This is a genomic window from Nocardioides sp., assembly GCF_014360585.1.
Taxonomy (GTDB): Bacteria; Actinomycetota; Actinomycetes; order Propionibacteriales; family Nocardioidaceae; genus Nocardioides.
The window spans coordinates 1-55510 of record NZ_JACIXG010000030.1 but is presented as its reverse complement, the minus strand read 5'-3'; the positions used below and the strand labels follow the sequence as shown (position 1 = coordinate 55510).

Here is a 55510-nt window from a genome sequence, read left to right as displayed (position 1 = left end):
CCGGTGGTCGAGCCTGTCGAGACCACGACCTCACCGGTGGTCGAGCTTGTCGAGACCACTGCCCACAGGGGAGGTCTCCCCCGCAGTCAAGCTGTCGAGACCACTGGCCAACGCAGAGAGGTCTCGACAAGCTCGACCTCCGCCGCCCCCGATAGTCGTGTCCGTCGAGACCCCCCCGGTGGTCGAGCCTGTCAAGACCACCACCCCACCGGTGGTCGAGCCTGTCGAGACCACTGCCCACAGGGGAGGTCTCCCCCGCAGTCAAGCTGTCGAGACCACTGGCCAACGCAGAGAGGTCTCGACAAGCTCGACCTCCGGACGGACGGAGACTCCGAAAACTGTCGGTGGTCCCGCCCAAGATGAGGGCATGGCTTTCACATACATGCTTCTCTGCGCAGACCGAACCCTCTACGTCGGCAGCACGACCGACCTCGAGCGCCGAATGACCGAGCATCGCGTCGGACTCGGGCCGGAGTACACCCGTCATCGACTTCCCGTGCAGCTGGTCTGGTACGAGCAGTACGACAACGTCGCCCATGCGTTCACACGGGAGAAACAGATCCAGAACTGGAGCCGCGCCAAACGCATCGCACTCATCGAAGGACGCCTAGGTGATCTACCGCGACTCGCGAACACGTCGGCGACGCCGCACGACTGACGGTCCCCCGCTGGCAGAGGTCTCGACAAGCTCGACCTCCGGTGGTCGAGCCTGTCGAGACCACCACCCCACCCGGTGGTCGAGCCTGTCGAGACCACCACCCCACCCGGTGGTCGAGCCTGTCGAGACCACCACGGGACGCCCACCGGTCTCCGTTGACCGGACGTCCCGGGGGGGGGCGGAAGCGTCAGCGACGTCCCCTGCGGCAGAGGTCTCGACGAGCTCGACCTCCGGCGGCGTTTCACGTGAAACACAGACCGCCAGAACGGCCGACGAGAGGCGGCGACCCAACGGATCCGCAGAACGTGGCCGGAAGGCGCCACCGGGGTGCGCGGTGCGCTAAAGTCCGCGGGCAGCCTTGCGAATCTGATGCAACCGCGCGCGCTGCTCGAACGTCTTAGTCGTAGAAGTCGCAATCGATGCGACCCCAGCGGCCCGCGCGACCGGGCCACCAATCATGACCCACGGAGCTGATGTGAACGTCCGTAGAACCCCGGTGGCGATCTTCCTCACCGCCATCCTCGCCTTGGGATTCTCCCTCGGCTCGATCGCTGCCACGAGCAGCGCACAGGCAACCGCGCCGACGACCTCGCTCGGGCAGCTCGGACTGCAGACGGCATACAAGGTTCTCTACCAGCAGGGCTCCACCGGTCTCGGGGTGCGCAAGATCCAGGCTCGCCTCAAGGAGAAGGGCATCTACACCGGCCGGGTCACCGGCACCTACGGAACGAAGACCACCGGCGCCGTCAAGACCTTCCAGCGCAACCAGCGCCTGGCCATCACCGGCAAGGTCAACCAGCGCACGCTCGACCGTCTCCGCTCGAAGACGAGCACGCCGACCGACGCGACGCTGTACAACCTCGACCGCCGCTGCCTCACCGGCCGCGTCCTCTGCATCGACAAGACCGACCGTCGGATGCGCTACGTACGCGGCGGCAAGATCCTCAAGGCGATGGACGCTCGCTTCGGCTGCAAGGCCAACCCGAGCCGGATGGGCGCCTTCAAGGTCTTCAAGAAGAGCCGCAACCACGTCTCCTCGATCTACCACACGCCAATGCCGTACGCGATGTTCTACTCCGGCGGCCAGGCCGTGCACTACTCGTCGGACTTCGCCGCCCGCGGCTACAACGGTTGCTCCCACGGCTGCGTGAACGTCCGCAAGAAGGCGGCCATCGCGTGGGTCTTCGACCAGATCCGTATCGGTGACCGGGTCGTCGTCTACCGCTCCTGACCAACCCCGGTGGTCGAGCTTGTCGAGACCACCGTACGACCGCGAGGTCGTGGTGTCGACAAGCTCGACCACCATCCCGTTCCACGTGAAACACAAAGAGATCGCCCCTCGTGCCACACGGCACGAGGGGCGATCTCTTTGTCAGCGTCAGTCAGGCAGGACGACCACGTAGCGCCGCGGCTCGACACCGGACGACTCAGAGGTGAGGCCGGCGGCGGCGACGGCGTCGTGCACGACCTTCCGTTCGAAGGGCGACATCGGCTTCAGCGAGACCGGGGCACCGGACTCCTGGACCTTCGCCACGGTCTCCTCGGCGAGCGCCATCAGCGTCGAGCGACGGTCGGCGCGGTAGCCACCGACGTCGAGCATCAGGCGGGACCGCTCGCCGGTCTCACGGTAGACCGCGAGCCGGGTCAGCTCCTGAAGTGCGTCCAGGACCTCCCCGTGACGACCGACCAACTGCTGCAGGTCTCCCCCGACGATCGAGACGGCGGCACGGTCGCCCTCGACGTCCATGTCGAGGTCACCATCGAGGTCGGCGATGTCGAGGAGCTCCTCGAGGTAGTCCGCCGCGATGTCACCTTCCTGCTCGAGCTGCTTGAGGCGCGTCTCTTCGCTGACCGCCTCCACAGTCTCGACCTCGGTCTCGCTCACATCCTGAGTCGTCACTTGGTTCCCCCGTCCTTCTGGGTCGTGGAGCGACCGGCGGTCGTGCCGGCCTTCTTCCGCTGGCTCCTGGTCTGGTTCTTGGGCTGGTTGCGCTGCACCGGACGCTTCTCGGTGACCGTCTCCTCGGCTTCGACGATGTCGATCTCCGCGTCGGTCATGCCCTTCTTCTTACGCTTGGCCCGGTCGCGCTCCTGCTTGGCGTCGAAGGCCGGCGTCCCCGGTGCGGGGTTGTTGCGGATCACGTAGAACTGCTGACCCATCGTCCACAGGTTGGAGGAGGTCCAGTAGAGGATCGTTCCGACCGGGAAGGCGATACCACCGACGGCGAACACGACAGGCAGCACGTACAGCAGCAGCTTCTGCTGCTGCGCGTACTGTCCGGTCATCGCGTCGGCAGGCATGTTCTTCGACATCAGCTGGCGCTGGGTGAGGAAGGTCGTGGCGATCATCGCCAGGACCAGGAACCCGGTGAGGAAGTACGTGCTGATGTGGTCGGCCGTCGTGAACTGGTCCGAGAGCAACGAGCCGAGCCAGGTCGAGCTGGCGAACTCGTGGGCGTCGGCGTCGCTCAGGAAGCCCTTGCCGTCACCGTTCGAGGCGTGCTCCAGCATGCGGAACAGCACGAAGAAGATCGGCATCTGCAGCAGCAGCGGCAGGCAGGACGCGAACGGGTTGGTGCCCGAGTCCTTGTAGAGCTTCATGGTCTCGGCGGCGAGCTTCTCGCGGTCATGACCGTACTTCTTCTGCAGCTCCTTCACCCGCGGCTGCAGCAGCTGCATGTTCCGGCTGGACTTGATCTGCTTCACGAACAGCGGGATCAGCAGGGCGCGGATGGTCACGGTCAGACCGACGATGGCCAGCGCCCACTGCCAGCCTTCGGACGGAATGACGTACGAGAACGCCTTCTGCCACACGAGCAGGATGCCCGAGATGGCGTAATACAGCGGTGTTGCGATCCATCCGAACAGATCGCCTATGGCTCCCACGGATCAGGCTCCTCGTTGTCGGGAGTCCGCACTTACACGGACAAGGTCTTCAGGGTCTCTTGGATTCTTCGGGGGTGGCACAGGATCGAAGCCCCGAGTCTTGGCCCAGGGGACGCAACGGCACAGACGGCGCACCGTCAGCCAGCTCCCGCGCCAGGGGCCGTGCGTCTTGACGGCCTCGAGCCCGTACGCCGAGCACGACGGGTAGTAGCGGCACACATCGCCGTACAGCGGACTGATGAGCGTCCGCCACACATGGAGCAGTCCGACCAGGACGTACGTCAGCAGGCGGTCGAGCTTGTCGAGACCACCCCGCACGAGGCTCATGACAGCACCCGCGCGAGACAACGCTTCAGATCGGTGCCGAGGTCGTCGTACGAAGCGCCAGCTGCAGGGGGAAGCGCACGGACCACAAGCACAGCAGAGCCCGGGAGTCCGCTCAGGGACTCCCGGGCCTGATGACGCAGTCTGCGTTTCACGCGATTCCGGACAACGGCCGGACCGACGGCCTTGCTCACCACGAAGCCCACCTGCGGCTCGCGCTCCCGATCGGCAGCGATGCCAGTGTCGGGGACGAGCAGGTGGACCACCAGGCTCTTCGAGCCCGCGCGCTTGCCTCGTCGTACCGCTTCTTTGAAGCCCGACGAATCGACCAGTCGGTGGCGACGTGGCAGCACGCGCGTAGTGGCTGAGGCCGGGGCCTCAGACGGTCAGGCTCTTGCGACCCTTGCCGCGGCGCGCAGCGAGGATCGCGCGGCCGGCACGGGTGCGCATGCGCAGGCGGAAACCGTGCGTCTTGTGACGGCGGCGGTTGTTCGGCTGGTAAGTACGCTTGCTCACGGGTGCTTCCTTAGTTGGTGTGGTGTGGTGGCCGGTCGCTCGTCCGGCACGATTGGGGTCGCCCTCGGTGGATCCAGGCGGGCCGATTCAACAAGCACCGCCCGTCCGCGCCCCGATGAGGCGTGGACATGCGGCACCCGTAGACCAGGTGACCTAGCAACGGTACGTGGACGGCGAAACCACGGTCAAACCCGCGCCCTATCACACCCCTGTGATTCACCCTCCACCTGTGGAGGACGGCTTGCCCGTCATGGCCGCCAGCCGGTAGTTTCGTCCTCTACCGAGGTTTCCCTGCACAGCGCCAGGAGCTTCGGCCGCATTCGGGGGGATGCCATGCTGGGATCTTATTTTCCCACCTGACCTGCCGATACGGTCGGATTCTCGCGGACGGCAACGTGTCTCGGTTGGTCTCCGATGCCTACATTCGGAGATGCTCCACAGCTTGTGGAAAAGTCTGTGGAGGATGTAGACCAGACCGCTGGATCAATCCAGGCTGCATCAGTACCAAGACCACCACCCGAGCCATCAGGGAAGGCAGGAACCTGTGGAGCACTCCGGCCTCGCGCCAGAACCACAGCCAGATCTCCAGTCCGCATGGACGCGGGTGGTCGCCGAGCTTCCGCCGAACCAGCGCGCCTGGCTCCGAGACAGCGAACCACTCACTCTGCACGGGTCGACCGCGATCGTCGAGGTCCCCAACGACTTCACCCGCAACCAGATCGAGGGCCGCCTGCGTGGCTCCCTGGAGAAGTCGCTGGGCGAGATCTTCCATCGCGAGATCCGCATCGCGGTCACCGTGAACCCCGACCTCGACGTCACGCCCGATCCCGACACCCAGGCGATCATGATCTCCGAGCGGGAGATCGCCGCGGCAGACGCTGCCGCCGCCGCTGCCCTTCAGCAACAGACGGCCTTCCCGGGCCAGTCGGCGTACCCCAGCCAGTCGGCCTTCCCACATCAGTCGGTCTACCCGCCCAACTCTCCGGGTCTCATCCCCGGCCCACCCCCGTCGCCCGGGCCACGCGAGGAGCCGGAGGCGCCCGCGGCGTACTCAGGCCCGCAGGCCCCCATCGCGCCGCCGCCCACTCAGCAGCCGGCCCGCCCTGCGGGGAACGACGACGTACGCCCCGGCTATGGCGACATGTCGACAAATCCCCCGCCTCCTCCTGCGGCCCCTGTCGAGGAGCCGGTCCCACCGCGGCCGCTCGTCCCTGGTCCGCCGACCCGGCCGAGCGAGCCCAACCACAACGTCCTCGAGACCCGGCTGAACCCGAAGTACACCTTCGAGACATTCGTCATCGGGTCCTCCAACCGGTTCCCGCACGCGGCCGCGGTCGCGGTCAGCGAAGCGCCGGGCAAGGCCTACAACCCGCTGCTCGTCTACGGGGAGTCAGGTCTCGGCAAGACCCACCTGCTGCATGCGATCGGCCACTACGTCCGGAGCCTCTACTCCGGGGCGAAGGTGCGCTACGTCAGCTCGGAGGAGTTCACCAACGAGTTCATCAACGCGATCCGCGACGACCGGCAGGACCGGTTCAAGCGGCGCTACCGCGATGTGGACGTCCTGCTGATCGACGACATCCAGTTCTTGGAGGGGAAGACCCAGACGCAGGAGGAGTTCTTCCACACCTTCAACACGCTCCACAACGCCAACAAGCAGATCGTGCTGACCTCCGACCGGCCGCCCAAGCGGCTCGAGGCGCTGGAGGACCGGCTGCGCAACCGGTTCGAGTGGGGTCTGATCACCGACGTCCAGCCGCCCGACATCGAGACCCGCATCGCGATCCTTCGCAAGAAGGCGGCGATGGAGCGGCTCACCGCGCCGCCGGACGTCCTCGAGTTCATCGCGAGCAAGATCCAGACCAACATTCGCGAGCTCGAGGGTGCGCTGATCCGGGTGACCGCGTTCGCCAACCTCAACCGGCAGGACGTCGATCTGACGCTGGCTGAGATCGTGCTCAAGGATCTCATCCCCGACGGTGGCGAGCCGGAGATCACCGCCGGCCTGATCATCGCCCAGACCGCGGCCTACTTCGGGCTGTCGATCGACGAGCTCACCGGGCCGTCGCGCGGGCGTCACCTCGTCATGGCCCGCCAGATCGCCATGTATCTGTGCCGTGAGCTCACCGAGGACTCCCTGCCCAAGATCGGCAAGCACTTCGGCGGCCGCGACCACACGACGGTGATGTACGCGGAGCGGAAGATCAACCAGCTCCTCGCCGAGCGCCGCGCCGTCTTCAACCAGGTCTCCGAGCTCACCAACCGCGTCAAGATGCAGGCGCGCCAGGCCTAGACCTGACGTACGCAGGCCGCGACCACCACCGGTGGTCGAGCTTGTCGAGACCACCCGACCGTGACTCACGGGGTGGTCTCGACAGGCTCGACCACCGGTTTCTCACGTGGTCTCAAAGGGGCTCGACCCCGGTTTCTCACGTGGTCTCAACGGGCTCGACCCCGGCTTCTCACGTGCTCCGCAGCTCCTCGACAGGCTCGAACCACAGGCGCTTCGCGGCGTCTCCAGAGGCTCGTCCACAGGTGCCTCGTCCGCGTTTTGGGATTTCCAAAACCCACTGGCCGAGATTTCCTGAGGTTCTCCCAAGGTTGTCCACAGCCCACAGGTTGGGCGAAACCTGTGGAGAACCGGCCGTTCAAATGGGATGGAAAAGGGGATGGCCTGTGCACAAAACACTCAGAAGTGCCGACAACTCTCCACAGCCCACAGTGACGTGCGTCATTTCAGCAGGGCGTCCACACCCCCTGTGGAATCATATTTGCGGCCGCCACCTGCGAAGACGTCCTTCATCCACATTTCCCACAGATGCTCTTACGACGTACGAAACTATTTAATCCACGGATCCTCGGTGAAATTCCTCGAGCGCCCTTCCCTGGGGACAACCCGCTCAGCGATCCGGAGTCCACAGGCACGCCTGTGCAGAGCCGAGACGGCTGAGCGCTTACCGGTTGTCGGCGGTCCGTGGCAGGATGCGTACTCCAGGTCATGTCAACGCGGGGGCGTTCCGGAACCGGTGGCGTCTTCCCCCAAGGTTCAAGCACAACCGGGACCGCATGTCCTCAACAGCCCCGATGTCGAGTTAGAAGAAGGACAGGTCATCGTGAAGTTCCGCGTCGACCGCGACGTGTTCGCGGATGCTGTCGCCTGGGCTGCCCGCAGCCTTCCGGTCCGCCCCAGCACCCCGGTGCTCTCCGGCCTCCTGATCGAGGCGGGTCACGAGGGCCTGATGCTCTCGACCTTCGACTACGAGACCTCAGCGCGAGCGACGCTCTCGGCCGAGGTCGCCGACGAGGGCAAGGCACTGGTGTCGGGCAAGTTGCTCGCCGACATCTGCCGCAGCCTCCCGGCCAAGCCGGTCGAGATGGTCACCGACGGATCCCGCGTCTCGCTCACCTGCGGGAGCGCGCGGTTCAGCCTGCAGACGATGCCGGTCGAGGACTACCCGACCCTGCCGGAGATGCCGACCGCTGCCGGCACGGTGAAGTCGGAGCTGTTCGCCCACGCCGTCGCCCAGGCCGTGACCGCCGCCGGCCGCGACGACATGCTCCCGGTCCTGACCGGCGTGCGACTCGAGATCGAGGGCTCCACGATCTCGCTGCTCGCCACCGACCGCTTCCGGCTCTCCCACCGTGAGCTCGAGTGGAACCCGGCGACCCCCGACGAGAGCATGGCCGCGCTGGTGCCGGCCAAGGTCCTCGGTGACACCGCCAAGTCGCTGACCAGCGGCAGCGAGGTCACCCTCGCGCTGTCCACCACCGGCACCGGCGAGGGCATCATCGGCTTCGAGGGCGCGGCCGCGGGTGGCGTACGACGCACCACGACGCGCCTGCTCGACGGCGAGTTCCCGAAGGTGCGCAGCCTGTTCCCGGCCGAGCACCTCACCACCGCGCTCGTCGACAAGGCCTCCTTGATCGAGTCGGTCAAGCGCGTCGCGCTGGTCGCCGAGCGCAACACCGCGGTCCAGATGGTCTTCGAGGACGGCGTCCTCACCCTCGACGCGGGTTCCGGCGACGAGGCCCAGGCGTCCGAGTCCATCGAGGCGACCATGGAGGGTGAGGGGCTGACCACCGGGTTCAACCCACAGTTCCTCCTCGACGGGCTGCAGGCCATCGACCAGCAGGTCGTCGAGCTCGCCTTCACGCAGGCTCCGAAGCCGGTGGTGATCAGCGGCAAGCCGGCCGAGGGCGGCGAGGAGCCGGGGTTCCGCTACCTGCTGATGCCGCGGCGCCTGCTCTCCTGACCGTCTCTCGCTCACACCTCGCTCGTAGGGTGGTCTCGACAAGCTCGACCACCGGATCTGAGCTCGACCACCGAATCTGAAGGAAATCTCGTATGCACATCGGACTCGTCGGCCTCGGCAAGATGGGTGGCAACATGCGCACCCGGCTGCGGGAGGCTGGCCACACCGTCGTCGGATACGACCGCAACCCGGACCTCGCCGACGTGGCGAGTCTGGCGGAGATGGTCGAGGCGCTGCCCAGCCCCAAGGTGGTCTGGGTGATGGTGCCTGCAGGCGAGCCGACCCGCTCCACGATCGCCGAGCTCAAGGAGCTCCTCGGTGAGGGCGACCTGGTCGTCGACGGCGGCAACTCGAAGTACACCGACGACGCCAAGAACGCCGAGAGCCTCGCTGAGCAGGGCATCGGTTTCGTCGACTGCGGAGTCTCCGGAGGTGTCTGGGGTCTTCAGAACGGCTACGCCCTGATGTACGGCGGCTCCGACGAGAACGCCGCCAAGGTGATGCCCGCCTTCGAGGCGCTCAAGCCGTCCGGCACCGAGGACGGTCTGGTCCACTGCGGCTCGACCCCCGGCGCCGGCCACTTCTCCAAGATGGTCCACAACGGCATCGAGTACGCGATGATGCAGGCCTACGCCGAGGGCTGGGAGCTTCTCGACAAGGTCGACATCGTCGACAACGTCCCGGAGATCTTCGCGTCGTGGCGGACCGGGACGGTCGTACGTTCCTGGCTTCTCGATCTTCTCGTCGAGCAGCTGCGCGCCGACGAGCACCTCGACAAGATCAGGGGTTACGCCGAAGACTCGGGCGAGGGCCGGTGGACCGTCGAGGCCGCGATCGAGAACGCCGTCCCGATGCCCGCGATCTCGGCCTCGCTCTTCGCGCGGTTCGTCTCGCGGCAGAAGGACGACCACGCCATGAAGGCGGTCGCCGCGATGCGTAACGGGTTCGGTGGGCACGCGGTGATCTCGGAGTCCGAGGCCTGAGTCCTCGGTTGTGAGGGTGGTCTCGACAAGCTCGACCACCGGCTCGACCACCTAGATGGGGTCTACTACTCCGGCGAGGGTGAGGATCAGGCGCGCGGCACCGTAGGTGAGGAAGAGCGCGAAGGTCCCGAGCACGATCGGTTTGCGGACGAGATTGTCCAGGTCAGCGGGGCGTTTCCCGGCAGACCGGGCGCGCACGGAGGTGACGACCAAGGCGATGACCGCCAGGATGAGGACCGGGCCGAACCAGTTGCTGGCCAGCGCCAGGCCGATGTCGCCGTGCATCAGGTAGACCCACGACCGGGTGAGGCCACAGCCCGGGCAGGGCAGGCCGGTGAGCGCACGGAACGGGCAGAGCACCGGGCCGTCCTCGATGCCGCCGGCGGGCAGGAGCGTCGCGATCACGACTCCGCCGACGCCGATGGCGGCGGTGATCTCCGTGGAGCTCACCGCCGCAACGCGCTGACGCAGGTCAGGCGAGGGGTTTGCCGTCGACATCCGGGAACTTTCTCACGATGATCAGGATGATGTCGATGACCGCCCAGATCCCGAAGCCACCACAGGTGACCAGCTTGAGGATGCCGAGCCCGATCTGCCCGACGTAGAACCGGTCGATTCCGAACCCACCCAGGAAGATCGAGAGCAGCAGCGCGACGAGCCACTCCCGGCTCGAGAAGACACCCGGCACCTGTTTCACGGGAAACCACTGCTGGTCGGTGCCGAGGCTGGCCGGGGTGTCGGACTTGATCTGGCCCGCGGCCGCCATGTGGGCGAGTTGCTCGACCGGGTACGGCCCGTGGACCTGGCCCATCACCGACAGATAGAAAGGCCCTGCCGGTGCGCCGTAGGCGGGTTGCCCTGGAGGTGGGCCGTAAGGGTTGGGAGACTGGGTCATGCAGGCACCTTAACGAGAGAGGAAATCCGATGTACGTCTCACACCTCTCTCTCCACGACTTCCGCTCCTATCAGAGCGTCGAGGTCCCGCTCGAGGCAGGTGTGACGGCCTTCGTCGGGCGAAACGGCCAGGGCAAGACGAATCTGGTCGAGGCCATCGACTATCTCTCCCGGCTGCAGTCCCACCGGGTCGCCACCGATGCGCCCCTGGTCCGGGCCGGTGCCGACCAAGCCGTCGTGCGCGCCGCGGTGGTGCGTGACGGTCGCACCGCGACGCTCGAGGTCGAGATCAACGCGGGCCGTGCCAACAAGGTCCGGATCAACAGAAGCCCGCTCCCCCGCACCCGTGACCTGGTCGGGCTGGTCCGCACCGTCGTCTTCTCCCCCGAGGACCTGACCCTCGTCAAGGGGGACCCCTCCGACCGGCGACGCTTCCTCGACGACCTGATGATCCTGCGCTCCCCCCGCCTGGCCGGGGTGCGCAGCGACTACGACCGCGTCCTCAAGCAACGAAACTCGCTCCTCAAGACCGCCGGCCTCGCACGCGGTTCCGCGCGAGAGGGTGCGCTGGCCACCTTGGCCGTCTGGGACGAACACCTGGCCAGCATCGGCGCCGAGATCCTCGCTCAGCGACTCTCCCTCGTCGAGGCGTTGAGACCGTACGTCGGCAAGGCCTACGAGACGGTCGCCCGTGGCGCAAGCCGGGACGATGCCGAGATCACCTACAAGTCGGTGGTCGAGGTGGTCGAGCCTGTCGAGACCACCACCCCGAGCGTGGAGTCCCTTCGCGAGCTGATCCTGTCTGAGCTGGCGAGACGCCAGAAGGACGAGCTCGACCGTGGCATCAGCCTGGTCGGCCCCCACCGCGACGATCTGCTGCTGCACCTAGGACACGGCGCCGGCGCCGAGCCACTCCCGGTCAAGGGCTATGCCAGTCACGGCGAGTCCTGGTCCTTCGCGCTGGCGCTCCGGCTGGCTGCGTACGACCTGCTGCGGGCCGATGGCGACGACCCGATCCTGATCCTCGACGACGTCTTCGCGGAGCTCGACAGCCAAAGGCGTGTCCAGCTGGCCGAGCTGGTGGCCGATGCCGAGCAGGTCCTCGTCACCGCCGCGGTCCCCGAGGACGTACCCGCCGCGCTCGCCGGGGCTCGCTACCACGTCACGGCCGGCGAGGTGACCCGCGATGAGTGACGAGCCAGTGGACGAGCCGGTGGTCGAGCTTGTCGAGACCACGCCAGAGGAAGAGGAACAGCCCGAGAAGCGCGCCGACGGCCTAGACCTCGCCCGCTCGCTGACCCGGGCCACAGCCAAGATGCCCGCCCCGAAGGCAGGGATGCGGAAGAAGCGGCGTACGCGGCTGGACAACGCCACCCGACGCGGCACGGTCTCCGGCGCCCGCCCCGACGACCGCGACCCCCAGCTCATCGACTCGGTGGTCAGCCGGATGGTCAACGACCACGGCTGGGACACCTCGCTGCGGGTGCACGGCGTGATGGCCCGTTGGTCGGACATCGTCGGCGAGGAGATCGCCGACCACACCACCCCTGAGTCGTACGCCGACGGCAAGCTGTCCGTGCGCACCGACTCGACCGCGTGGGCCACCCAGCTCAAGCTGCTCGCGCCGACCCTGGTGAAGCGGCTCAACGAGGAGCTTGGCCACGGCACGGTCCTCCTCATCGAGGTGCTCGGTCCTCATCTGCCCTCGTGGAAGAAGGGGCCCCGCGGTCTACGCGACGGTCGGGGGCCGCGCGACACCTACGGCTGAGGCCGAAGCTCGGCCACTCGTGAACAGGTGTTCGAGACTCGGCGCGTGAGCCCCGATCTGCCGCTCTAGGCGCCCTGAGGACGTATAGGGACTCACCGAGCCCCCTGCTGAGGGCGCAGAGACGCCGTCAGGAGACGCACAGACGCTCATTTCGATCACAGTTCCCCCTCAGGATGGGCTGCCTGCGTGGAATCCGGGGTTCTACGGGGTATTATGAGGATTGGGTCGACCGTCCTAGGTGCCACTACCCGGCGCAGGTCGGCCCGCTGTATGCCCGACCGACACCACGTCCGATTCCGGACCGAAATGACAGGTGGATCGCACCGGTGACCGCTGCCGACCAGACGAATCCCATGCCGGACGACAAGACCGTAGACGGATTCGCATACGACGCGTCTGCCATCCAGGTTCTCGAAGGGCTCGAAGCGGTCCGCAAACGACCGGGTATGTACATCGGCTCGACCGGGGCCCGCGGACTGCACCACCTGATCTGGGAGATCGTGGACAACGCGGTCGACGAGGCCCTCGCCGGCTACTGCGACACCATCAAGGTGACGCTGCGCGAGGACGGCTGGGTGAGCGTCTCCGACAACGGCCGAGGCATCCCGACCGACACCGCGTCCGGCCAGGACATCCCCGCCGCGACCCTGGCGCTGACCGTGCTGCACGCCGGTGGCAAGTTCGGCGGAGGCGGCTACAAGGTCTCCGGTGGTCTGCACGGCGTGGGCTCCTCCGTGGTGAACGCGCTCTCGACCAGTCTCCACATGGAGATCAAGAACCGGGGCCGGCTGTGGGAGCAGCAGTTCACCAGCGGCGTACCCGACTACGACCTTCGTGAGGTGCGCGAGCTCGAAGAGGGCGAGCGCACCGGCACGACGATCTCGTGGAACGCCTCGAGCGACATCTTCGAGTCGACCGAGTACAACCTCGAGACGATCTCCAGCCACTTCCGCGAGACCGCGTTCCTGAACAAGGGGCTGCGGATCGAGCTGCGCGACGAGCGGCCGCAGGCGTCCGCGATCGCCGAGGCGGTCGAGGACGGCACCGTCGAGCAGGACACCGACGGCGCCGACGAGCTGCACAGCTCCGGCAACGGCGAGCGGGTCCTGGAGCAGTCCTTCTACTACGAGCGCGGTCTCGCCGACTACGTCGACCACCTGAACAAGCGCAAGACGCCGGTTTCGAGCATCATCGCCTTCGAGACCGAGACCGACGACAAGGCGCCCAACCCGATGAGCGTCGAGATCGCGATGCAGTGGCAGGCGTCCTCGTACAACGAGTCGGTCCACACCTTCGCCAACACGGTCAACACCCCCGGCGGCGGCACCCACGAAGAGGGCTTCCGTGCCGCGCTCACCACCCTGATCAACCGCTGGGGCGAGGAGTGGGGCCTGATCAAGAAGAAGGAGGACCGGCTCACCGGTGACGACATCCGTGAGGGTCTCACCGCGATCATCTCGGTGAAGATCAGCGAGCCGCAGTTCGAGGGCCAGACCAAGGACAAGCTCGGCAACACCGAGGTCAAGGGCTTCGTGCAGGGCGCGGTCAACGACCGCCTCGGCGCCTGGCTGGAGGAGAACCCGGCCGAGGGCAAGGAGATCATCCGCAAGTCGATGGCTGCCGCCTCGGCCCGGATCGCCGCCCGCAAGGCCCGCGACCTCGCCCGTAACCGCAAGGGCATCGGCGGCGGTGGCGGTCTGCCCGGCAAGCTCGCCGACTGCCAGTCGACCAACCCTGAAGAGTGCGAGATCTTCGTCGTCGAGGGTGACTCCGCGGGCGGCTCGGCCAAGTCCGGCCGGGACCCGCGCATCCAGGCGATCCTCCCGATCCGAGGCAAGATCCTCAACGTCGAGAAGGCGCGGATCGACAAGGTGCTCGCCAACCAGGAGGTCCAGTCGATCATCTCGGCGCTGGGCACCGGCGTCCACGACGACTTCGACATCAACCGGCTGCGCTACCACAAGATCGTGATGATGGCCGACGCCGACGTCGACGGTCACCACATCAACACCCTGCTGCTGACGCTGCTGTTCCGGTTCATGAAGCCGCTGATCGAGCAGGGCTACGTCTACCTCGCCCAGCCGCCGCTCTACCGGCTGCGCTGGAACAAGCCGGCCGAGCACGAGTTCGTCTACTCCGACTCCGAGCGCGACGCGCTCATGCGCGACGGTCTCGAGCAGGGCAAGAAGCTGCCCAAGGAGAACGCGGTCCAGCGCTACAAGGGTCTGGGCGAGATGAACGCCGACGAGCTGTGGGAGACCACGATGGACCCGTCGCAGCGACTGCTGCTCCAGGTCACCCTCGAGGACGCCGCTCACGCCGACGAGATCTTCTCCATCCTCATGGGTGAGGACGTCGCCGAGCGACGCTCCTTCATCCAGCGCAACGCCAAGGACGTCCGATTCCTCGATATCTGAGTCTCGCCGAGGCCCTAGATACCGATAGACGCATGCAGAAAGTGAAATCGTGACCGACACTCCTCCGGAAGGCCCCGGGCAGACCGCTGCCGGCGGCCGGATCGAGACCATCGAGCTGCAGTCCTCGATGCAGGCCAGCTACATCGACTACGCCATGGCCGTCATCGTCGGCCGGGCGCTGCCTGACGTACGCGACGGCCTGAAGCCCGTCCACCGCCGGGTGCTCTATGCGATGTACGACGGGGGCTACCGCCCCGACCGCGGGTTCTCCAAGTGCGCCCGTGTCGTCGGTGAGGTGATGGGTAACTACCACCCCCACGGCGACTCGGCGATCTACGACACCCTGGTCCGGCTCGCGCAGCCGTGGGTGCTGCGCAACCCGCTGATCCACGGCCAGGGCAACTTCGGCTCGCCCGGCAACGACCCTGCCGCGGCCATGCGTTACACCGAGTGCCGGATGGCGCCGCTGGCGCTGGAGATGGTCCGCGACATCACCGAGGACACCGTCGACTTCGGTCCCAACTATGACGGCCGCTCCCAGGAGCCGGCCATCCTGCCGGCGCGGTTCCCCAACCTGCTGGTCAACGGCTCGGCCGGCATCGCAGTCGGCATGGCGACCAACATCCCGCCGCACAACCTGCGTGAGGTCGCCTCCGGTGCCAAGTGGGCGCTCGAGCACCCCGACGCCACTCGTGAGGAGCTCCTGGACGCGCTTCTCGAGCGGATCAAGGGCCCCGACTTCCCCAACGGCGCGCTGATCGTCGGCAACGAGGGCATCCAGCAGGCCTACCGCACCGGTCGTGGCTCGATCACCCAGCGTGCGGTGATCGAGGTCGACGAGGACAAGTCGGGTCGTACGAACCTGATCGTCACCGAGCTCCCCTACATGGTGAACCCGGACAACCTCGCCCAGAAGATCGCCGACCTGGCCGACACCGGCAGGGTGCAGGGCATCGCGGACGTCAAGGACAACACCTCCTCCCGCACCGGGCAGCAGCTCGTCGTCGTGCTCAAGCGCGATGCGGTCGCCCGCGTCGTACTCAACAACCTGCTCAAGCACACCGAGCTGCAGACCAACTTCTCCGCCAACATGCTGGCGCTGGTCGACGGGGTGCCGCGCACCCTGACCCTCGACCAGTTCATCTCCCACTGGGTCGAGCACCAGATCGACGTCATCCGGAGGCGTACGGCATTCCGGCTGCGCAAGGCGGAGGAAGACGCCCACATCTGGCGCGGTCTGGTCAAGGCGCTCGACCAGCTCGACGCGGTCATCGCGCTGATCCGTTCCTCCCCCGAGGTCGACGACGCCCGCCAGGGCCTGATCCGGCTGCTCGAGATCGACGAGATCCAGGCCAACGCGATCCTCGACATGCAGCTGCGTCGTCTCGCGGCGCTGGAGCGGCAGAAGATCGTCGACCGTCTCGCCGACCTCGAGGTCATCATCGCCGACCTCGAGGACATCCTCGCCAACGTCGCCCGCCAGCGCCGGATCGTCGGAGAGGAGCTCGAGGAGATCGTCGCGAAGTACGGCGACGACCGCCGCACGCAGATCATCGCGGCCGACGGCGACCTCTCCATGGAGGACCTCATCCCCGACGAGGAACTGGTCGTCTCGATCACTCGCGGTGGCTACGCCAAGCGCACCCTCGCGGGTGAGTACCGCACTCAGAAGCGCGGCGGGAAGGGTGTACGCGGTGCCACCCTGCGCGGCGACGACGTGGTCGAGCACTTCATCGCGACCACCAACCACCATTGGCTGCTCTTCTTCACCACCGCCGGCCGGGTCTACCGGATCAAGGCCTACAACCTGCCCGAGGCGGCGCGTGACGCCAAGGGTGGTCACGTCGCCGGGCTGCTCTCGTTCCAGCCGGACGAGTCGATCGCTCAGGTGCTCGCGATCCGCGACTACGACCAGGCGCCTTACCTCGTGCTGGCGACCCGGTCCGGTCTGATCAAGAAGACCCGCCTCGCGGACTACAACTCGCCTCGTCAGGCGGGCGTCATCGCGATCAACTTCCGCGAGGACGACGACGAGCTGATCGGCGCCGAGCTGGTCAACTCCGAGGACGACATCCTGCTGGTCTCCCGCAAGGGTCAGGCGATCCGCTTCCGCGCCGACGACGGTCAGCTGCGCCCGATGGGTCGAGCGACGTCGGGTGTCACCGGCATGAAGTTCCGTGAGGGCGACTCGCTGCTGTCGATGTCGGTCATCCGGGCCGAGCACGTCGCCGCCGAGATCGCGGCCGGGCTCTCCGAGGCCAACGAGGACACCGCCGACGTCGCCGCTCCCGTCTCGGGCGCCGAGTCGCCGGACGAGGTCAAGGAGCAGTTCGTCTTCACCATGACCGACGGCGGTTTCGCCAAGCGTACGAAGATCTCCGACTACCGGCTGCAGTCCCGCGGCGGTCTGGGCATCAAGACGATGGCCCTGGCCAACGCCGACCGCGGCGGCCTGGTCGGTGCGTTCATCGTGGTCGACGGCGACGAGATCCTCTCGATCACCGCGACCGGTCAGGTCGTACGCAGCCCGATCAACGCCGACTTCCGGGCCACCGGTCGCTCCACCCAGGGCGTCAAGTTCGTCTCGCCCAAGAAGAGCGACTCGGTCGCTGTCGTGGCCCGTTCCATCGAGGCCCGTGAGGTCGATGATGAAGCTGTCGCCGGGACAGAGGTTGCAGATGATGTCACAATCGGTGAAGACGGCGAGCACGGAGCGTCGTCCGAGTCGACCACGGAAGATGAATCCTGATGACGGACCGCACCGCCGACGACACGACCGGGGGAGTCGCGATGACCGAGCGGAACGAGACCGCACAGCCGGTGACCCAGCGCCTCACGGGCACGGTCGCCAACGCGGCCAGTGAGTTCAAGCGCACGACCTCTGCAGCCGCCTCCGCGGTGGCCTCGACCGCCCGCACCTCCGGCCCTGCCGGCGCGGAGCGGGCCGCGGCCGGCGGGCCGGGGCGCCGGGCCCGGCTGAGCCTGAGCAGGATCGACCCGTGGTCGGTCATGAAGATGGCCTTCCTGCTCTCGATCGCGCTCAGCGTCGTGGTGATCGTCGCCGTCTTCGTCATCTGGTCGGTGCTCGGTGCCGCCGGTGTGTGGGACGCGATCAACCAAGCGGTCAAGGACGTCGTCGGTGACTCCAGCGCCGGCTGGAACGTGCAGGACTACCTCGGCCTCTCCCGCATCATGGGCTTCACCATGGTCGTCTCGGTGGTCAACATCGTCCTGATGACGGCGGTAGCCACTCTGTCCGCGTTCCTCTACAACATGGCCGCCGCGCTCCTGGGCGGCGTCGAGGTCGAGCTCACGGAGAACTGAACCCGACGAGAGTCTGCAACCTGGGGAGGGTTGTCCGAGCGTGGTTCGGATAACCCTCCCCAGGTTCATACGTTTAGTTGGCAGGTCTCCCCGCAGCGCCGCACCTTTCCGTTCCAGCCGTTCCTGGCGAGGACCCGTCCTACGCGGGCTGCGGTCTGGCATGGGGTGTCGAACACCTGGTGAAACCGCAGTCTCGCGGTAACTGCTCCCAGCTCCGCCAGGTCGTCCAACGAACGGTCCGCATCTCGGGCCTGATCGCGCCAGGAGTCGTGGCCGAGCGCGCCATCGAGTTCGACCACCAATGCGTACCCTTCGTACTCGACGTCGCGGAACTGGTTGCCGGATGCGCCGAGCCGCGGCGACTGGCGCCGTCCCGCCGGCAGGCCGTGAGCCCGCTCGACCTTCGTGAGGTAGCCGTGCTCGAGCACCGAGTGCGTGCCGGTGGCGAGGTCATCCACCAACCGTTGGATGAGCTTGCGGCGGCGTAAGGAGTGCGCGCGGTTCAGGGCCTTCTGGAGTGTGGCCGCAGTGACGAAGGACCGGCTCGCCACCTCAGCGACCCGTGCGATCGCCTCGATCTCGGACCTGGCCTCGTGTGCCATGGCCAGTGCGTTGTCCTCGACCTTGAGACGCGGCGGCGTGCCTCCGTAGGCCTTTCGTTCGAGGTCGCGCATCCGGTGTACGACGATGCCGGGCTGGGGTAGCACCTTGCGCGAATGATCGATGGCGACATGGATGGGTCGACCGTCGTCGCGCCCGCGTGGAGCTTCGAGGCTGTCGCGGCACAGCAGGGCCGGAGCGGCGTAGAGCACCGCTGCCCATGCCCGTTGCTCCCAGGTGAGTGGCCCGGTGTGGTCGACATAGACGCGCGGGTGCACTCGGCGCAGCTCGTTGCGGCGTACGGCTCTCTCGATGTCGATCCTCCTGAGGCCGCCTGCAGTGAGCTGCGCATAGGTCGCGACCCCGTCCTGCATCCGCCGTTGAGCATCGAGCATCCGCGCCGCGTCCTCACGCGCGAAGATCGCCTGAAGGTCCCCCGAGTCGGACATGCCGCAAACTCTAACCCTGGGGAGGTCTGTCCGAACCGGGTTCGGACAGACCTCCCCAAGGTCGACGGCGGCCCATCGTTTTGGTTCCCTGGGCAGCGGCCGGGTAATGTTCCTCTCGCCTGCTGGTAGGGGCTTCCACCCTCCAGTTGGCGCCTGCGCTTATAGCTCAGACGGTTAGAGCACCACACTGATAATGTGGGGGTCGGAGGTTCAAGTCCTCCTAAGCGCACAGCACTCGCCCTGAACTCCGGTTCGGGGCGTTTCTGCTTTTCGGGCCTGGTGCTCCGCCTCCCTCCATCGTCGCTGCTGGCGTCCAGAGCGGCTCCAGACCTTGCGTTGGCGGCTCCGAGGCCCCGACCTCCCGGCGACCGGGCTCTACGCGCACCCCCCCGTCCCGCCGGCACCGGACCACAACGAGAAGAGCGCCTCAGCCCATAGACCAAGACGCTCTCAACACACCGGCGCAGCTGCTACTCGTCGCGACTCCGCTTCATCCGCCTAAGGGCACGCCGCACCGACCACGACTCCCGCTGCAGCAGCCGATTCTCCGCCCGACGGGACTGGAGCTTCTCCCAGGCGGCCAACAAGAGAACCGCACCGAGGAGCCAGGTACCGAAGGAATACACCACACCCAGATGTCCGGCCGGTCGCGGGCCTCTCAATTTTCTCGAACATGCGTTCGATACGATGAGGTGTGTCGGCCAACCCTCCCAAGAACGACGCCTGGCCGGAGCCCAGGCACTGGCTGCACGTATGGGTGCATCGCCAACGTCGGAACCATCCGCCACCCATGCCCGGCCTCGTGCTCAAGTGGGAGCTGCACAAGGGCAGGTGGCGCGCGTGGGTGATCTGGGTCGACACCACGTACGCCGCTCCGGAGATCCGGCACGCTTGGCTCCCCCTCAACGAGATCCGGCCGGCGAAGAGCAACATCAACGTGTGGAACGACCGGCGGCGATGACGACAGGCAACGACCCGGGCGACGGCTTAGATCTGGCCGGATGCGTCGTGGTCGTGGGTCGGGACGACCCGCATCAGGTGACGGGCCAGGTGCAGGCGGTGCAGGGTGGCGAAGGCGGCGTCTCGGTCCTCGTCCACGAGGTCGCCAGGGAAGGCCGGCTTCTGTCTGATCAGGTCGACCTGGTCGTAGTGCCAGGCGGCGTCGCCGGCGATGAGGACCCAACCCGAGGGCGTGCGGGCGAGGACACCGATGCTGCCCGGCGTATGGCCGGCGAGCTCGACGAGCAGGACGGAGCTGTCGCCGAACAGATCGTGGGAGGCGGTGAAGGTCGCGACGGGCGGACCATCGAGGTCGTACGTCTCCACCGCCCGGCCGTCGGTCAGGGCCGGGCGCACTCCCCCGACGGGAGGCCGTCCGGGGCCGAGGATCCAGTCGCGCTCGATGGTGCGCAGGTGCACCGGCAGGCCGGGCAGATCCAGGAGGCCGCAGACGTGGTCCCAGTGTGCGTGGGTGGGAAGGGCGAAGTCTGGCTGGATCTGTGCCGATCGGAGCGAGTCCACGGTGGGAACGGTGTCCGCCGGAGGTGCCACGAGCCGACGAAGCAGGCTCGGGAGCTCGGTCAGGGCCCGGCCGGGTGCGTCGCGGCAGTAGGAAGGGTCGACGACGAACGTCGCCTCGGGGTGGATGACGATGAAGCAGGTCATCGCGTTTCGTACGCGCCGGAGCAGGCCCGCCCCTTCGATGAGGCCGCCGGCCGGGAGGCTGCGCGGCACCTGAGGCATCGTGCGTACCGTCACCGTGCGGTCGCCCCGGGGTAGGCCGGCGTCGGTGATCGAGGCGAGAAGGCGTTCGTCCGGCCGCCGTGGACGCAGCAGGCCGCGCGCGAATCCGCCCACGGCACCGATCAGCTCTCGGGATGTCGGCGTGGCCGGAGATGCAGTGGGATCGCTCGTCACACCAGGAACGTACCGATCATCGGGCGGTACGCCATCCGCCCACGGTAGGAGTCGCATGCGAACATCACGGACATGACGAAGATCGACCTTCCGTTCGACCTCGACTCCGTCCCAGGCCGTACGCGCCGATGGGTCCGGGGCGGGATGAAGCGCACCGACAGGTGGGTGGAGCGGCTGGGCGGCCGCGTCGGCCCGCTCATCCCCAAGACGCTGGCCACCGGTGGCGTCGGCGACTGGACCCCGCAGGGGCTCGGCCATGACCCGGAGACCGACCTGCTGGCCCAGAGCTACTACTCCCACGACCACGGGTCGGCGCTGGTGCTGGTCGACCTGAAGAGCGGCCAGACCGCCGCCGAGGTGCTGCTGATGGGGTACGACGGCAAGGCCGGCCCCGGGCACGCCGGCGGTGTCGCGATCGACGGTGACGACGTGTGGGTCTCCAAGGGCACCGGCGGCGCCGGTCGGCTCTACCGCTACTCGCTCTCCGCGATCCGCGGATCGGCGAAGGGCGCCGAGGTGGAGCCGATCGAGCTGCCGGCGAAGGTGGCGGCCGGCTCCTACTGCCGGGTCCGCGAAGACCGTCTCTATGTCGGAGGCTTCGGCAAGCAGACGCTCTTCGCCTACGCCCGGGCCGAGAACGGCGAGTGGGACTTCTCCGAGCCGGTGCTCTCGACGACCACCCCGCCGCAGGTCCAGGGCGTCGTCGTACGCAGCGACGAGTACGTCTTCTCCTCCTCGTTCGGCCGTCACCGGCCGAGCACGATCTTCATCTGCGAGCGGAACCCGGATGGCACGGTCGGCGCGGTGCAGCGCACGTACAAGTTCCCCAACATGGCCGAGGCGATCGTCGAGGTCTCCGGCGAGCTCATCACGACCTACGAGTCCGGCGCCTCTCCCTACAGCCGGGCGGCGGCGTACGGGTTCGGGATCTTCATCGGACGAATGTGGGCGAGCACCCACATGACCTGCACGCCCATCGCCTCCCTCGGCCTGGCGCCCGACTCCAACGGCGGGTGATTTCGTACGCCTCATGGCTGGCCGGTACGCTTTCCTGGTCTAACGGGCAGCGATGCTCACCACGACTCGCAGGAGAAGACATGAAGAAGATCGTCCTCGTACTGCTGGCCGCGGCTGGCATCGTTCTCGCCAAGAAGAAGCTCGACCAGTCGAACATCGATAAGAGTCACTGGGCCGACGCGACCGACAAGGTGAGGTGACCGACGGACACCCGTCCGGGGCGTTGGCGCAATTGGTAGCGCACCTGCTTTGCAAGCAGGGGGTTAGGGGTTCGAGTCCCCTACGCTCCACCAGAGTTCGAGAGTGCTGAGTGAGTATTAACCTCAGCAGGCGAACGAAATTCGTTCGCCCTCCGGACGCGGTTGCTCAGGCCGGGATCAGGGCGGCGTACTTCGGGCGCAGCTCGTCGGTCCGGTCCTTGACCCGCTGGACGAGGAGGGCTGACGTCTCCTCGGATGGAGCCGTCGGGCCGTCGTCGAGGAGGTCGGCGAGCTCGTCCAGGCAGACATGCCAGCCGACCGCGGTGTCGGTGTTGTGGATGGGGCCGCCGAGCCAGGTGGTGAAAGTGAGGCGGGTGCCGTCCGCCATGGGCTCGAGCTCGAAGCGGAGCAGGTCGGTCAGGTCGGCGCGGCCGTCCATCCCCCAGGTGAACTCGAAGGCCCGGGGCGGGTCCCACACCCGCAGCTCGCCCTCCGAGACATAGCTGCCGGGGTCGACGCCCATCTCCTCGATCGCCTCGGCGGTGCTCGCCAGCTCCAGGCCCTCGGGCCAGAACGGCAGACTCAGCCGCGCTCCGGCAGCGCGCTCACCGACGATGTCGGTCGGGAACCAGTGCCGCAGTCCGTCAGACTCGGTCAGGGCCCGCCACACCTTCTCCGGGGAGTGGCGAAGCAGTCGTACGTAGCGAAGCCCGATCCGCTCCCCGTCGCGGAGCACGTCGCCCAGGGGGCCGGTGGTCGTCTCGGTCATCTCTCAGTCCTCCTCGTGGTCGGGGTCGTCGAGCTGGTCCAGGTGGCGCTCGAGCGCATCCAGGCGGTCGGCCCACCTGCGTCGGTAAGGTGCCAGCCACTCCTCCAGCTCGCGGAGCCGCTCGGCGCGCAGCCGGTAGTGGCGGCGCGGGCCGTCGATGCGTACGTGCACGAGATCCGCCTCGCCTAGTGTCCGCAGGTGCTTGGACACGTTCGGCTGGGCGAGCCCGAGGGTCTCGACGAGCTCACCCACCGCCATCTCGCGCTGACAGAGCAGGTCGAGGATCTGCCGACGGGTCGGGTCGGCGATCGCGTTGAAGATGTCTCGGGTGGGCACCTCTAAAACATGCCTCACTTGGCATATGCCTGTCAAGGCATGTCCGTTTTCGTCGTTCCCAGCCGTGCTTGGCGCCCCTTGATCGGGTGCTGAAACCCGCGCTCTGCGGGCAATTTGCCGGTAACCGGCAAACGGCAATGTAGATACATTCCCTAAACAGGTTCAGGCTGTTTGCGCAAGGGGCCTAATACCTATCGTCTCGATATTTGGACCTATCACTCGTTTGAATTCCGTACGGCGGAACAAAGTGGTCCTGAAAGCAACCGAAGTCCTTTGGCGGGCGCCAGAAAACGCTCTGACGAAACCCTCCACCGCAAAGTCCGAAAGGTCAATGTCGTGGGCGCAAAGTCCGTAGTCACCCGGGTCGAGATGACCCCCGTAGAGTCCCAGGCCGCAGCGAAGCTGTCGGAGTCCTTGCTCGACCGGTTCGAGAACCCGGTCGCTTCGGAGTTCCTCGAGACCGCGCCGTTCCTCGGCGGCGAGCTTCCCGACAGTGTCGCCCAGGCGATCCGCGCATTCCGCTACGGCGACGCGACCGATGCTCTGGTGATCAGCGGTCTCCCGGTGACCGCCGGCCCGACCCCGCCGCACTGGAACCACCCCGAGGCACAAGCGCCGCACATGGCCGACTTCTGGCTCGCGCTGATCATGGCTCAGCTCGGCGACGCTGTCTCCTGGTCCTCGCTGCAGGGTGGCCAGCTGGTCAACAACATCCTGCCGATCCAGAAGCAGGAGAGCCTGCAGACCGGCCACAGCAGCGATGTGGTGCTCGACCTTCACATCGAGGACGCGTTCAGCAGCCTTCGGTGCGACCACCTCGGCCTGATCTCGCTCCGCAACGAGGACATGGTCCCGACCACTGCGGTCGGCATCAGCTCGATCGACGTGACCGGCCCTGAGTACGCTCCGCTGTTCGAGCCGCGCTACCTGATCCGTCCCGACGACGAGCACCTGCGCAACCTCCGCGAGGCCGGCGTCAGCGCGGGTGAGCTGCTCGCCGCCCCGACCGCGGTTCTCTCCGGCTCCCCGCAGGCGCCCGACGTCCGGCTCGACCCGCCCTACATGTCGGCCCTGCCGGGCGATGTCGAGGCTGACCGGGCGCTCCAGCTGCTCATCATGGAGCTCTCCGCGAACGTCGAGGACGTCGCGCTGGCTCCGGGCGAGATCCTCATCGTCGACAACCACCGTGCGTTGCACGGCCGCAAACCGTTCACGGCTCGCTACGACGGCACCGACCGTTGGCTGCGCCGCCTCACGACCGTCAAGGACCTGCGCCGCAGCCGGGTCGCTCGGTCGGAGGCCTCGTCGAGGATCATCGATCCGGTGCTCGAGCCTCTCCCTGAATCCCTTGAGCTCACAGGCGCTGGTCGCTGACGCTCGGGACAAGGAGGCCGCAGGCATTCTGCCTGCGGCCTCCATCTATTTCGTGACGCCTCGGACGACGCGGCTGACGCCTCGGACGACGCGGCTGACGCCTCGGCGGATGTGGACACCCATCCGGCTGGCGGATGTGCCGTCGCGCGTGACGGGGATCGGGAATACTCGCTGAGGTGAACGTGAGGCGATGGGGCATCTCCGTGCTGGCCGCTGGCTTGGCATTGGCGCTGGTCGGCTGCGGCGAGGAGGACGAGCCGAAGAGGCCGAAAGCAGCCCCCGCGGAAGCCGACTACCCCGTGTACGCCGCGACGATGGACCCCGTCGAGGCCGCCATGACGCTCGTGCCGGACGGCGCGAAGACGCTGGCGGTGACCGACTACGACGAGGTGAAGTCGCTCTTCGGGCTCGACGCCGTCACCAGCAGGTCGAGTCCCGCGGATCAGAACGAGCTGTGGAGGCGGGCCGACAAAGAGGCCGCGCAGGTCAGCGGCGGTCTGCTGCGCGAGGTCGACCAGCGCCTGCGTGACAAGTTCAAGTGGGGCGCGGCCGACGTGACCTGGGAGGCGAGGTTCGCCGGCGGCGGCAAGGAGGGCTTCGTCATCAAGGTCGCCGACCGAGTGAAGCCCGGACCGGCGATCAAGGCCGGTGTCGGTCCCTTGAAGGGTGCCGAGTTCGACCCGAAGACCCACCTGATCACCAAGAACACCGTGACACCGGATGCTGAGAACTGGGCCGCCCAGGAGGCGATGGTCGCCGTCGCCGGAGGGCCGGCCACTTCGACGTACGTCGTCAAGGGCTGCGCCGAGGGCGGGCCGAAGGAGAAGACCCGGCTCGCGCCGGTCGAGGCCTACTCGGTCGAGTTCGGCGGCGGAATCGCCACCCTGCGCCTCGGCGAGGACCGTGACGACCTGTTCGTCCGGCTCGAGCTCGGCGACCAGGCCGCTGCGTACAAGAAGGTCTTCACCAACGGCGTCGCCGACCCGTCGACGGGGCGGATCGGGTTCCGCGTGACGAACCCGGTGACGGCCGCCACCCTGGTCACCAGCAAGCCCGTCCCATTCGCGGTCTGCGACTGAGGGCGGGCCCGTCAATCCGGAAGCGCCGGTTGAGGCCGGATTGAGGGGCCCGCCCTAGGCCCCCGTACTCTGGGAGCTGCTATGGCCGCCCAGACCAGTCCCCCGCGCAGCGCCTATCCACTTGGGATCTTCTCCCCCAGGCTTTGGGGTGCACACGCGCTGGTGGTGATCTTCGTGACCGGCGCCGTGCTGCTCGGGGTGTGGCAGTACGAGTCCAGCCAGCAGGACAAGCAGGACCAGGTCGCGGAGCTGGTGCATGCGAAGCCGAAGGTGTTCGGCGACGTGATCGGGCCCAACGACGCCTTCCCGTGGGAGCAGATCGGCCGCCCGGTGACCGTCTCCGGGATCTGGATGCCCGAGGAGACCATCTTCATCGACGGGATGGAGCGGGGCTCTCAGGTGGGCTTCTGGGCCGTCACGCCGGTACTGGTCGAAAACACCGAGTCGGCCGTCTACGTCGTGCGCGGCTGGACGCCGGAGGTCGGGTCCGCACCGCCCGCGCCACGCGGACACGTCACCGTCACGGGCTGGCTGCAGCCCAGCGACTGGACCGACGTCGCCGACGACCGCAAGTCCGACAACGTCTTCCCGCAGCTCGACATCTCCGACCTGATCTCGCGCACCAGCTACGACCTCTACAGCGCCTACGTGGTGCGCTCGCCGGTCGAGGACAACTGGCCCGCCAGCTCGATGCCCGTCAACGAGGGCGCCACGGACGTCGCCGATGTGCCGGCGCCGCAACTGCCCGAGCCGGACGCGACCACCGGGCTGCGCAACCTCCTCTACGCGATCGAGTGGTGGCTGTTCGGAGTCTTCGCGATCTACGTGTGGTGGCGCTATATGCGTGACACCCTGCGTCCCCGTCCCGAGAACGACAACGACACGACAACGACAACGACGACGACAACGACGAGGAAGCGATGCCGACCCCTGAGAAAGCGGCTCAGGAAAGCCACGTACCCTCCAAGGCGTGAGTCTTTCCGGCAATCTGACCGCCTATCGGATCATGGCCACCATCGTGGGTGTGCTGCTCGTCGTGCTGTGCCTCATCGGCCTGCCGCTCCACTACGGGTACTGGGTCAGCGACGCAGCCTGGCTGGCCAAGGGCAGCGGCGCCGGCTGGCAGCTGGGCGCTGACATCTCGGAGTATCTGGGTGTCGCTCACGGCTGGCTCTACATGATCTTCCTGCTGACCGCTTTTCTGCTGTCACGCAAGGCAGCCTGGCCGATGCCTTTCACCATCGTCACGGCTGTGTGCGGAACCATCCCGTTGCTCAGCTTCTGGGCCGAGCACCGCGCCACCAAGATGACGCGGGTCGCGATCGAGACCTCAGCCGCCTGATCTCGACCGTCCATGTGGGAGGATCGGGGCGTTATATCCCGTACCAATCCCAATGTCGGAAGGGCAGGTCATGGCTGACCAGAAGGCCATCCTCCACACCAACCACGGTGACATCACGATCACCTTGTTCCCCAACCACGCTCCGGAGACGGTCGCCAACTTCGTCGGCCTCGCCACGGGGACCAAGGAGTACAAGGACGACGCCGACCGCTCTGGCGTCCCCTACTACGACGGTCTCGGCTTCCACCGTGTCATCCCCGGGTTCATGATCCAGGGCGGTTGCCCTCTCGGCACCGGTACGGGCGGTCCGGGCTACACCTTCAAGGACGAGCCGCACCCCGAGCTCACCTTCGACAAGCCCTACCTGCTCGCGATGGCCAACGCCGGCCCCGGCACCAACGGCTCGCAGTTCTTCATCACCACCGGCCAGGCGCCGTGGCTGAACTTCAAGCACACCATCTTCGGTGAGGTCGCCGACGAGGCGTCGAAGAAGGCCGTCGACTCGATCTCCGGCACCAAGACCGGCGCGATGGACCGCCCGGTCGAGCCCGTCGTCATCGAGACCGTCGAGATCGTCTAGCTTGTCCGACTCGACCCCGGTCGGGGTGCCGGCCTGCTACCGCCACCCCGACCGTGAGACGCATATCCGCTGTCAGCGCTGTAGCCGGTCCATCTGCCCTGACTGCATGACGCCCGCCTCGGTGGGCTTCCATTGCCCCGAGTGTGTGCGTGAAGGCCAGAAGTCCGTACGCCAGCCCAAGCGCTTCACCGGCGCGCGGGTCGGGTTCCGGGCGCTCCCGGTGACCTTCTCGCTCCTGGGTGTCAACGTCCTGGTGTGGCTGAGCATCATGCTCACCGGTCGTTCCGCTTCGAGGATCGCCGACTTCCTCGCGATCCGGCTGCAGGGTTACTGCCTCACGCCGGAAGGCGGGTTCGCGGTGCCCCGCGAGCTCTGCCGGTCGAGCGGCTACCAATGGATGCCAGGAGTCGATGACGGCGCGGTCTGGCAGCTGATGACCTCGATGTTCACGCACGTCTCGCTGATCCACCTGGCCGTGAACATGTTCTCTCTCTACCTGCTCGGCTCGTTCCTCGAGCCGATCGTGGGCCGGCTGCGATTCCTGGTCTTCTACGTGATCTCCGGCCTGGCGGGCTCTGCCCTGATCGTGTGGGCATCGGCACCGGCCGGGTCGACCGTCGGCGCCTCGGGCGCGATCTTCGGTCTGCTGGGTGTCCTCGTGGTGCTCTTCGTCCGGGCCGGGCAGTCGCTCGCCCCGCTGCTGCCGATCCTCCTGATCAACGCAGGCATCACCTTCTTCGGCAACGGCATCTCGTGGCAGGGGCACCTCGGTGGCTTCATCGGCGGTCTCGTCGTCGCGGGCATCTTCACCTCGCTCCGCGCCGACCGGAAGGCGCCGTTGCAATGGGCTGCCCTGGCCGGCTTCACGTTGGTGTTGCTTGCCCTGGTCGGCGTACGGATGGTGTCGTTCTGACGCCTTGAGGGCGGGTGTTTTAGCAGCGTTTTCACGGCGTGGACAAATCCACAGCTGTGGAGGAGCCTGTGGAGAACTACACCGGTGTAACGCAAAGCGGCGCAACCCAAAGGATTGCGCCGCTTTCGTGGTCTACGGGGAGGGTCACTCCCACTTCGTGGCGAAGGTGAAACCCACCGCCATGAAGCCGATGCCGACCAGAAGGTTCTTCTGAGCCAGGTCGTTGAAGACCGGGATCTTGTCCAGGTGGTCGTTGGCGAAGACGTAGAAGACGCAGATCCAGATCAAGCCGATCAGGAAGCACCCGAGCATGCCGACCACGACGCCGCGGCCACGGCCGAGCGGAGTCTTCGGGTGGGCGGCGACGGCCAGGCCCGTGAAGAGGAAGAGGAAGCCGATCAGGTAGTTCCACCCCTCGAGCTTCTGCACCGGCTTCGGCCCGGTGAAGTCGCCGCCGATCTCGTTGGGGCGGACCCCGACGTAGTAGTAGGCGATCCAGCCGATGCCGAGGGCGATCAGCAACAGGGCGACCCCGAAGCGGGGAGTGAAGATCGGATCCTTGGGCAGGTCGAGATCACTCTTCTTCGAGAGCTTGAGCTTGGCCACGGGTGATGCTCCTCAGACAAAATGTGATTGCTGCGCATACCCTAGTGCTCGTGAGCTCCGGAACCCAGGCTAACCCCACCCGAAAGCGAAAGCGGTGGTCCCGCGCGACTTCGTGGCGGGTCGGCACGCCCGTCGTGGTGCTGCTCTGTGGCGGCCTGCTGGCGGTGAGCTTCGTCAACGCGGACGGCACCGATCTGCGTCCTGGCCGCTACGACGACCTGGCCACGCTCGTCGATGGCGAGCGAAGCCGCTACAACCGCCTCGAGGCCCAGCTGACCGACCTGCAGGGCGAGGTGGACCAGCTCACCAGCGGCGTCAGCGACAAGGACGTGAAGAAGCTCCAGAACCAGTCGGCGAAGCTCGCCGATCCGGCCGGCACCTCCGACCACAGCGGTGCCGGCATGCAGATCGTGCTGGGCGACGCGCCCTCGGAGGTCCAGGAGAGCTACACCGGCGACGACCCCAACTCCCTTGTCGTGCACCAGCAGGACATCCAGGCCGTCGTCAACGCGCTGTGGGCCGGCGGCGCCGAGGCGGTCACCATCGCCGGCAAGCGGATCATCACGACCACCGGCATCAAGTGCTCCGGCAGCACGGTGCAGCTCGACGGCGTCCCCTACCCCCAGCCGTACGTCATCGAGGCGGTCGGCGACCCCGACCAACTGCAGGCCGCGATCGACCGCGACGACCACGTGCAGAACTACCGTGCCGACGCCCGCGACCCCGGCGTTCAGATCGGCTGGTTCCTCAAGCCGCTGACCTACCTCACCGCGCCTGCCTACGACGGCCTGCTCGACGTGAAGTACGCAAAACCCCTGCCTCAGCAGAACTGAGACAGGGGCTCGGCGAGCTTCGAGCTACGGCGCCGCCGGGGTGCTCGGCGGCAGGGCCGGGTCACAGGTCGGCGGGTCGCCGGGCTCGGCGGTCTGGGTGGCCGACGCCGAGGGGTTGGCCGGGTCTGTCCCAGGCATGAGCGTCTGACAGCTCGGCAGGGCCTCTTCCTTCGTCGAGACGAAGATGATCACCTCGCTGTTCTGCTTGAGCGGGGTGCCCTTGCCGGGCGACTGCTCGACGACGGTGTCCTTGGGCTTGTCGGTGTTCGGCTCGTCCTTCTCCACGGGCGTGAAGCCTGCGCTGCGGAGGATCTCCTTCGCCTCCTCGGCCGTCTTCCCGACGACGTTGGGGACTTTGTTCGGTCCCTTGGAGACGGTGAGGGTGACCACGGTGGACTTTCCGGTGGTAACGCTCTCGCCGTCGACCGGGTCGGTCTTGATCACCGTGCCCTTGTCCTGGTCGGAGTCGGTCGTCTCGACCTTCACCGTGAAGTTGTAGGGGTCGTTCTCGAGCAGCTGTTTAGCGGTCTTCTGCGGCGACCCGACCACGTTGGGCATCTGCCGGTTGGGTGGTCCGGTGGAGACGGTGATCGTGACGGTCTTGCCCTCCTCCAACTCCTCGCCGGAATCGGGCGACTGGGAGATCACCACACCCACCGCCACGGTGTCGCTGGTCTCCTGCGCGACCTCGCCCTTGAGCTTGACCGCGCTGAGCTCTGCGAGGGCCTTCTCCTCGGTCAGGCCGGCGACGTTGGGTACGGGGGTGGTCGGTGGCTTCAACGCTTCAGGCAAGAAGTAGGCGCCCACCGCGATCAGGCCGACGATCACCAGCCCGAGCAGGATGAGCACCCACGGGCGGGGGCCGTCGGACCGGTCGTCCTGGGGCGGGTAGTAGCCGTTGGTGTCCCCGCCGTAGGGGTCGCCCGCAGCCGCCCGGTTCTGGGCGACCTGGGTCTGGTCGAAGCTGGGCGGCACTGTCGCCTGGACCGGACGCCCGGCGAGGTAGCGCTCGATGTCGGTGCGCATCGCCTGCGCGGACTGGTAGCGATCCTCGACCCGCTTGGCCAGCGACTTCATCACGATCGCGTCGAGCTCACGGGGCAGCGACGGGTCGTGGGCCGAGGGAGGCTGGGCCTGCTCGCGCACGTGCTGGTAGGCCACCGAGACCGGCGAGTCGCCGACGAACGGCGGTCGCCCGGTAAGCAGCTCGTAGAGGAGACAGCCGGCCGAGTAGACGTCCGAGCGGGCGTCGACCTGCTCGCCGCGGGCCTGCTCGGGGCTGAGGTACTGGGCGGTGCCTACGACGGCCGCGGTCTGGGTCATGGTCGACTGGGCGTCGTTGAGCGCCCGGGCGATGCCGAAGTCCATCACCTTGACGTCGCCGGCCGGCGTCAGCATGACGTTGCCCGGCTTGATGTCGCGGTGGATGATCCCGTTGCGGTGGCTGTAGTCGAGCGCATTGAGCACGTCGGAGCTGATCTCCAGCGCTCGCTCGGGCAGGATCTTGCGACCCTCACGGAGTACGTCGCGCAGCGTGCGGCCGGCGACGTACTCCATCACGATGTAGGGCTGGGCGACCCCGTCGACCGCCTTCTCCTCGCCGGTGTCGTAGACCGACACGATCGAGGGGTGGTTGAGCTTGGCCGAGGACTGCGCCTCACGGTGGAAGCGGGCCTGGAAGGTCGGATCGCTGGCAAGGTCCATCCGGAGCCGCTTGATCGCGACCACGCGGCCGAGCCGGTGGTCGGTGCCCTTGCGGACCTCCGCCATCCCACCTCGGCCGAGCAGCTCGCCGACCTCGTAGCGGCCCGCGAGGAGAGGCCCCTCAGCCATTGCCGCCCCCGTTGCCGTTGCCGTTACCGCCACCGTCGGTGTTCTCGCCGCCAGGAAGCTCTGGGAAGCCCCAGTCGTCGGTCGGGTCTGATTCGGGCGGCTCCTCCTCGTCGCTCTCCTCCTCGTCAGGCTCGTCCTGGCTGGGAGGAGGGGGCTCGACCTCAGGACGCTCGCCGTAGTAGCGGATGGTGACCCTGTCGCCCTCGGAGAGGTTGCGGGTCGGGTCGAGGCTGGAGACCGTGTCAGGCTCGTTGCTGCCGTCGTTGTCCTGGACGGTCGGATCGACCTTGAGGCCCATGTCTTGGAGCTCACGGCGCACGTCGTCCACGTTGCGGCCGATGTAGTCGTCCTCGTCGATCTCGACGGGCTTCGGCTCCTCCTCGGGCTCCTCCGACGGGGTCGGTTTGGCAGTGACCGACAGGGTGGCGGACGCGTCGCTCGCCGACGACGTGTCCGGGCTGCCCGCGAGGGTGGAGGCGATCCAGATGATCGCGATGATCACAGCGACCAGCATCACGATCACGACGATGTTGAACGGCTTCTTGTACCAGGGCCTCTGGTCTTCTTCGTCGTCGTAACGGTCGTAGGGGTCCTGATAGCGGGGCGGGGGACCGTCGGGACCGCCCGGGCCGCCCTGCATGCCGACGTAGTTCTGAGTGGGCGAGGGGACCGGGTCCATGACCGACGTCGCGGTCGCGTCACCGGGCGCGGCGGCTACGACGGTGGTGGCATCGGCGTCCGGGTCGGCGGCGGCACCTTGGCCGACCATCGCGGTGGTGAACGCCGCGGCGTCGGCGTAGCGGAGAGAAGGGTCCTTCTGCAGGCTTCGCATCACGATCGCGGCCAGCTCGGCGGGCACGTGGTCGGGCAGCGGGGGGACCGGGTCGTGCAGATGGGCGATCGCGGTCGCGACCGGGGTCTCCTTCTGGAACGGCCGGTAGCCGGCGAGGCACTCGAAGGCGACCACGCCGAGGGAGTAGACGTCGGAGGCAGGGGTGGCCTTCTCGCCACGGGCCTGCTCGGGGCTGAGGTATTGCGGGGTGCCCATCACCTGGCCGGTGCCGGTGATCCCGGTCGACGCCTGGGCGCGGGCGATGCCGAAGTCGGTGACCTTCACCTTCCGCTCCGGGGTGACCAGCAGGTTGGCGGGCTTCACGTCGCGGTGCACGATGCCGGCCCGGTGCGCTGCGGCCAGTGCGTCGCCAGCCTGACCGAGCAGGTCGCGGACGACCTCCGGGGCCAGGGGCCGACCGTCACGGAGCAGCTCGGAGAGCGGCTTGTGGTCGACCAGCTCCATCACCAGGAACGGCCGCATCAAGCCGGACGCGGTCGGCATCTCACCGACGTCGTAGACGGCCACCACGTTGGGGTGGTGGAGCGCGGCGGCGTGCTTCGCCTCGGACTCGAAGCGGGAGCGGCCGATCGGGTCCTCGGCGTGCTCGGGCTTGAGGAGCTTGATCGCGACCTCGCGGTTGAGGGTCGTGTCGGTCGCCCGCCACACCTCGCCCATCCCGCCGGTGCCGATGAGCTCGTGGAATACGTAACGACTCATGAGATCGCTGCCTCCATCATGGCCTTCGCGATTGGTCCGCCCAGTCGACCGCCAGCGATCTCGCTGCGTTCGGTGCCGCTCTTCTGGACCATCACGGCGACCGCGATGGACGGGTTCTCCGCCGGGGCGAACGAGGTGAACCAGGCGTACGGAGGTCGGTCCGGGGTGGTCTGCGCGGTGCCGGTCTTGCCGGCGACGCTCACGCCGTCGATCGCGGCCGCCGTGGCGGTGCCGTTCTCGACGGTGCTGACCATCATGTCGGTCAGGATCTCGGCGGTGTCCTGCGAGACCGCGGGCTGGTTGTCGATCGCCGTCGGGTTGCCCTGGTCGATGACGTCGAGCGAGGAGGAGGTGACCCGGTCGACGAGGTAGGGCTTCATGACCTCGCCGCCGTTGGCGATGCCTGCCGAGACCATCGCCATCTGGAGCGGGGTCGCGATCACGTCCTGCTGGCCGATGGCGGCACGGGCCTGCTTGGCCTTGTCGCCGCCGTTGCCGGGGTACTTGCTGGCGGCCAGCGGGCCGAGGTCGTCGAGGTAGTCCTGGCCGAAGCCGAACCCCTCGGCCTGCTCCTGCATCTGCTCGTCGGTGAGCTCCATACCGAGCTGACCGAAGGCGGTGTTGCACGAGACCTCGAGCGCACGGGTCAGGGTGATCTGCTCGCCGCCGCAGCTCGTGCCGTTGAGGTTGGGCAGGTTGACGTCCGTGCCGGGGAGGTCGAGGGAGGCGCCGCCGTAGACCTTGCTGTCGCCGTCCAAGCCGAGGTTCTCGATCGCTGCGGCGGCGGTGACCAGCTTGAACGTCGAGCCCGGCGGCAGCGCGGTCTGGATCGAGCGGTTGAGCAGCGGCTCGTCGTCGTCCTTCGAGAGCTGGTTGTACGACTTCTGCGCGGCGCTGATGTCGTTGTTCGCCAGCCGGTCCGGGTTGTAGGTCGGCGTGTTGGCCATGGCCAGGATCTGGCCGGTCTTCGGATCGATCGCCACCGCGGCCGCCTGGACGTCTTCGCCGAGCGCGGTCAGACCCTCGTACGCAGCGTCCTGGACCTTCGGGTCGATGGTGAGCTCGACGTTGCCGCCGGCAGGCTCCGAGTTGGTGACCAGGTCGACGAGTCGGTTGGTGAAGAGCTTGTTGTCCTTGCCCGACAGCACCGAGTCCTGGGAACGCTCGATCCCGGTCTGGCCGTAGGAGTAGGACATGAAACCCGTGATCGGAGCGTACTTCTTGCCGCCGGGGTAGCTGCGCTGCCACTCGAACTTGCCGTCGCTCGGCACGCTGGTGGCGACCGCCTTCTTGCCGACCAGGATGTCGCCGCGCTGCTGCGAGTAGGCCTCCTCGGTGACCCGTCGGTTGTCGCCGCGCTCGTTGTACCAGCTGGCCTTGAAGAACTGGACGTACGTCACGTTCAGCATCAGCGCCACGAACAGGATCAGGCAGCCGACACTCAGCGTGCGGATAGGGCGGTTCATCTGTTCAACGCCCCTTTGTCGAGCTTGACGATCTGGGTCTCCTCAGCGGCGAGGTCTTCATCGGACGGTGCCGTCGGCAGGGGACGGCGGGACTGGTCCGAGACGCGCAACAGCAGGGCCACGATCACCCAGTTGGCGACCAGCGAAGACCCACCATACGAGAGGAACGGTGTGGTTAGACCAGTCAGCGGGATCAGCCCGGTCACGCCACCGACGACCACAAAGGTCTGCAGGGCGATCGAGCTGGCCAGACCGACGGAGAGCAGCTTGCCGAAGTCGTCGCGGGCCACGATCGCGGTGCGCAGGCCACGTTCGACGATCAGGCCGTAGCACAGCAGCAGCGCGAGGATCGCGGTCAGACCGAGCTCCTCACCGATCGCCGGGATGATGAAGTCGGAGTTGGCGTAGGGGATCCGCCAGGGCTCGCCGGAGCCGAAGCCGCGGCCGATCATGCCGCCCCAGGCCATGCCGAACAGCCCTTCGACCAGCTGCCCCGACGAGGTCACGCCATCATCGCCCACGGGGTAGTACTTGAACGGGTCCAGCCAGGTGAACACCCGGACGCGTACGTGGCTGAACAGGGTCAGAGCAGCGAAGACACCACCTGCGAAGAGCAGGCCGCCGACGACGATCCAGCCCTTGCGCTCGGTCGCGACGTACAGCGTCACCACGAAGAGGCCGTAGAACAGCAGGCTGGAGCCGAGGTCGCGCTGCAGCACCAGGATCGCGAGGCTGATCGCCCACATCATCAGCAGCGGGCCGAGGTCACGGCCGCGGGGCAGGTCGATGCCGGCGAACCGGCGGCCGGCGAGCGCGAGAGCGTCGCGATGGACCGCCAGATAACCGGCGAAACAGATCACCAGCAGCACCTTGGCGACCTCGCCGGGCTGGAAGCTGACCGGTCCGAGGTTGATCCAGATCCGCGCGCCGTTGATCGTCTTGCCGATGAACGGGAGCATCGGCAGGATCAGCATGACCACCGCGCCGAGGCCGGCGGTGTAGGTGAACCGCTGCAGCATCCGGTGATCGGGGACAAGGAAGAGCGTGATCAGGAACAGCACCACGCCCAACGTCATCCAGATCAGCTGCTGGCGGGCGAAGGCATCGGTCTCGCTCGCCCCCGCGGCCAGGTCCAGCCGGTGGATGACGGCCAGACCGACCCCGTTGAGCATCGCCACCAGCGGGAGCAGCACAGGATCGGCGTAAGGAGCCATCAGACGTACGCCGACGTGAGCCGCCACCAGGAGCACGACCAGCCAAGTGCCATAGCCGACGATGTCGACCGGGATCTTCCCCTCCACACCGAGGCCGACCGCGGTGTAGGCGCCGATCCCGACCGCGACGGCCAGGATCATCAGGACCAGCTCGGCTCCCCGGCGCGACCGGTGGACAAAGATGGGCATCGAGCTCGCCGGAGTGAAACCGCTCATGCCGCCACCTCCGCCCTTCGCGCGGTGACTCCCTCGCTCGGCGCGAGCGGACGAGCAAGCTCGCCGCTCGACCTAGCTCCGGTCGTTGCCGTGGCGCAGGCGCAAGAGTACGGACGTGGCGGCCTGAGTCCTGTTGTCGCTCGCTGTCGCTCGCTCATGACCCACTGCCCGAGTCGACGGCACTCTGGTCGGCCAGCGACTGCACCTTCTCCTGCGCGCCGGCCAGGTCCTTGCTGTGGATGCCGTCCTCGAGCTGGTTCTGGTAGGTCTCGGCCAGGTCGGCGACCTCGAGGTCGGAGGTCTGGTAGGGCTCGGAGAGATCGAAGCCGATCATCGTGGTGGGTACGCCGCGGAAGATCGTGACGTTGCCCTCCTGCTCGCCGATGTACCACTGGTTCTGCGACCAGACGAACCCGGTCGCGACCGCGATCCAGACGACACCGAGAAACGTCATCAGCCCGAAGGTCCAGCGCAGCTTCGTGTGCTTGCTCGGCGGCTGGAGGGCGTAGCGCATCTCCTCCGGGTCGGCGGCGATCGCTCCGTCGGGGATCTCCTCGTCGATCGGGTCCAGCTCGCCGGTGTCGCCCATCCGGTGACCGCGGAACAGGGCGGTCATCTGGCCGGTCTTGGTGGTCTTCCGCTTGAGCTCGGCCGCCGCACCCACCATCTGGGCCTCGAGGCCCGCAGACGGCATGGTGTCGCTGGGCACCACATCGGCGACCACGCAGGTCACGTTGTCGGTGCTGCCGGAGTCGAGAGAGACCCGGACCAGCTCGACCGCTGCGAACTCGGGCGTGCCGGTGGCCAGGATGTCGGCGATCCGCGGGTCGTCGACGTAGCCGCAGACGCCGTCGCTGCAGAACATCAGCCGGTCCCCGGCGACGAGGTCGACGATGAACAGGTCGGGCTCGAGCTCCCGGGTCCCGTCGAGGGCCTTGAGGATCAGGTTGCGGTGAGGGTGGGTCTTGGCCTCGTCCTCGGTGATCCGCCCCTCGTCGAGAAGCGTCTGCACGAAGGTGTGGTCGTGGGTGACCTGGTGGATCGCACCATTGCGGAGGAGATAGGCACGGCTGTCGCCCACGTGGCCGACGGTCAGCTTGGCGCCGTCGAAGAATCCGACGGTCGAGGTCGTGCTCGTGCCGTTGAGCGTCGGGTCGTGGTCGACCAGGTGGCCGATCTCGTCGTGGGCCATGTGCAGCGCGTGGGAGACCAGACCGATCAGATCGTCATCGACCAGCCCGAGGGCCGGCTCCTCGTCGAGCTTGCGCAGCTGCTGGACGGCGGTGCTGGAGGCGATGTCACCGCGGGCAGCGCCGCCGACACCGTCGCAGACGGTCAACAGCCAGGGGCCGGCGTACCCGCTGTCCTGGTTGTCCTTGCGCACCCGCCCGACGTCGGAGACCGCCGCGAACTCGAGGCGGAAGGGTCGGCCGTCGGCGGGCCTGGGGCTGGGTGCGGGGTCAGAGGTTGGATCGGTCGCAGCGGTCACTTGCGCAACTCCAGGATTGTCTTACCGATGCGCACCTGGGTCCCGAGAGAGATGGCTGTCGGCTGATTGATCCGGACGGACCCGATGTAGGTGCCGTTGGTCGATCCGAGATCCTCCACGAACCACTGGTCGCCGGAGACGGCGATCCGCGCGTGGCGGGTGGAGGCGTAGTCGTCGTCGAGGATGATCGCGGCATCGCTGCCGCGGCCGATGACGATGGGGGCCTGCGAGAGCGGCACGGTCACACCGGCGTTGGAGCCGGTGGTGACGGCGACATGCGTGGGTACGCCGCGCCTCGGTGCCCTCGCCGCAGGGGCCTTGCCGCGAGCCGGCGGCGCCGCGGGCTGGCCGGCGGAGGCGTTGGTGACCCGCGCGCCGAACATGTCGGAGCGGATCACCGACAGCGCGGCCAGCACGAAGATCCACAGGATCGCCAGATAGGCGACCCGGATGAGAAAAAGGGTGAGCTCGCTCAACTGCGCTCCTCAACGATGTGCGCGGTGATGACGGTGGTGCCGATGCGCACCTGAGAGTCGTCGTCCAAGGTGGCACTCGCCATCTTCTGCCCGTTGACCAGCATGCCGTTGGTCGAGCCGAGGTCATAGACCTCGACACGTACGCGGTCGCCGGCCTGGTTCGAGCGGAACTCGATGTGGCGGCGGCTGATGCCCGGGTCGTTGATGCGCAGATCGGCGTCGGTGCCTCGGCCCACGACGAGGTTGCCGTGCAGCGGGTGCCGGGTGCCGTTGATCTCCAGGTAGGCCTGCGCACGGCTGACCTGGGTGTCGCTCATGTCGGCGCCGGAGACGGCGGCCTGGGCGCGGCTGCGCACCCGGAACCGGCCGATGGTCAGGTCCTTCGCCTCGCCGAACTCGATGCTCACTCGGCCGGGGAAGACGAACCCCTGTGCCTCGGCGTGGTCCATCAGCTGGCGCTTCAGCTCTTCTTTGAGGTGGGGCCCGTAGGACTCCAGCTTGCCCAGGTCGCTGGTGGACAGCTCCACGAAGAAGTCGTTGGGGACCAGGCGACGCTGGCGGCTGAGCACCTGGGCGTTGTTGTCGATCTCGCGCTGGAGCGCGGCGACGATCTCCACCGACTTCACCTCGGACCGGAACGCCTTGGCGAAAGCACCCGAGATGAACTGCTCCAGCTTCTGCTCGAACTTCTGCAGGCCGCTCACGTCGATGCTCTCCTCTCAGGTGCCGGTTGGGCCGGTCGGGTCGGGTGGTCAGTCGCGTACGGGCATAGTGGTGCCCCCGGATTCGGCCCGATCGTATCGGTGCACCCTAGGGGATCTGCCACTTCCCGCATTCTGCGCGGTTTCGATCCTCCCACGATCCGGTGACCGCCAGCGTCAAGGCGGGCGGGGTGCCGTCGTTTTGGGGCGGCGGCCGCGCGTGGGCTAACGTTTCCTCTGCTGCAACGCGCGAGTGGCGGAATAGGCAGACGCGCACGGTTCAGGTCCGTGTGTCCGAAAGGACGTGGGGGTTCAACTCCCCCCTCGCGCACGTTGTGACTGGCCCCGGGTCTTCGGATCCGGGGTTTCGTCCTTTTCTGCGGGGTCCCACGTCCACCCGTCGCCGGCCACGAGCCTGTGCAGGCTGGTGCGTCGACGTGTCGCGTGTGCGATGGCCATCTCCCGTTCTCGGGCGTCGGCGAGCGGGATGCCATGCTCCTCGAGCCCGCGGGTCGACGGCGGCGGAGGCGCGGGTTGCTCCGGTAGCCAAGCCACCTCGCCTGCTGCGTCGAGATACTGGTCCATGGCGTAGGTCAGAGCCTTGACGGACGCGGGGTCCGGACGGGCTGAGGGGGCTGTCAGTTCGCCGGCGAGGAGAAGCGCGTCACTCAGGCTGGCCAAGGCCAGTGGCGCCGACAGCGCCGGCTTGGTGGCGTGAAAGTAGTGCAGCACCGGATAGGCGAGGTGTTGACCGGCGCCGGTCGCCACAATCGGGGTCAGGGCGATGAGCTGCTGTTCGAACATCGGGCTGTAACCAGATCCGGCCCATCCCCTGGTCACCATGTCTTCGGCGGACAGGCCCAAGCCTCGGACGTGGATGGCCAGTGCTCGGCGGGCGACCACGGCGGAGAGCACCGAGACCAGGTAGGTGATGGCCAGGGTCACCAGGAAGAGGCCGGTGAAGCTGGCGACGGCGGAGAGGACCCGCCAACCGGTCGAGTCCGCGACGAAGTCGCCGGTCCCGAGCGTGATCACTGTCATCCCGCTGAAGTAGCCCGCGTCCCAGAACCCCGCTGGCCGCCCGGTGGTCGACTGCTCGACGGTGTCGGCCCCCAGAAAGATCAGCCACCAACCGCCCCACAGCCCGGCCACCCAGATCAGGACGGTGGTGAGGAGCAGCACGGCGCCGGCGGGCGAGAGGAGTGCGCGCCGGCGACCCTGTCCGGCGATCCGTAGCAGCACTCTCCACATTGTCGGCAGCACGTGGCTCGTCAGCGGTCCGGCAGCCGTAGACACCGTCAGGGTCGTCATGGCGGCATCGAGGAACACCGTCAGAATGGTCAGCACACCCGCCGCGATGACCAACGAATCGAGCACGGCCATCTCCTAAGCGACGGCGATGGCCCAGACAGGCCACCGGCGCTCTGTCCCCCGACGCAGCCGACGTCGTCGAAGACGCTGATCTCTTCGTTTCCCCTGGGCTCAGTTGGATGTGTCGTCAGTGGGCCGCGTCGAGTAGTGAATGGTCTGCGCCACGATGAGCCCACCGCGCACAACGTAGCTGTCGGCGCCATCGTGGATGCGGACGCCGGCACCGGAGGCGGACCACTGGAGCATTCCGACCTCGCCCTCGACCAGCAGTTGCTGGTAGTGGTAGTCGGCGGAGCTGACGTAGCTCCCGAGAATAGTGGCGAGCAGTCGGACGCCGTCATGGCCGTGATGCACACCCTCCGATGACAGCAGCACCACGTCGTCCGCGTAGTTCTCGGCCAGGTCGGACTCCAGGTCGCCGTTGCTGCGACGGCGCAAGTGCGACTCGAGAACCTTCCTGGTGTCACGCGCGACGTGATGTTCTCCCATCCTGATCACGGTACTTCCCCCATGGGCTCGGCGGCCTCAGATCGATTCGAGGCGTCTTCGCCGAGCAGTGACGGAGCGAGGAATAGAAACTCGGCTAGCGACTGACCAGTTTGAAAAAGGTGCTGTCGTCGCCGTCGGCCTTCTCCTCCTGGTAGAGGAACGAGAGTTTCTCCTCTTCGAACTTCGCGAACCAGTCCTCCCAGCTGACGTGGTCGAGCCGGTCCTGCCCCGCGCCGCTGGGGAAGTCGATCCGAAGAACTCCTGGCTCCGAGTCGCCTCCGGTGCCGGCGACAGTCGCCGGCGTTCCGTCGTGCTGCTCGACCCACGTACGAATCTCGTCGTGGTCGGTCGTGGTGTGGGACTTCGAGCCCATGCTCGTCTCCTCACGGTCGGGAGCGTGCCTTCCGCGTTCGCTTGTCGTTTGTGCTGTTGATCGCCTCGACCAATTCGTACCCGTGAACGGCGTCGGCCATGCGGGCGCCAGCGTTCAGCTCACCGGCTGGTGATCGCTCCGACGCCTTCACGAGTGGCTCGCCGAGGAGCAGCGACATCGGCCGACCCGTTCCTCACGCGAACGTGTGCTTGCCCTCTCCTCGGGTACCGGTCCACTCGACGGCGCGGTCCCCAGTCGCAGCGAGGCGCCCCCGCGCCGTGGACGGAGGAGTGAGTCATGACCCTGTCGAAGATGCTGGAGAGCCACCCGAAGGGCCTCGGTGGCCTCGACAAGGACCAGCTGGCCGAGTGCATCGCCGCGTGCTTCGAGTGCGGTCAGGTCTGCACGGCGTGCGCGGACGCGTGTCTGAGTGAGGACACGGTCGCCGACCTGACGAAGTGCATCCGTACCAACCTCGACTGTGCCGACATCTGCCTCGCCACCGGCAAGGCGCTGTCACGGCACACCGGGTTCGATGCGAACATCACCCGAGCATTCCTGGAGGCCTGCGCGGCCGTGTGCAAGGCATGTGGCGACGAGTGCGCGCAGCATGCGGAGATGCACGAGCACTGCAAGATCTGCGCCGAGGCGTGCCGCCGGTGCGAGGAGGCCTGCCGCGCGCTCATCGCAGCTCTGTGACCAGCCTGGAGGCAGCGGATGTGAGCCGAATCTCGGGACGTCGCAGGCTCACGGCTGGGGTGGCTGACCGGTGCTGGTCCTGAGCGTCTGTCTGTGGTGGGCGCTTCACCCACCGCGTACCGGGATCACTACCGACAGGACAGGACCAAGCGGCCGAGAACGGTGCCGAAGAAGGCATCCAGCGGCTGGTCGGTCTGCGTCGCGCGGGCCCGCAGCAGAGCACCCTCCCAGGCGTTGACGAGGACCTCCGCGAGGACCTGCGGCTCATCGGGCAACGGCTGACCGCCGGCCCGGATCTCCTCGAGTACGCCGGCCAGGATCTCCGTCCAGCCGTCGAAGATGACTGTGAGGGTCTCGCGAGCGCTGGGACTGTGGTCGGCGATCTCCGCCGACAGGTTCCCCATCAGGCACCCCCGCGTCCGCCCCGACGCCACGAAGGTCTCGCGCAGGGCCTCGAAGTGCGCGGTGATCCTCGCGGCGGGGCCGCCGACGCTCGGGTCGGTGAGCAGCGGCAGCGGCGCCTCGAACGCGTACTTCGTGACCGCCGCGACGGCCAGCGCCTCCTTGCTGGCGAAGTGGTTGTAGAACGAGCCCTTCGGCACCCCCGCGGCCTGCGTGATGTCGTTGACGCTGGTGCCGTGGAAGCCGTGCGCGTGGAAGAGGTCCAGTCCTGAGGCCAGGATGCGTTCGCGAACTGTAGCCGTGCTCATGACGAAGATCCTGCCACTGCCCCGGCGGCCGGTTCAGGCGCCGGCGGACGTCGGGACATCGACGTACTCGAAGTAGGCGTCACCGGAGACCGCCTCGCCCTCGTGGTGCCCCTCGTAGAAGTAGCCGCCGATCCAGCCCCGGCCCAGACCGTAGATGAGCTCGGTGTCCACGCTCCCGACGATCTCCGTGCTGGGTGCGCCGTCCTCGTCGAGGATCCGCCACCGGAAGCGCTCGGGCACCTTCATGCGCCGGCCGTCGGGCGCCACCTGCTCCTCGTCGCGGTAGGACAGCACGTCGAACTCGACGTTGCGCAGGTGCCGCTCAGAGGCGCCGTCGACCTGCTTGAGGTACGCCGTCGTGCTGAGGTGCTCGCCCCAGGCCTCACAGCTGGCGAGCATGAGCAGGGTGTCGGGGCTGGTCTTGATCACGTGGTAGGTGAAGAGGTTCCACGGCAGCTTGAGCCGCGGCGGGACCACCCGATCGCGGAACCCGGCGAGGCTCGCGGCGCGGGCGTACTCCAGGGACAGCACTCCGGAGACGGGTCGGGTCTCGCCCTGCCAGGTCAGCTCGCCCTCGTAGCGGGCGGGGTAGCCGACGTGGTCGTAGACAGCGCTCCGGATGAACGAGGTGATCTGGTCGGTGCACGTGGCCCGGAGGTCGAGCGTGAGGTCGCCCTGGTGCACGACCACGTGGAAGTCCGGGAACGTCCCGGTGATGATCAGCTCCTGACCGAACTGAAGGTGCGACCCGTCCGGTGCGAGGTCGCAGTCGGTGCGCATGTCGTAGACGTGGAACCCGTCCGGCGCCGTCGCGGCGGTGCCGAGAGCCAGCGTCGCGGTGTTGCGGGGCGTTCCGGCCACCACGGGATCGTCGTCGAAGACCAGCGTGCCGGTGCGGCCGGCCAGCACCGCGCACGCGAGGAAACGGTGCGGCTCCGGAAGGTCGGGGATGACCACGTTGTAGTGGAACATCGAGTAGCGCCGCCCTTCGTGATGCGGCTGCAGCAACCCACCGCGCGGAACGACGTCCTCCTCCGCGTGGATGTTGAGCACCCGGGCCATGAAGGCGGCCAGGGCCTTGTGGCGGAGTTCCTCGAGCGACATGTGCGTCCTTCCGGTGGTGGGCGAGCTGACGCTCATCGGGATGCGCCAGACAGGCGGTTGAGCAGGTACGGGGCGTAGTGACGGGAGTAGTCCGCCAGGTTGATCAGGGGATGGCGGTCCGGGGCCGGTGGCAGGCCACGCCCCATGCGCTGGAGCTGGACCGTGTGCCAGAGCAGGTTCGCCATACCGTCGAACCTACGGATGCCGAGCTGGCGCGGTGTCCTGGTGGTCGCCTCGGCGCTGCCGTCGAGCAGACGCCGGGGCAGGTCCGGCTCCAGCGCCGTGGGCCTCGCCAGGCCGACGATGTCGACGGCGCCGGACTCGAGCGCCTCCGCCATCCCTGCGGCGGTCCGGAAGCCTCCGGTCAGCATCAGCGGCACGCTCAACCGGCCGCGCACCTTCTCCGCGAAGTCGAGGAAGTACGCCTCGCGAGCGCGCGTCGACGCGGCGACCGGCTCTGCGGGGACGCCCATGAAGGCGGTCGACTCGTAGTTGCCGCCCGAGATCTCGACGAGGTCGACGCGCTCCTCCTCGAGCCAGCCGAGCACGGCCTCCGCGTCATGGTTGTCGAAGCCGCCTCGCTGGAAGTCAGCCGAGTTGAGCTTCACGGCGAGCACCGCGCCAGCGCCGACCTCGGCCCGTACGGCGCGCACGACCTCGATCAGGAAGCGGCTGCGACCCTCCAGGTCACCGCCCCACCTGTCGGTGCGCTGGTTGGTGAGGGGCGAGAGGAACTGGTTGACCAGGTAGCCGTGGGCAGCATGGATCTGCACACCACCGAACCCCGCGCGGACCATGACGCCGGCTGTCCGGGCGAAGCGCTCGATGATCGACTCGATGTCTGCGGACGACAGCTCGCGGGGCGTACGGAAGACGCCGGCGGCGCCGGTGACCCGCACCGGTGACGGAGCCACCGGGTGGTTGCCGACCCCCAGCAGGACCTGGCGTCCGGGGTGGTTGAGCTGGGCCAGGGTGACCGCCCCACCCGATCCGGCCGCGGTGGCCCACTGTTGGAGGAGCGGGAGGTCACGGTCGTCCTCCACCGCGACGTTGCCCACCTCGCCGATGGCGCGGCGGTCGACCATGACGTTGCCGGTGAGGACGAGGCCGGCCCCGCCCTCCGCCCAGTGCCGGTAGAGCGTCGGCAGGCGTTCGGTCGGTGAGTGTCGCGTGTCGCCCAGGCACTCCGACATCGCGGCCTTGGCCAGCCGGTTGGGGACGACGACGCCGTTGGGCAGTGTCAACGGGCGGGCCAGGGCGGTGGTCGGTGCGCGATCGAGAGACAAGGGACGCTCCTCTTAAGACGACTGGTCATCTCATCCTGAGGGGGCGGGGCTCGTGGCGCAATAGGGCCACCGTGTGACCTGGGTTACCAGGGTCGGCCAGATCGGCCGTCCCGCCCGCCCTGGCCCGCCGCGAGTACGTGCTGAGCGAGGACCTGAAAGGTGAGAGGTACGGCATGGTGCACGAGTGCAATCCGGACGGCTTTGCCTGTGTCGATGTCACAGGAGGCGGGCGCGGCGGGCCGTGGCACAGTGGCGCTGTGATCACTGCCGCTGGCCTGGCCGACGCCCTGCCTCGAGGGTTCGTCGAGGTCGTCGTGGCGGGTGAGCCTCGACCGGTCTTCGGGCTGGAGATCACCGAGGTCGGCGAAGAGGCGGCGGCAGGACGTGGCGAGCTGGTGACGGTGGTCGGGGCCACCGAGGCGGGACAGGTGCTGGCGATCATCTCGGCCTGCGCCGAGGCCTCGGGCCTGCTCCTGCGTCGCTCGCTGGCTGACGACGCAGACGTCGCCCGGCGGTGCGCCGAGGCCGGTCTGCCGTTGCTCGGGATGGTCGAGGGGGCGTCGCTGAGCTCGGTGCTCGCAGTCGTCCGCTCGGCCATCGAAACCTCCTCGGCGCCCGCACGAGGGTCGGCCGACCACCTCCACGACGATCTCTTCGACGTCGCCGACCGGATCAGCTCCCTGCTGGACGCTCCGGTGACGATCGAGGACGCGAGCTCGCACGTCCTGGCCTACTCCCGTGGCCAGTCCGACATCGACGATGCCCGGACAGCGACCATCGTCGGCCGCCGGGTGCCCCGCGAGGTGCGCGACCACTTCCGCTCGCTGGGGGTCTTCCGACGGATGGCACGGTCCGACGCCCCCTTCTTCGTGCCCGCAGGCGCTGGCGGTGTCAAGGCGCGCTACGTCGTCCCGGTCCGTGCCGGCGGTGAGTGGCTGGGATCGATCTGGGCGATCCCCGCGAACCCGCTCTCGCCCGGGCACGAACGTGAGCTGGACGCGGCCACCGAGCTCGTCGCCCTCTCCCTGCTCAGGCTGCGTACGCAGGCCGAGCTCCACCAGCAGGTCCAGCTCGACCAGGTCCGGTCCGTGGTGCGCGGGGCGGCGACCGAGCAGCCGGAGTGGCTCGAGGACGGGCCGTGGCGGGTGGCTGTCCTTGCCGGTCCGGCAGACCTGCAGGCGGAGGCCCGCTGTCAGCTGTGGCAGGCGCTCTGCCGCCGACGTGGCTGGCGTAGACCGGTGGTCGCCGATCTCGACGACCACGTCTACGCCGTCCTCCGCGACGGAGCCTCAGGTCCTGGAGCGGATGGTTGGCTCGCCGACCTGGTCCGTGGCGAGGGCCGGACGAACGCCGAGGTGCGGATGTACGTGGGCACCGTCGTCGCCACTCCACGCGAGCTCGAGGACTCGCGGTCGACCGCCGCGGAGCTCGCCGCTGCCGGAGGCGACGGCGCTTCTGTCGTCACCGTCGCCGAGGGGTGGCCGTCGGTCGTGCTGGCGCGGGCGGTTCACGGACAGGAGAGCCGTCCGTTCGTATCGCCGCTCAGGGAGCTGCTCGACGACGACGGCGCAACCTTCCTGATCGACACGCTCGAGGCGATGATCGACTTCTGGGCCGAGCCGAAGCGGGCCGCCCGATCGCTCGGGGTGCATCCGAACACCGTCAGGAACCGGGCGGCCCGCATCGTCGCGCTGTGCCCGATCGACCTCGAGGACCCCGAGCAGCGGCTCGCGCTCCGTCTGGAGATCGCCCGACTGCGAGCGCGAGAGGCCGCGAAGGATGAATCGCGCTCAGCGCAACGGGTCGACGGCGCGGAGCTGCTCGGGGCGTACGCCGGAGACGATCTGCTCGGCCAGCAGCCGTCCGGTCACCGGGCCGAGGGTCACGCCCCACATCCCGTGACCTCCGGCGATGAAGACCCGCGGGTCCCGGGAGGCGCCGATCAGAGGCAGGCCGTCGGAGGTGCAGGGCCGCGCGCCGACCCACTCGTCCTCGCGCTGGTCCAGGTGCGCTCCCGCGAGCATGGTCCGGGCCGCCCCCATGAGAGCGTCGATCCGGCGCGGGTCGCGCGGTGCGTCGGCGTCGCGGAACTCCATCATGCCGGCGATCCGCAGTCGGTCGCCGACCGGAGTGCATGCCAGCCGCTGGGTCGGGAAGTAGACCGGACCGCGCGGGACGTCGTCGACCTTCACCGTGAACGAGTAGCCGCGGCCGGCCTGGACGATGCGCCGAACCCCGAACTGCCGCCCGTGGGCGCCGATCCAGGCACCGGTCGCGACGACGACCGCGTCATATGGCTCGCCGGCGATGACGACCTCGCGTTCGCTCGACCGGATCTCCTCGACCGGGGTCCCGGTCACCAGCCGTCCGCCCCGCTTCTGCACCGAGTCCGCGATCGCGTGCACGTACGCGGCGGGATCGATGAACCGCTCACCGTGGATCCGGATGGCGGTCGCGATGCTTCCGGCCAGGGCGGGCTCCTCGGCCCGGGCCCGGTCACCGTCGACCACCTCGAAGTCCACCCGCTGACCGCACGCTTCGATGTGCTCGAACTCGTCCAGCAGCGCGCGGCTGTCCTCGACGCTCCGGAACGCGGCGGTGAACGGGCTCGCCGCCTGGGTCCGCGCCTCGACCCCACCCCGTTCGAGCTCGTCGTACGCAGCCAGTGCGTCGTTGTTGAGCGGGATCAGCGCCCGCATCGCCTGCTGCCAGCGCGCCGGGGTGCAGTTGCGGGCGAACTGGGCGAGGAAGCGCAGGAGCCGAGGGTTCGCGGTGGGCGGCACGTAGACCGGTGACGACGGGCTGAGGACCGCGCGCAGGCCGTACTGCAGGACCGACGGCTCGGGAAGGGGCACCGCGATGCTCGGCGTCAGCCAGCCGGCGTTGCCCCAGCTCGACCCGGCAGCGACGCCGTCGCGATCGACGACGGTGACATCGACACCGGACTCCTGGAGATACCACGCGGTGGACAGACCGACCATGCCGGCGCCGATGACGGCGACTCGGCGCGGCGAAGAGGGGCGAGCGGCTGAGTTCATGGGTTCATCGTCGCCGCCACGGCCGGGGACGCCGCTGCCCGTTCGCGACAATTCGAGGCCCGTCGGTTGTGCCCAGAGTCCAACCGACGGACCGCCGACGCGAAAGGGCCTGTCCCTGAGGTGGCTTCACGCCACACTCGGGGACAGGCCCTTGCGTCGGGGTCCGATCAGTCGACCGTCAGAGGTCGCGCCGGACCTCGTCCGCATGCGGAAGGTCGGGGCTGCGTCGCAGGTTGACGATGGCCAGAGCCAGGCCTCCCCAGATGATCAGCATCGCGACCAGCATCATGACGATGGCTGCACCACTCATGACTCTGCTCCCTTCTTGTTGATGTGAACCTCGGACAGGATCTCGGGGTCTCGCCACTTGGCCTGAGCGGCCAGGAACCCGAAGACGATGACGGCGCCGGCAGCGCCCCAGCCGAAGACGGCGAGCATCCAGCCCGGGTTTCCGCCGTACGGGGTCTTCACGTCCTCCCAGAAGGAGAGCCCGAGGACGAGGATCAGGCCGATCGGGGCGACGATGCTGACCAGGATCCGCCACCAGGCGCCGACGGTGATGGAACTGCCGTCGGACAGGTGGTCACCGAGGGTCGGCAGCACGCGCAGCCCCCAGCTCAGGACCAGCATGGAGATCACGGCGACCAGCAGGATGCCGAACTGGTTGATGAAGTGGTCGAGGATGTCGAGCACGTAGAGCCCGCTCGTCGTGGAGAAGAACACCAGGCTGAGCAGGGCCATCGGCACGGTGACCGCGATGGTGGCGCCCTTGCGGGTCATGTCGAACTTGTCACGCACACCGGAGATCACGACCTCGACGATGGACACCATCGAGGTGAAGCCGGCGATGACCAGAGAGACGAAGAAGAGCACTCCGAGCAGGGCACCTGCCGGCGCCTCGCTGATGATCGCGGGGAAGGCGACGAACGCCAGTCCGACGCCAGAGGTGGCGACATCGCCGACAGCGACACCGCTGGCCTGCGCCATGAACCCGAGCGCGGCGAAGACGCCGATACCGGCGAGCAGCTCGAAGCCGGAGTTGGCGAAGCCGACCACGAGTCCGGAGCCCGGCATGTCGGTGTGCTTGTGGACGTAGGAGGAGTAGGTGATCATGATGCCGAAGCCGATGGACAGCGAGAAGAAGATCTGTCCGTACGCCGCAGCCCACACCGTCGCATCGGTCAGCGCGCCCCAGTTCGGGGTGAAGAGCGCGTCCAGGCCTTCCGCTGCACCCGGGAGGAACAGCGAGCGCACGACGAGGATCCCGAAGACCACGACGAGCACCGGGATGAAGAAGAAGGCGGTCCGGCCGATGCCCTTCTGCACGCCGAGCAGCAGGACGGCAACGATCGCGATCCACACCAGCAGCAGCGGGATCAGCACGCCCCACACCGGGGTGGCGTCGACGCCCGGGTCGCCCGCCTGGAGGAACTCACCGAAGAAGAACCCCTCCGGGTCGTCTCCCCAGGCCTCGGTGACGCTGAACATCGCGTAGCGAACGGCCCACGCCATCACAGCTGCGTAGTAGATGGCGATCATGAAGCAGATGCCGACCTGCCACCAGCCCAGGCCCTCGGTGCCTTTGCGGAGGCGTGCGAAGGAGAGCGGAGCGGAGCCCCGGTAGCGGTGGCCCAGAGCGTAGTCGAGGAAGAGGAACGGGATACCCGCCGTCAGCAGCGCCACGATGTAGGGGATGACGAACGCGCCACCGCCGTTCTCGTAGGCGACGTACGGGAAACGCCAGATGTTGCCCAGGCCCACGGCGGAGCCGATCGCCGCGAAGATGAAGACTTGCCGCGACGAGAATGCTCCGCGTTTTGCTGCCGCACCGTCTTGCACGCCCTCAGGTGTCGTGCTCATTTACGCCTCCTTGCTCGATACTTCGTGTGACGCCGATCACATAACAATAGTGGTCAGGCTGTCTTCGGTTGACGCGGGGTTCGCGACGGCCGCCGCAGAGGCTACACACAAAGACTTACGGGCCCGGGGGCCTGTGGCACTAACTATGTCCCGCTGCGAGTGTGGTCGGTGTCACGATATCTCGCCGCGCTCTTGACAAAGACGGGCAGCCTGTTGAGTTCATGAGACATGACAGGCAATATGTCTCATCGGTCGATCGAGTACGTTCCTCCGACCGGTGAGACCTGGGCCGACCCGTGGCCGATGTACGCCGCGCTGCGGGAGCACGACCCGGTCCACCACGTCGCCCGAGGCGACTACTGGGTCCTGACCAGGCACGACGACGTCCTCGCGGCAGTGCTCGACCACGAGACGTTCAGCTCGACCGGAGGGTTGACGACCGCTCAGGACGAGCTCGATCGGATCGGCCTGGAAGACAACCCGCCGATGGTGATGACCGATCCGCCGGCTCACACGGCGTTCCGCAAGCTGGTGAACCGCGGGTTCACGCCGAAGCAGGTCGAGGACGTGACGCCTCGGGTCACCCGGTTCGTCGTCGAACGGGTGGAGCAGATCAGGGCAGCAGGTGGTGGTGACATCGTCGAGGAGCTGTTCAAGCCCCTGCCTAGCATGGTCGTGGCCCACTATCTCGGCGTTCCCGAGGCCGACTGGGGCCGCTTCGACGTGTGGACCGACGCGATCGTCACGGCCAACGCCGCCCAGGACGGGACCATCGGAGCCGGAGCCGCCGCCGAGCTCATGGGCTACTTCGCAGAGCTCATCGAGCGTCGCCGACGTGAGCCCGGAGACGACACCGTCTCCCATCTGGTCGCCGCCGGGGAGGCCGACGACGACGCCGGCCTGCTCCGGGTGCTCGCGTTCGCCTTCACGATGGTCGCCGGTGGCAACGACACGACCACCGGGCTGCTGGGCGGCGGCCTGCCGCTGCTGGCGGAGCGGCCCGACCAGCGCGAGCTGGCTCGGGACGACATCCCGGCCGCAGTCGAGGAGCTGCTGCGGCTCACCTCTCCCGTGCAGGGGCTCGCGCGGACCACCACCCGCGACGTGACGATCCACGACGTCACGATCCCTGCGGGGAGGAAGGTCCTGCTCTGCTACGCCGCCGCCAACCGCGATCCGCGCGCCTTCGGTGCCGACGCCGAGGAGCTCGACGTCACCCGCAGGCCGCGGCAGATCCTGACCTTCGCCCACGGTGCCCATCACTGCCTGGGTGCCGCGGCGGCCAGGATGATGGGTCGGGTGACGCTCACGGAGATACTCGGCCGGATGCCTTCCTTCACCGTCGACCACGACTCCTTGGCGTGGGCGCCGGGGAGCTACGTACGCAGGCCCGTCAGCCTCCATGTCGAGGTCGGCCGATGAGCTGGCTGGCCGAGGCGAAGACGGACCTCGCCGCCGAACGGATCCTCGACGCGGCGGGCGAGCTCTTCGTGGAGCGCGGCGTCGGCAAGCCGGGCATGGACGAGGTCGCTCGTGCGGCCGGCTGCTCGCGGGCGACTCTCTATCGCTACTTCGAGAACCGGCAGGCCCTGATCCAGGCCTTCGCGCACCGCGAGGCGCGACTGATCACCGCGCAGGTCGCCAAGGCCACCGCCGACGTCCCGGATCCCCGTCGCCGCGTGGTCGAGGCGGTCATCGCGTGCCTCGCCGCCGTCCGCGAGCGCCCCCATCTGGCTGCGTGGTACGCCGGGGACAGCACCCTTCTTCGCGAGGTGCTCCACGACTCCCCGCTCATCCGCGGGACCGCCCAGAGCTACCTCGCTGCCGACGCCGACGCTGCTGATCCCGACCTGGTCGACTGGGTCCTGCGCATCATCTTGTCGTTCCTCAGCAACCCCGGAGACGACGAAGAGGCAGAACATCGCCTGCTGGAGCGATTCCTTCTGGTCCCGCCGCTCGGCTAGGTCGCGTCAGCCCCGGACCGTGGGCGGGGCGGTGCCGTACTTGCCCGACGAGCCTGCACTGCACCCGGGAGGCGTGAGCCATGGCCGCCGCCAGCCGGCTGACGGGCGCGTGCCCTGCTCCTGACCCGGGAAAACCTCGGGCGCCGAGATCGGCCCTTGCCGAGATATATCACGAACCCCCAGGATGGATCATGAGTGACCGGATGCCTCCGGTGCTTTGAGAGGAGAGATATGCAGCAGGTCAAGGCCGTCATCGCCCGCGCCGAGGGAGCCCCGGTGGAGCTGGTGACGATCAACGTTCCTGATCCTGGCGCCGGTGAGGCGGTGGTGAAGATCCAGTCGTGCGGGGTGTGCCACACCGACCTGCACTACCGCGAGGGCGGGATCAACGACGAGTTCCCGTTCCTGCTGGGACACGAGGCTGCCGGGATCGTCGAGGCGGTGGGTCCGGACGTGACCGACGTGGCGCCGGGCGACTTCGTGGTGCTCAACTGGCGTGCGGTGTGCGGCAGCTGCCGGGCCTGCAAGCGCGGCGAGCCACAGTACTGCTTCGCCACGTTCAACGCGACCCAGAAGATGACGCTCGAGGACGGCACGGAGCTGTCGCCGGCGCTGGGTATCGGCGCCTTCGCGGAGAAGACGCTGGTCGCGGCGGGCCAGTGCACCAAGGTCGACCCGGAGGCGCGCCCCGCCGCTGTCGGCCTGCTCGGCTGTGGCGTGATGGCCGGTATCGGTGCCGCCATCAACACCGGCGGAGCGACCCGCGGCAGGTCGGTGGCGGTCATCGGTTGCGGTGGTGTCGGGGTGGCGGCGATCGCCGGTGCGGCCCTGGCCGGGTCGAGCCCGGTCATCGCCGTCGACATCGACCCCAAGAAGCTCGAGCGCGCCGCGGCCATGGGCGCGACGCACACCGTGGACTCCTCGCAGACCGATCCGGTCGAGGAGATCCGGCGGATCTGCTCGGAGACGTACGAAGGTGCCGAAGGTGCCGACATCGTCGTCGAGGCGGTCGGACGCCCGGAGACCTGGAAGCAGGCCTTCTATGCCCGGGACCTGGCCGGCACCGTCGTGCTCGTCGGTGTGCCCACGCCCGACATGACGGTGCCCGATATCCCGCTCATCGACGTCTTCGGCCGCGGTGGCGCGCTCAAGTCCAGCTGGTACGGCGACTGTCTCCCCAGCCGCGACTTCCCGATGCTCGTCGACCTCTATCGCCAGGGGCGTCTCGACCTGGACGCCTTCGTGAGCGAGGAGATCGGCATCGGTGACATCGAGGCCGCCTTCGAGAAGATGCATCATGGCGAGGTCCTGCGCTCGGTGGTGGTGCTCTGATGGCCGTACGCGTGGACCACGGTGTCACGAGCGGCACCTTCAGCCTCGACGGCGAGACGCACCAGGTGGACAACAACGTCTGGGTGATCGGCGACGACCAGGAGTGCCTGGTCATCGACGCGCCGCACTCGGTGGAGGACATCTTGGCGGTGGTGGGCGGTCGGCGCGTGAAGGCGATCGTCTGCACGCATGCCCACGACGACCACGTCGGGATGGCGCCGGCGCTGCGGGAGATCGTCCGGGCCCCGATCCTGCTGCACCCCGACGACCGTCCGCTGTGGGAGCTCGCCCACCCCGACGATCTGTGGGATGCCGACCTCTCCGACGGGCAGGTCATCGAGATCGGCGACACCGACGTGACCGTCCTGCACACCCCTGGTCACGCCCCGGGGGCGGTGTGTCTGTCGGTGCCCTCGCTGGGGTGCGTCTTCACCGGCGACACCCTGTTCCAGGGTGGCCCCGGGGCCACCGGGCGCTCGTTCAGCGACCGGCCGACCATCGAGTCCTCGATCCGGGCCAAGCTGTTCCCGCTTCCCGGCGAGACGGTCGTCCACACCGGGCACGGCGACGACACCACGATCGCAGCCGAGGTCTCCAACCTGGGCTGATCAGCGCACGGCGGCCGCGAGCTCCGCACGCATCCAGGCACACCACTCCAACGCTGTACGCCGCGACCGGATGCCTCCTTCGAGCGTGATCCGGCTCGCGAACAGCGGTTTCGAGGGATCCCGGACGCCCGGGAGGTCGGAGATCTCGGCCAGCTCCTCGAGGTAGCGGTCGAGGGCGCTCTGGTGGGCGCCCTCGAGCCGCCCGATCAGATCGTGGGCGGCGTCGGGCTCCACGGTCCAGATCGACCACAGCCGCAGGACCTCCAGGTCACGGACCGGCTGGGGTTCGAGGTCTCCGACCACCCAGGCCGCCAGGGCGGTCTGGCCGGAAGGGGTGATCCGGTATCGCTTCGTCGGCCGGGGACCGGCTCCTTCGATGACCTCGTGCTCGACCAGTCTGGCGGCGTCGAGACGGTTCAGCTCCGGGTAGATCTGCGAGTGGCGGGCGGTCCAGAAGTAGCCGATCGGCTGGCGCATCCGCTGCGCGACCTCGTAGCCCGTGCTCGCCCGCCGCGCGAGCAGGCCGAGGATCGCGAAGCCGAGGTTGGAAACGGGTGCTGCGGAGTCTGGCATATGTCAATATTGACATATGCGGAGCGTGAAGAGTGCAGCGGCAGGGGTAGCGGTCATCGGCATGTTGCTGACCGGGTGCGGGGCGGAGAGCGGCGTCGAGGCGCCAGTGGAGGCGAAGGAGTCCGGACCCGCGCTGCCGACCGGAGGGCCGTACATCCAGGGCGAGCTGACCTCCTGCTTCCTGCCGGAGACCGACGTCGGGGTGGAGCCGATGCAGGCGTCCGGCGCGGAGCTCGAGCTGCCGGCCATCCGCTTCTCGCCGCCGGGTGGTCGGCAACCGTCGGCGGTGCTGGTGATGCTTCACCAGACCGACGGGGACCGCTGCGGGTGGGGTGACTTCGCGACGCTCGCGGCTCTGGAAGGCGTCGCCGGCCTCTCCTACGACCAGTGTGGCTACGCCGCCGCCGACTGCGGGATCAAGGACCTCGACGACCCGGTGCCGCAGGTGAGGGCGGCGCTGGGCGAGGCCAGGAAGCAGTGGCCGGACACACCTGTCGTGCTGGTCGGTGCCTCGATGGGCGGTAGCCAGACCGTGCGGGCCGTTGCCGCGGGGTTGGATGTCGACGGCTGGGTCGACCTCTCGGGACCGTCGATCTGGGCCGGCGTCGATCTGGCCACGGTCGCCGACAAGATCCAGACGCCTGGCCTGATCGCCATCTCGGAGGACAGCGACGGGCCCGAGGAGGCCGATGCGGCCCGCGCGCTGGCGGAGGCCACGTCCTCGGAGTTCGTACCCGCCGAGTCAGGCCACGGCTGGGACCTGGTGATCGAGGAGGGCAGGCTCTCGCCGATCGGGCAGCAGGTCGTCGCGTACGCCACGAGGTGATCTGGGCTCGGTCAGGCGTCTGTGGTCGCGCTGAGGATCTCGGCGGTGAAGCTGCTGCCTGCCAGAGCGTCGAGCAGTGCGGTGCCGGAGACCTCCCCTGTGACGGTGATACGGCCGGTGGCCCGGTCCGCGGTGAGCGTCGCGACCCCCGGGAGATCCCGGAGCCGGGCGGTGGCTTCACGGACGCACCGAGGGCAGCGCATGCCCTCGACGTACAGCTGGATGGTCTGCATGGCGATCTCCTTGTGCCTTCGTGGCCCCGGTGAGGACCGGGGCCACGAAGTGGGTCGGG

At 67.9% G+C, this 55510-nt stretch carries 56 protein-coding genes, 3 tRNA genes and 1 pseudogene; 30 read left to right on the top strand and 30 right to left on the bottom strand.

Annotated features, from left to right (window positions below):
- Positions 1-367 precede the first annotated feature (367 nt).
- A complete protein-coding gene (locus tag H5T77_RS12195) occupies positions 368-658 on the top strand; it encodes a GIY-YIG nuclease family protein (protein WP_292649575.1) in 291 nt (96 codons plus the stop codon).
- A 475-nt stretch (positions 659-1133) separates the two neighbouring features.
- Positions 1134-1889: a L,D-transpeptidase family protein gene (locus H5T77_RS12190; protein WP_292649572.1), complete on the top strand. Its 756-nt coding sequence runs from the start codon at positions 1134-1136 to the stop codon at positions 1887-1889.
- Positions 1890-2036: 147 nt separating this feature from the next.
- Here H5T77_RS12190 and H5T77_RS12185 read toward each other — a convergent pair whose 3' ends face one another.
- From H5T77_RS12185 to rpmH, 5 genes are read right to left on the bottom strand one after another with little or no spacing between them, the layout of a single operon-like run.
- Complete coding sequence (locus tag H5T77_RS12185) at positions 2037-2543, bottom strand: Jag family protein (protein WP_292649588.1); 507 nt, start codon at positions 2541-2543, stop codon at positions 2037-2039.
- Between the two features lie 11 nt (positions 2544-2554).
- Positions 2555-3544 carry a membrane protein insertase YidC gene (yidC, locus tag H5T77_RS12180; protein ID WP_292649569.1) on the bottom strand — a complete coding sequence of 330 codons (990 nt, stop codon included), beginning with the start codon at positions 3542-3544 and terminating at the stop codon, positions 2555-2557.
- 3 nt (positions 3545-3547) lie between these two features.
- Complete coding sequence (gene yidD, locus H5T77_RS12175) at positions 3548-3871, bottom strand: membrane protein insertion efficiency factor YidD (RefSeq protein ID WP_292649566.1); 324 nt, start codon at positions 3869-3871, stop codon at positions 3548-3550.
- The gene (rnpA, locus tag H5T77_RS12170; RefSeq protein ID WP_292649563.1) at positions 3868-4221 is read right to left on the bottom strand and encodes a ribonuclease P protein component; all 354 of its coding nucleotides are present in this window, start codon (positions 4219-4221) and stop codon (positions 3868-3870) included. The genes yidD and rnpA overlap by 4 nt, the downstream gene beginning before the upstream one ends.
- 25 nt (positions 4222-4246) lie before the next feature.
- Positions 4247-4384: a 50S ribosomal protein L34 gene (gene rpmH, locus H5T77_RS12165; protein ID WP_091044043.1), complete on the bottom strand. Its 138-nt coding sequence runs from the start codon at positions 4382-4384 to the stop codon at positions 4247-4249.
- A gap of 544 nt (positions 4385-4928) precedes the next feature.
- Between rpmH and dnaA the strand changes: the two genes are divergently transcribed.
- From dnaA to gnd, 3 genes are all read left to right on the top strand, one after another.
- Entirely contained in the window at positions 4929-6677 is a 1749-nt protein-coding gene (dnaA, locus tag H5T77_RS12160) for a chromosomal replication initiator protein DnaA (RefSeq protein WP_366816623.1), read from the top strand.
- A gap of 820 nt (positions 6678-7497) precedes the next feature.
- The gene (gene dnaN, locus H5T77_RS12155; RefSeq protein WP_183542400.1) at positions 7498-8637 is read left to right on the top strand and encodes a DNA polymerase III subunit beta; all 1140 of its coding nucleotides are present in this window, start codon (positions 7498-7500) and stop codon (positions 8635-8637) included.
- 92 nt (positions 8638-8729) lie between these two features.
- Positions 8730-9620 carry a phosphogluconate dehydrogenase (NAD(+)-dependent, decarboxylating) gene (gnd, locus tag H5T77_RS12150; protein ID WP_292649546.1) on the top strand — a complete coding sequence of 297 codons (891 nt, stop codon included), beginning with the start codon at positions 8730-8732 and terminating at the stop codon, positions 9618-9620.
- Between the two features lie 51 nt (positions 9621-9671).
- Here the strand turns inward: gnd and H5T77_RS12145 are convergent, their stop codons facing one another.
- Together H5T77_RS12145 and H5T77_RS12140 are read right to left on the bottom strand one after the other, a co-directional pair.
- Positions 9672-10070 carry a DUF2752 domain-containing protein gene (locus tag H5T77_RS12145; protein WP_292649544.1) on the bottom strand — a complete coding sequence of 133 codons (399 nt, stop codon included), beginning with the start codon at positions 10068-10070 and terminating at the stop codon, positions 9672-9674.
- 22 nt (positions 10071-10092) lie between these two features.
- Entirely contained in the window at positions 10093-10515 is a 423-nt protein-coding gene (locus H5T77_RS12140; RefSeq protein WP_292649542.1) for an NINE protein, read from the bottom strand.
- 29 nt (positions 10516-10544) lie between these two features.
- On the opposite strand from H5T77_RS12140, the gene recF reads away from it, so the two are divergent.
- From recF to H5T77_RS12115, 5 genes are all read left to right on the top strand, one after another.
- The gene (gene recF / locus H5T77_RS12135; protein ID WP_292649540.1) at positions 10545-11708 is read left to right on the top strand and encodes a DNA replication/repair protein RecF; all 1164 of its coding nucleotides are present in this window, start codon (positions 10545-10547) and stop codon (positions 11706-11708) included.
- Positions 11701-12282, top strand: a complete 582-nt coding sequence (locus H5T77_RS12130; RefSeq protein ID WP_292649537.1) for a DciA family protein — start codon at positions 11701-11703, stop codon at positions 12280-12282. The genes recF and H5T77_RS12130 overlap by 8 nt, the downstream gene beginning before the upstream one ends.
- Before the next feature lie 353 nt (positions 12283-12635).
- Positions 12636-14699, top strand: a complete 2064-nt coding sequence (gyrB, locus tag H5T77_RS12125) for a DNA topoisomerase (ATP-hydrolyzing) subunit B (RefSeq protein ID WP_292649584.1) — start codon at positions 12636-12638, stop codon at positions 14697-14699.
- A 49-nt stretch (positions 14700-14748) separates the two neighbouring features.
- Entirely contained in the window at positions 14749-17448 is a 2700-nt protein-coding gene (gyrA, locus tag H5T77_RS12120; protein ID WP_292649534.1) for a DNA gyrase subunit A, read from the top strand.
- Entirely contained in the window at positions 17448-18023 is a 576-nt protein-coding gene (locus tag H5T77_RS12115; protein ID WP_292649531.1) for a DUF3566 domain-containing protein, read from the top strand. Before gyrA ends, H5T77_RS12115 begins: the two co-directional genes overlap by 1 nt.
- Positions 18024-18088: 65 nt before the next feature.
- On the opposite strand, the gene H5T77_RS12110 is transcribed toward H5T77_RS12115, so the two are convergent.
- Positions 18089-19072 (bottom strand): hypothetical protein, encoded by a 984-nt coding sequence (locus H5T77_RS12110; protein WP_292649528.1) that lies wholly within the window; start codon positions 19070-19072, stop codon positions 18089-18091.
- A 155-nt stretch (positions 19073-19227) separates the two neighbouring features.
- Here H5T77_RS12110 and H5T77_RS12105 point away from each other — a divergent pair.
- A tRNA-Ile gene (locus H5T77_RS12105) sits at positions 19228-19301 on the top strand.
- A gap of 561 nt (positions 19302-19862) precedes the next feature.
- Entirely contained in the window at positions 19863-20033 is a 171-nt protein-coding gene (locus tag H5T77_RS12100) for a hypothetical protein (protein WP_292649526.1), read from the top strand.
- 26 nt (positions 20034-20059) lie between these two features.
- On the opposite strand, the gene H5T77_RS12095 is transcribed toward H5T77_RS12100, so the two are convergent.
- On the bottom strand, positions 20060-20989 hold the full coding sequence (locus H5T77_RS12095; protein WP_292649523.1) for an MBL fold metallo-hydrolase: 930 nt from the start codon (positions 20987-20989) through the stop codon (positions 20060-20062).
- Positions 20990-21061: 72 nt separating this feature from the next.
- Here H5T77_RS12095 and H5T77_RS12090 point away from each other — a divergent pair, with 72 nt between their 5' ends.
- From H5T77_RS12090 to H5T77_RS12080, 3 genes are all read left to right on the top strand, one after another.
- Positions 21062-22006: a hypothetical protein gene (locus H5T77_RS12090; RefSeq protein WP_292649520.1), complete on the top strand. Its 945-nt coding sequence runs from the start codon at positions 21062-21064 to the stop codon at positions 22004-22006.
- An 80-nt stretch (positions 22007-22086) separates the two neighbouring features.
- The gene (locus H5T77_RS12085) at positions 22087-22206 is read left to right on the top strand and encodes a DLW-39 family protein (RefSeq protein ID WP_292649518.1); all 120 of its coding nucleotides are present in this window, start codon (positions 22087-22089) and stop codon (positions 22204-22206) included.
- A gap of 17 nt (positions 22207-22223) precedes the next feature.
- Positions 22224-22299: transfer RNA gene (locus tag H5T77_RS12080), tRNA-Ala, on the top strand.
- 73 nt (positions 22300-22372) lie between these two features.
- Here H5T77_RS12080 and H5T77_RS12075 read toward each other — a convergent pair.
- Both H5T77_RS12075 and H5T77_RS12070 read right to left on the bottom strand, forming a co-directional pair.
- The gene (locus H5T77_RS12075) at positions 22373-22975 is read right to left on the bottom strand and encodes an SRPBCC domain-containing protein (RefSeq protein ID WP_292649516.1); all 603 of its coding nucleotides are present in this window, start codon (positions 22973-22975) and stop codon (positions 22373-22375) included.
- Positions 22976-22978: 3 nt separating this feature from the next.
- Positions 22979-23311: an ArsR/SmtB family transcription factor gene (locus H5T77_RS12070; RefSeq protein WP_292649514.1), complete on the bottom strand. Its 333-nt coding sequence runs from the start codon at positions 23309-23311 to the stop codon at positions 22979-22981.
- 336 nt (positions 23312-23647) lie between these two features.
- Between H5T77_RS12070 and H5T77_RS12065 the strand changes: the two genes are divergently transcribed.
- The 6 genes from H5T77_RS12065 to H5T77_RS12040 all read left to right on the top strand — a co-directional run bounded on the left by H5T77_RS12065 (position 23648) and on the right by H5T77_RS12040 (position 28599).
- Positions 23648-24685, top strand: coding sequence for a TauD/TfdA family dioxygenase (locus H5T77_RS12065; RefSeq protein ID WP_292649511.1), 1038 nt, complete (start codon positions 23648-23650; stop codon positions 24683-24685).
- A 176-nt stretch (positions 24686-24861) separates the two neighbouring features.
- Positions 24862-25764: a hypothetical protein gene (locus H5T77_RS12060; RefSeq protein ID WP_292649508.1), complete on the top strand. Its 903-nt coding sequence runs from the start codon at positions 24862-24864 to the stop codon at positions 25762-25764.
- An 81-nt stretch (positions 25765-25845) separates the two neighbouring features.
- Complete coding sequence (locus tag H5T77_RS12055) at positions 25846-26901, top strand: SURF1 family protein (protein WP_292649506.1); 1056 nt, start codon at positions 25846-25848, stop codon at positions 26899-26901.
- A complete protein-coding gene (locus H5T77_RS12050) occupies positions 26783-27106 on the top strand; it encodes a DUF3817 domain-containing protein (RefSeq protein WP_292649581.1) in 324 nt (107 codons plus the stop codon). The genes H5T77_RS12055 and H5T77_RS12050 overlap by 119 nt, the downstream gene beginning before the upstream one ends.
- A 70-nt stretch (positions 27107-27176) precedes the next feature.
- Positions 27177-27686 (top strand): peptidylprolyl isomerase, encoded by a 510-nt coding sequence (locus H5T77_RS12045; RefSeq protein ID WP_179660452.1) that lies wholly within the window; start codon positions 27177-27179, stop codon positions 27684-27686.
- A gap of 106 nt (positions 27687-27792) precedes the next feature.
- Positions 27793-28599, top strand: coding sequence for a rhomboid family intramembrane serine protease (locus H5T77_RS12040; RefSeq protein ID WP_292649500.1), 807 nt, complete (start codon positions 27793-27795; stop codon positions 28597-28599).
- 144 nt (positions 28600-28743) lie between these two features.
- Here the strand turns inward: H5T77_RS12040 and H5T77_RS12035 are convergent, their stop codons facing one another.
- Entirely contained in the window at positions 28744-29205 is a 462-nt protein-coding gene (locus tag H5T77_RS12035) for a cell division protein CrgA (RefSeq protein WP_292649497.1), read from the bottom strand.
- A gap of 50 nt (positions 29206-29255) precedes the next feature.
- On the opposite strand from H5T77_RS12035, the gene H5T77_RS12030 reads away from it, so the two are divergent.
- Complete coding sequence (locus H5T77_RS12030) at positions 29256-30038, top strand: DUF881 domain-containing protein (RefSeq protein ID WP_292649494.1); 783 nt, start codon at positions 29256-29258, stop codon at positions 30036-30038.
- A 24-nt stretch (positions 30039-30062) separates the two neighbouring features.
- On the opposite strand, the gene pknB is transcribed toward H5T77_RS12030, so the two are convergent.
- From pknB to H5T77_RS11995, 7 genes are all read right to left on the bottom strand, one after another.
- Complete coding sequence (gene pknB / locus H5T77_RS12025; RefSeq protein WP_366816622.1) at positions 30063-31871, bottom strand: Stk1 family PASTA domain-containing Ser/Thr kinase; 1809 nt, start codon at positions 31869-31871, stop codon at positions 30063-30065.
- A complete protein-coding gene (locus H5T77_RS12020) occupies positions 31864-33423 on the bottom strand; it encodes a protein kinase domain-containing protein (RefSeq protein ID WP_292649491.1) in 1560 nt (519 codons plus the stop codon). The genes pknB and H5T77_RS12020 overlap by 8 nt, the downstream gene beginning before the upstream one ends.
- Entirely contained in the window at positions 33420-34889 is a 1470-nt protein-coding gene (locus tag H5T77_RS12015; RefSeq protein WP_292649489.1) for a peptidoglycan D,D-transpeptidase FtsI family protein, read from the bottom strand. Before H5T77_RS12015 ends, H5T77_RS12020 begins: the two co-directional genes overlap by 4 nt.
- Complete coding sequence (locus H5T77_RS12010; protein ID WP_292649486.1) at positions 34886-36319, bottom strand: FtsW/RodA/SpoVE family cell cycle protein; 1434 nt, start codon at positions 36317-36319, stop codon at positions 34886-34888. Before H5T77_RS12010 ends, H5T77_RS12015 begins: the two co-directional genes overlap by 4 nt.
- Positions 36320-36473: 154 nt before the next feature.
- Positions 36474-37808, bottom strand: a complete 1335-nt coding sequence (locus H5T77_RS12005) for a PP2C family protein-serine/threonine phosphatase (RefSeq protein ID WP_292649484.1) — start codon at positions 37806-37808, stop codon at positions 36474-36476.
- Positions 37805-38284, bottom strand: coding sequence for an FHA domain-containing protein FhaB/FipA (locus H5T77_RS12000; protein WP_292649482.1), 480 nt, complete (start codon positions 38282-38284; stop codon positions 37805-37807). Before H5T77_RS12000 ends, H5T77_RS12005 begins: the two co-directional genes overlap by 4 nt.
- Positions 38281-38988: an FhaA domain-containing protein gene (locus tag H5T77_RS11995; RefSeq protein WP_292649479.1), complete on the bottom strand. Its 708-nt coding sequence runs from the start codon at positions 38986-38988 to the stop codon at positions 38281-38283. Before H5T77_RS11995 ends, H5T77_RS12000 begins: the two co-directional genes overlap by 4 nt.
- 244 nt (positions 38989-39232) lie before the next feature.
- Between H5T77_RS11995 and H5T77_RS11990 the strand changes: the two genes are divergently transcribed.
- Positions 39233-39316: transfer RNA gene (locus H5T77_RS11990), tRNA-Leu, on the top strand.
- Here the strand turns inward: H5T77_RS11990 and H5T77_RS11985 are convergent.
- The 3 genes from H5T77_RS11985 to H5T77_RS11975 all read right to left on the bottom strand — a co-directional run bounded on the left by H5T77_RS11985 (position 39298) and on the right by H5T77_RS11975 (position 41218).
- A complete protein-coding gene (locus H5T77_RS11985; protein WP_292649477.1) occupies positions 39298-40362 on the bottom strand; it encodes a potassium channel family protein in 1065 nt (354 codons plus the stop codon). The two genes, H5T77_RS11990 and H5T77_RS11985, sit on opposite strands and share 19 nt — an antisense overlap.
- Before the next feature lie 105 nt (positions 40363-40467).
- Positions 40468-40845, bottom strand: a complete 378-nt coding sequence (locus H5T77_RS11980) for a nuclear transport factor 2 family protein (protein ID WP_292649474.1) — start codon at positions 40843-40845, stop codon at positions 40468-40470.
- A gap of 94 nt (positions 40846-40939) precedes the next feature.
- On the bottom strand, positions 40940-41218 hold the full coding sequence (locus H5T77_RS11975; RefSeq protein ID WP_292649470.1) for a hypothetical protein: 279 nt from the start codon (positions 41216-41218) through the stop codon (positions 40940-40942).
- A 297-nt stretch (positions 41219-41515) separates the two neighbouring features.
- Between H5T77_RS11975 and H5T77_RS11970 the strand changes: the two genes are divergently transcribed.
- Entirely contained in the window at positions 41516-41917 is a 402-nt protein-coding gene (locus H5T77_RS11970) for a four-helix bundle copper-binding protein (protein ID WP_292649467.1), read from the top strand.
- Positions 41918-42045: 128 nt separating this feature from the next.
- Here the strand turns inward: H5T77_RS11970 and H5T77_RS11965 are convergent, their stop codons facing one another.
- The 3 genes from H5T77_RS11965 to H5T77_RS11955 are packed head-to-tail and all read right to left on the bottom strand — an operon-like array spanning position 42046 to position 45017.
- Positions 42046-42627 (bottom strand): TetR/AcrR family transcriptional regulator, encoded by a 582-nt coding sequence (locus tag H5T77_RS11965; protein WP_292649464.1) that lies wholly within the window; start codon positions 42625-42627, stop codon positions 42046-42048.
- A gap of 33 nt (positions 42628-42660) precedes the next feature.
- A complete protein-coding gene (locus H5T77_RS11960; protein WP_292649461.1) occupies positions 42661-43731 on the bottom strand; it encodes a DUF6670 family protein in 1071 nt (356 codons plus the stop codon).
- A gap of 32 nt (positions 43732-43763) precedes the next feature.
- The gene (locus H5T77_RS11955) at positions 43764-45017 is read right to left on the bottom strand and encodes an NADH:flavin oxidoreductase/NADH oxidase family protein (protein ID WP_292649459.1); all 1254 of its coding nucleotides are present in this window, start codon (positions 45015-45017) and stop codon (positions 43764-43766) included.
- 173 nt (positions 45018-45190) lie between these two features.
- Between H5T77_RS11955 and H5T77_RS25645 the strand changes: the two are divergent.
- A pseudogene (locus H5T77_RS25645) lies at positions 45191-46750 on the top strand (PucR family transcriptional regulator); the annotation flags it as partial.
- Between the two features lie 57 nt (positions 46751-46807).
- Here the strand turns inward: H5T77_RS25645 and H5T77_RS11945 are convergent.
- The 3 genes from H5T77_RS11945 to H5T77_RS11935 all read right to left on the bottom strand — a co-directional run bounded on the left by H5T77_RS11945 (position 46808) and on the right by H5T77_RS11935 (position 49915).
- The gene (locus tag H5T77_RS11945) at positions 46808-48055 is read right to left on the bottom strand and encodes an NAD(P)/FAD-dependent oxidoreductase (RefSeq protein ID WP_292649578.1); all 1248 of its coding nucleotides are present in this window, start codon (positions 48053-48055) and stop codon (positions 46808-46810) included.
- 178 nt (positions 48056-48233) lie between these two features.
- Positions 48234-48365 (bottom strand): methionine/alanine import family NSS transporter small subunit, encoded by a 132-nt coding sequence (locus tag H5T77_RS11940; RefSeq protein WP_292649456.1) that lies wholly within the window; start codon positions 48363-48365, stop codon positions 48234-48236.
- Positions 48362-49915, bottom strand: a complete 1554-nt coding sequence (locus H5T77_RS11935; RefSeq protein WP_292649454.1) for a sodium-dependent transporter — start codon at positions 49913-49915, stop codon at positions 48362-48364. The genes H5T77_RS11940 and H5T77_RS11935 overlap by 4 nt, the downstream gene beginning before the upstream one ends.
- A gap of 240 nt (positions 49916-50155) precedes the next feature.
- On the opposite strand from H5T77_RS11935, the gene H5T77_RS11930 reads away from it, so the two are divergent.
- The 4 genes from H5T77_RS11930 (at position 50156) to H5T77_RS11915 (ending at position 53819) form a co-directional block, all read left to right on the top strand.
- Positions 50156-51337, top strand: a complete 1182-nt coding sequence (locus tag H5T77_RS11930; RefSeq protein WP_292649452.1) for a cytochrome P450 — start codon at positions 50156-50158, stop codon at positions 51335-51337.
- On the top strand, positions 51334-51879 hold the full coding sequence (locus H5T77_RS11925) for a TetR/AcrR family transcriptional regulator (protein WP_292649449.1): 546 nt from the start codon (positions 51334-51336) through the stop codon (positions 51877-51879). Before H5T77_RS11930 ends, H5T77_RS11925 begins: the two co-directional genes overlap by 4 nt.
- Before the next feature lie 231 nt (positions 51880-52110).
- Positions 52111-53211 (top strand): S-(hydroxymethyl)mycothiol dehydrogenase, encoded by a 1101-nt coding sequence (locus H5T77_RS11920; protein ID WP_292649446.1) that lies wholly within the window; start codon positions 52111-52113, stop codon positions 53209-53211.
- On the top strand, positions 53211-53819 hold the full coding sequence (locus tag H5T77_RS11915) for an MBL fold metallo-hydrolase (RefSeq protein ID WP_292649443.1): 609 nt from the start codon (positions 53211-53213) through the stop codon (positions 53817-53819). Before H5T77_RS11920 ends, H5T77_RS11915 begins: the two co-directional genes overlap by 1 nt.
- Here H5T77_RS11915 and H5T77_RS11910 read toward each other — a convergent pair whose 3' ends face one another.
- On the bottom strand, positions 53820-54392 hold the full coding sequence (locus H5T77_RS11910) for a PadR family transcriptional regulator (protein WP_292649440.1): 573 nt from the start codon (positions 54390-54392) through the stop codon (positions 53820-53822). It abuts the gene before it with no gap.
- 16 nt (positions 54393-54408) lie between these two features.
- Between H5T77_RS11910 and H5T77_RS11905 the strand changes: the two genes are divergently transcribed.
- A complete protein-coding gene (locus H5T77_RS11905; protein WP_292649437.1) occupies positions 54409-55218 on the top strand; it encodes an alpha/beta hydrolase in 810 nt (269 codons plus the stop codon).
- An 11-nt stretch (positions 55219-55229) separates the two neighbouring features.
- Here H5T77_RS11905 and H5T77_RS11900 read toward each other — a convergent pair whose 3' ends face one another.
- The gene (locus H5T77_RS11900; protein WP_292649433.1) at positions 55230-55451 is read right to left on the bottom strand and encodes a heavy-metal-associated domain-containing protein; all 222 of its coding nucleotides are present in this window, start codon (positions 55449-55451) and stop codon (positions 55230-55232) included.
- Positions 55452-55510 lie beyond the last annotated feature (59 nt).

Excerpts from the sequence above, each read along its gene's own strand:
- H5T77_RS12075 (WP_292649516.1), bottom strand. The coding sequence starts at position 22,975 with ATGACCGAGACGACCACCGGCCCCCTGGGCGACGTGCTCCGCGACGGG.
- H5T77_RS12085 (WP_292649518.1), top strand. The coding sequence starts at position 22,087 with ATGAAGAAGATCGTCCTCGTACTGCTGGCCGCGGCTGGCATCGTTCTC.
- H5T77_RS11940 (WP_292649456.1), bottom strand. The coding sequence starts at position 48,365 with ATGAGTGGTGCAGCCATCGTCATGATGCTGGTCGCGATGCTGATCATC.
- gnd (WP_292649546.1), top strand. The coding sequence starts at position 8,730 with ATGCACATCGGACTCGTCGGCCTCGGCAAGATGGGTGGCAACATGCGC.
- gyrB (WP_292649584.1), top strand. The coding sequence starts at position 12,636 with ATGCCGGACGACAAGACCGTAGACGGATTCGCATACGACGCGTCTGCC.
- H5T77_RS12195 (WP_292649575.1), top strand. The coding sequence starts at position 368 with ATGGCTTTCACATACATGCTTCTCTGCGCAGACCGAACCCTCTACGTC.
- H5T77_RS12015 (WP_292649489.1), bottom strand. The coding sequence starts at position 34,889 with ATGAACCGCCCTATCCGCACGCTGAGTGTCGGCTGCCTGATCCTGTTC.
- H5T77_RS12100 (WP_292649526.1), top strand. The coding sequence starts at position 19,863 with ATGCCCGGCCTCGTGCTCAAGTGGGAGCTGCACAAGGGCAGGTGGCGC.
- H5T77_RS11920 (WP_292649446.1), top strand. The coding sequence starts at position 52,111 with ATGCAGCAGGTCAAGGCCGTCATCGCCCGCGCCGAGGGAGCCCCGGTG.
- H5T77_RS11980 (WP_292649474.1), bottom strand. The coding sequence starts at position 40,845 with ATGGGAGAACATCACGTCGCGCGTGACACCAGGAAGGTTCTCGAGTCG.
- H5T77_RS12010 (WP_292649486.1), bottom strand. The coding sequence starts at position 36,319 with ATGAGCGGTTTCACTCCGGCGAGCTCGATGCCCATCTTTGTCCACCGG.
- H5T77_RS12045 (WP_179660452.1), top strand. The coding sequence starts at position 27,177 with ATGGCTGACCAGAAGGCCATCCTCCACACCAACCACGGTGACATCACG.
- H5T77_RS12110 (WP_292649528.1), bottom strand. The coding sequence starts at position 19,072 with ATGTCCGACTCGGGGGACCTTCAGGCGATCTTCGCGCGTGAGGACGCG.
- H5T77_RS11965 (WP_292649464.1), bottom strand. The coding sequence starts at position 42,627 with ATGAGCACGGCTACAGTTCGCGAACGCATCCTGGCCTCAGGACTGGAC.
- H5T77_RS11960 (WP_292649461.1), bottom strand. The coding sequence starts at position 43,731 with ATGTCGCTCGAGGAACTCCGCCACAAGGCCCTGGCCGCCTTCATGGCC.
- H5T77_RS12040 (WP_292649500.1), top strand. The coding sequence starts at position 27,793 with ATGACGCCCGCCTCGGTGGGCTTCCATTGCCCCGAGTGTGTGCGTGAA.
- pknB (WP_366816622.1), bottom strand. The coding sequence starts at position 31,871 with ATGGCTGAGGGGCCTCTCCTCGCGGGCCGCTACGAGGTCGGCGAGCTG.
- H5T77_RS11910 (WP_292649440.1), bottom strand. The coding sequence starts at position 54,392 with ATGCCAGACTCCGCAGCACCCGTTTCCAACCTCGGCTTCGCGATCCTC.
- recF (WP_292649540.1), top strand. The coding sequence starts at position 10,545 with ATGTACGTCTCACACCTCTCTCTCCACGACTTCCGCTCCTATCAGAGC.
- H5T77_RS12090 (WP_292649520.1), top strand. The coding sequence starts at position 21,062 with ATGACGAAGATCGACCTTCCGTTCGACCTCGACTCCGTCCCAGGCCGT.
- H5T77_RS12020 (WP_292649491.1), bottom strand. The coding sequence starts at position 33,423 with ATGAGTCGTTACGTATTCCACGAGCTCATCGGCACCGGCGGGATGGGC.
- H5T77_RS11945 (WP_292649578.1), bottom strand. The coding sequence starts at position 48,055 with ATGAACTCAGCCGCTCGCCCCTCTTCGCCGCGCCGAGTCGCCGTCATC.
- H5T77_RS11935 (WP_292649454.1), bottom strand. The coding sequence starts at position 49,915 with ATGAGCACGACACCTGAGGGCGTGCAAGACGGTGCGGCAGCAAAACGC.
- H5T77_RS12055 (WP_292649506.1), top strand. The coding sequence starts at position 25,846 with ATGGCCGCCCAGACCAGTCCCCCGCGCAGCGCCTATCCACTTGGGATC.
- H5T77_RS12130 (WP_292649537.1), top strand. The coding sequence starts at position 11,701 with ATGAGTGACGAGCCAGTGGACGAGCCGGTGGTCGAGCTTGTCGAGACC.
- H5T77_RS11975 (WP_292649470.1), bottom strand. The coding sequence starts at position 41,218 with ATGGGCTCGAAGTCCCACACCACGACCGACCACGACGAGATTCGTACG.
- H5T77_RS11915 (WP_292649443.1), top strand. The coding sequence starts at position 53,211 with ATGGCCGTACGCGTGGACCACGGTGTCACGAGCGGCACCTTCAGCCTC.
- H5T77_RS12140 (WP_292649542.1), bottom strand. The coding sequence starts at position 10,515 with ATGACCCAGTCTCCCAACCCTTACGGCCCACCTCCAGGGCAACCCGCC.
- H5T77_RS12115 (WP_292649531.1), top strand. The coding sequence starts at position 17,448 with ATGACGGACCGCACCGCCGACGACACGACCGGGGGAGTCGCGATGACC.
- H5T77_RS11925 (WP_292649449.1), top strand. The coding sequence starts at position 51,334 with ATGAGCTGGCTGGCCGAGGCGAAGACGGACCTCGCCGCCGAACGGATC.
- H5T77_RS11970 (WP_292649467.1), top strand. The coding sequence starts at position 41,516 with ATGACCCTGTCGAAGATGCTGGAGAGCCACCCGAAGGGCCTCGGTGGC.
- H5T77_RS11900 (WP_292649433.1), bottom strand. The coding sequence starts at position 55,451 with ATGCAGACCATCCAGCTGTACGTCGAGGGCATGCGCTGCCCTCGGTGC.
- H5T77_RS11930 (WP_292649452.1), top strand. The coding sequence starts at position 50,156 with ATGTCTCATCGGTCGATCGAGTACGTTCCTCCGACCGGTGAGACCTGG.
- H5T77_RS11905 (WP_292649437.1), top strand. The coding sequence starts at position 54,409 with ATGCGGAGCGTGAAGAGTGCAGCGGCAGGGGTAGCGGTCATCGGCATG.
- yidD (WP_292649566.1), bottom strand. The coding sequence starts at position 3,871 with ATGAGCCTCGTGCGGGGTGGTCTCGACAAGCTCGACCGCCTGCTGACG.